The 57,671-nt window shown below is 68.1% G+C and carries 44 protein-coding genes (2 of these 44 cut by a window edge); 27 read left to right on the top strand and 17 right to left on the bottom strand.

From position 1 onward, the window contains the following. A protein-coding gene (gene sepH, locus IG64_RS18355) for a septation protein SepH (RefSeq protein WP_037857475.1) crosses the window boundary here: on the bottom strand, nucleotides 1-245 show its beginning. 799 nt of this gene lie to the left of the window's left edge; only the first 245 of its 1,044 coding nucleotides appear in the window; its start codon is at nucleotides 243-245; its stop codon lies beyond the left edge, outside the window. 487 nt (nucleotides 246-732) lie between these two features. Here sepH and IG64_RS18350 point away from each other — a divergent pair, with 487 nt between their 5' ends. Beyond that, on the top strand, nucleotides 733-1,641 hold the full coding sequence (locus IG64_RS18350) for a hypothetical protein (protein WP_037857474.1): 909 nt from the start codon (nucleotides 733-735) through the stop codon (nucleotides 1,639-1,641). Here the strand turns inward: IG64_RS18350 and IG64_RS18345 are convergent. Further along, entirely contained in the window at nucleotides 1,565-2,884 is a 1,320-nt protein-coding gene (locus IG64_RS18345; protein ID WP_037857471.1) for a D-arabinono-1,4-lactone oxidase, read from the bottom strand. The genes IG64_RS18350 and IG64_RS18345 overlap by 77 nt on opposite strands. Continuing rightward, nucleotides 2,844-4,082 carry an MFS transporter gene (locus IG64_RS18340; protein WP_037857468.1) on the bottom strand — a complete coding sequence of 413 codons (1,239 nt, stop codon included), beginning with the start codon at nucleotides 4,080-4,082 and terminating at the stop codon, nucleotides 2,844-2,846. Before IG64_RS18340 ends, IG64_RS18345 begins: the two co-directional genes overlap by 41 nt. A 217-nt stretch (nucleotides 4,083-4,299) precedes the next feature. Here IG64_RS18340 and IG64_RS18335 point away from each other — a divergent pair, with 217 nt between their 5' ends. Continuing rightward, nucleotides 4,300-5,427 carry a ferrochelatase gene (locus IG64_RS18335; protein ID WP_037857465.1) on the top strand — a complete coding sequence of 376 codons (1,128 nt, stop codon included), beginning with the start codon at nucleotides 4,300-4,302 and terminating at the stop codon, nucleotides 5,425-5,427. 9 nt (nucleotides 5,428-5,436) lie between these two features. Further along, the gene (locus IG64_RS18330) at nucleotides 5,437-6,258 is read left to right on the top strand and encodes an inositol monophosphatase family protein (protein ID WP_037857463.1); all 822 of its coding nucleotides are present in this window, start codon (nucleotides 5,437-5,439) and stop codon (nucleotides 6,256-6,258) included. 127 nt (nucleotides 6,259-6,385) lie between these two features. On the opposite strand, the gene IG64_RS41610 is transcribed toward IG64_RS18330, so the two are convergent. Beyond that, nucleotides 6,386-6,559: a hypothetical protein gene (locus IG64_RS41610; RefSeq protein ID WP_199811615.1), complete on the bottom strand. Its 174-nt coding sequence runs from the start codon at nucleotides 6,557-6,559 to the stop codon at nucleotides 6,386-6,388. A 439-nt stretch (nucleotides 6,560-6,998) separates the two neighbouring features. Here IG64_RS41610 and IG64_RS18325 point away from each other — a divergent pair, with 439 nt between their 5' ends. The 4 genes from IG64_RS18325 to IG64_RS18310 all read left to right on the top strand — a co-directional run bounded on the left by IG64_RS18325 (nucleotide 6,999) and on the right by IG64_RS18310 (nucleotide 10,580). After that, a complete protein-coding gene (locus IG64_RS18325; protein WP_028424348.1) occupies nucleotides 6,999-7,652 on the top strand; it encodes a response regulator transcription factor in 654 nt (217 codons plus the stop codon). A 6-nt stretch (nucleotides 7,653-7,658) separates the two neighbouring features. Then, nucleotides 7,659-8,891 (top strand): sensor histidine kinase, encoded by a 1,233-nt coding sequence (locus tag IG64_RS18320; RefSeq protein ID WP_037857458.1) that lies wholly within the window; start codon nucleotides 7,659-7,661, stop codon nucleotides 8,889-8,891. A 395-nt stretch (nucleotides 8,892-9,286) separates the two neighbouring features. After that, entirely contained in the window at nucleotides 9,287-9,583 is a 297-nt protein-coding gene (locus IG64_RS18315; RefSeq protein WP_005481602.1) for a DUF4193 domain-containing protein, read from the top strand. A 13-nt stretch (nucleotides 9,584-9,596) separates the two neighbouring features. After that, nucleotides 9,597-10,580, top strand: a complete 984-nt coding sequence (locus tag IG64_RS18310) for a hypothetical protein (RefSeq protein WP_078884074.1) — start codon at nucleotides 9,597-9,599, stop codon at nucleotides 10,578-10,580. Between the two features lie 158 nt (nucleotides 10,581-10,738). Here the strand turns inward: IG64_RS18310 and IG64_RS18305 are convergent, their stop codons facing one another. After that, on the bottom strand, nucleotides 10,739-11,218 hold the full coding sequence (locus tag IG64_RS18305; RefSeq protein ID WP_037857455.1) for a DUF3093 domain-containing protein: 480 nt from the start codon (nucleotides 11,216-11,218) through the stop codon (nucleotides 10,739-10,741). A 57-nt stretch (nucleotides 11,219-11,275) separates the two neighbouring features. Here IG64_RS18305 and IG64_RS18300 point away from each other — a divergent pair, with 57 nt between their 5' ends. The 8 genes from IG64_RS18300 to IG64_RS18265 all read left to right on the top strand — a co-directional run bounded on the left by IG64_RS18300 (nucleotide 11,276) and on the right by IG64_RS18265 (nucleotide 19,007). Further along, entirely contained in the window at nucleotides 11,276-11,860 is a 585-nt protein-coding gene (locus IG64_RS18300; protein ID WP_037857451.1) for a PaaI family thioesterase, read from the top strand. A gap of 29 nt (nucleotides 11,861-11,889) precedes the next feature. Next, nucleotides 11,890-12,417 carry a dUTP diphosphatase gene (gene dut, locus IG64_RS18295; RefSeq protein WP_037857519.1) on the top strand — a complete coding sequence of 176 codons (528 nt, stop codon included), beginning with the start codon at nucleotides 11,890-11,892 and terminating at the stop codon, nucleotides 12,415-12,417. A gap of 1 nt (nucleotide 12,418) precedes the next feature. Next, nucleotides 12,419-13,186, top strand: a complete 768-nt coding sequence (locus IG64_RS18290) for a DUF3710 domain-containing protein (RefSeq protein WP_037857449.1) — start codon at nucleotides 12,419-12,421, stop codon at nucleotides 13,184-13,186. Between the two features lie 293 nt (nucleotides 13,187-13,479). Beyond that, complete coding sequence (locus IG64_RS18285) at nucleotides 13,480-14,172, top strand: ABC transporter ATP-binding protein (protein WP_037857448.1); 693 nt, start codon at nucleotides 13,480-13,482, stop codon at nucleotides 14,170-14,172. Between the two features lie 225 nt (nucleotides 14,173-14,397). Continuing rightward, complete coding sequence (locus IG64_RS18280) at nucleotides 14,398-17,061, top strand: sensor histidine kinase (RefSeq protein WP_037857445.1); 2,664 nt, start codon at nucleotides 14,398-14,400, stop codon at nucleotides 17,059-17,061. Continuing rightward, entirely contained in the window at nucleotides 17,058-17,744 is a 687-nt protein-coding gene (locus IG64_RS18275) for a response regulator (RefSeq protein ID WP_037857444.1), read from the top strand. The genes IG64_RS18280 and IG64_RS18275 overlap by 4 nt, the downstream gene beginning before the upstream one ends. Nucleotides 17,745-17,816: 72 nt before the next feature. Beyond that, entirely contained in the window at nucleotides 17,817-18,215 is a 399-nt protein-coding gene (locus tag IG64_RS18270; protein WP_078884073.1) for an OB-fold nucleic acid binding domain-containing protein, read from the top strand. Nucleotides 18,216-18,218: 3 nt separating this feature from the next. Beyond that, nucleotides 18,219-19,007 carry a DUF3159 domain-containing protein gene (locus IG64_RS18265; RefSeq protein WP_037857442.1) on the top strand — a complete coding sequence of 263 codons (789 nt, stop codon included), beginning with the start codon at nucleotides 18,219-18,221 and terminating at the stop codon, nucleotides 19,005-19,007. Nucleotides 19,008-19,133: 126 nt separating this feature from the next. Here the strand turns inward: IG64_RS18265 and IG64_RS18260 are convergent, their stop codons facing one another. Together IG64_RS18260 and IG64_RS18255 are read right to left on the bottom strand one after the other, a co-directional pair. Beyond that, the gene (locus tag IG64_RS18260; protein ID WP_037857437.1) at nucleotides 19,134-19,811 is read right to left on the bottom strand and encodes a potassium channel family protein; all 678 of its coding nucleotides are present in this window, start codon (nucleotides 19,809-19,811) and stop codon (nucleotides 19,134-19,136) included. After that, nucleotides 19,811-20,482, bottom strand: a complete 672-nt coding sequence (locus tag IG64_RS18255; protein WP_037857436.1) for a potassium channel family protein — start codon at nucleotides 20,480-20,482, stop codon at nucleotides 19,811-19,813. The genes IG64_RS18260 and IG64_RS18255 overlap by 1 nt, the downstream gene beginning before the upstream one ends. 511 nt (nucleotides 20,483-20,993) lie before the next feature. On the opposite strand from IG64_RS18255, the gene IG64_RS18250 reads away from it, so the two are divergent. Together IG64_RS18250 and IG64_RS18245 are read left to right on the top strand one after the other, a co-directional pair. Beyond that, nucleotides 20,994-23,051: an APC family permease gene (locus IG64_RS18250; RefSeq protein ID WP_037857435.1), complete on the top strand. Its 2,058-nt coding sequence runs from the start codon at nucleotides 20,994-20,996 to the stop codon at nucleotides 23,049-23,051. A 103-nt stretch (nucleotides 23,052-23,154) separates the two neighbouring features. Beyond that, on the top strand, nucleotides 23,155-24,519 hold the full coding sequence (locus IG64_RS18245) for a class I SAM-dependent RNA methyltransferase (protein WP_037857434.1): 1,365 nt from the start codon (nucleotides 23,155-23,157) through the stop codon (nucleotides 24,517-24,519). Between the two features lie 279 nt (nucleotides 24,520-24,798). On the opposite strand, the gene IG64_RS42245 is transcribed toward IG64_RS18245, so the two are convergent. The 3 genes from IG64_RS42245 to IG64_RS42240 form a co-directional block, all read right to left on the bottom strand. After that, nucleotides 24,799-26,484, bottom strand: a complete 1,686-nt coding sequence (locus tag IG64_RS42245; protein ID WP_234438545.1) for a recombinase family protein — start codon at nucleotides 26,482-26,484, stop codon at nucleotides 24,799-24,801. A 155-nt stretch (nucleotides 26,485-26,639) separates the two neighbouring features. Next, nucleotides 26,640-26,813: a hypothetical protein gene (locus IG64_RS18235; RefSeq protein WP_158771596.1), complete on the bottom strand. Its 174-nt coding sequence runs from the start codon at nucleotides 26,811-26,813 to the stop codon at nucleotides 26,640-26,642. Between the two features lie 791 nt (nucleotides 26,814-27,604). Further along, the gene (locus IG64_RS42240) at nucleotides 27,605-30,208 is read right to left on the bottom strand and encodes an N-6 DNA methylase (RefSeq protein ID WP_107474288.1); all 2,604 of its coding nucleotides are present in this window, start codon (nucleotides 30,206-30,208) and stop codon (nucleotides 27,605-27,607) included. Between the two features lie 374 nt (nucleotides 30,209-30,582). On the opposite strand from IG64_RS42240, the gene IG64_RS18225 reads away from it, so the two are divergent. Then, a complete protein-coding gene (locus IG64_RS18225) occupies nucleotides 30,583-36,003 on the top strand; it encodes a sacsin N-terminal ATP-binding-like domain-containing protein (RefSeq protein WP_234438544.1) in 5,421 nt (1,806 codons plus the stop codon). A gap of 344 nt (nucleotides 36,004-36,347) precedes the next feature. On the opposite strand, the gene IG64_RS38920 is transcribed toward IG64_RS18225, so the two are convergent. Then, nucleotides 36,348-37,028 (bottom strand): helix-turn-helix domain-containing protein, encoded by a 681-nt coding sequence (locus IG64_RS38920; protein ID WP_037857426.1) that lies wholly within the window; start codon nucleotides 37,026-37,028, stop codon nucleotides 36,348-36,350. Between the two features lie 1,132 nt (nucleotides 37,029-38,160). Between IG64_RS38920 and IG64_RS18215 the strand changes: the two genes are divergently transcribed. From IG64_RS18215 to IG64_RS18205, 3 genes are all read left to right on the top strand, one after another. Continuing rightward, a complete protein-coding gene (locus IG64_RS18215) occupies nucleotides 38,161-38,379 on the top strand; it encodes a hypothetical protein (protein WP_158771594.1) in 219 nt (72 codons plus the stop codon). A gap of 49 nt (nucleotides 38,380-38,428) precedes the next feature. Further along, nucleotides 38,429-39,871, top strand: a complete 1,443-nt coding sequence (locus IG64_RS18210) for a DNA phosphorothioation-associated putative methyltransferase (protein WP_037857423.1) — start codon at nucleotides 38,429-38,431, stop codon at nucleotides 39,869-39,871. A gap of 269 nt (nucleotides 39,872-40,140) precedes the next feature. Beyond that, nucleotides 40,141-40,776, top strand: a complete 636-nt coding sequence (locus tag IG64_RS18205) for a hypothetical protein (protein ID WP_234438543.1) — start codon at nucleotides 40,141-40,143, stop codon at nucleotides 40,774-40,776. Between the two features lie 113 nt (nucleotides 40,777-40,889). Here IG64_RS18205 and IG64_RS18200 read toward each other — a convergent pair whose 3' ends face one another. From IG64_RS18200 to IG64_RS18180, 5 genes are all read right to left on the bottom strand, one after another. Beyond that, nucleotides 40,890-41,690: a phosphoadenosine phosphosulfate reductase gene (locus tag IG64_RS18200; protein WP_037857511.1), complete on the bottom strand. Its 801-nt coding sequence runs from the start codon at nucleotides 41,688-41,690 to the stop codon at nucleotides 40,890-40,892. A 215-nt stretch (nucleotides 41,691-41,905) separates the two neighbouring features. After that, entirely contained in the window at nucleotides 41,906-42,553 is a 648-nt protein-coding gene (locus IG64_RS18195; protein WP_037857422.1) for a hypothetical protein, read from the bottom strand. Between the two features lie 190 nt (nucleotides 42,554-42,743). Further along, a complete protein-coding gene (locus IG64_RS18190; protein ID WP_037857421.1) occupies nucleotides 42,744-43,646 on the bottom strand; it encodes a phospholipase D family protein in 903 nt (300 codons plus the stop codon). Next, nucleotides 43,643-45,529, bottom strand: coding sequence for an ATP-binding protein (locus tag IG64_RS18185; RefSeq protein ID WP_037857419.1), 1,887 nt, complete (start codon nucleotides 45,527-45,529; stop codon nucleotides 43,643-43,645). Before IG64_RS18185 ends, IG64_RS18190 begins: the two co-directional genes overlap by 4 nt. Continuing rightward, nucleotides 45,514-47,142, bottom strand: a complete 1,629-nt coding sequence (locus IG64_RS18180; RefSeq protein WP_234438542.1) for a DEAD/DEAH box helicase — start codon at nucleotides 47,140-47,142, stop codon at nucleotides 45,514-45,516. Before IG64_RS18180 ends, IG64_RS18185 begins: the two co-directional genes overlap by 16 nt. Nucleotides 47,143-47,509: 367 nt before the next feature. Here IG64_RS18180 and IG64_RS18175 point away from each other — a divergent pair, with 367 nt between their 5' ends. The 6 genes from IG64_RS18175 to IG64_RS41190 all read left to right on the top strand — a co-directional run bounded on the left by IG64_RS18175 (nucleotide 47,510) and on the right by IG64_RS41190 (nucleotide 56,802). Continuing rightward, nucleotides 47,510-48,772 carry a cysteine desulfurase family protein gene (locus tag IG64_RS18175; RefSeq protein WP_234438541.1) on the top strand — a complete coding sequence of 421 codons (1,263 nt, stop codon included), beginning with the start codon at nucleotides 47,510-47,512 and terminating at the stop codon, nucleotides 48,770-48,772. Between the two features lie 58 nt (nucleotides 48,773-48,830). Further along, complete coding sequence (locus IG64_RS18170; RefSeq protein WP_037857416.1) at nucleotides 48,831-49,922, top strand: DUF4007 family protein; 1,092 nt, start codon at nucleotides 48,831-48,833, stop codon at nucleotides 49,920-49,922. Next, a complete protein-coding gene (locus tag IG64_RS18165) occupies nucleotides 49,919-53,500 on the top strand; it encodes an ATP-binding protein (RefSeq protein ID WP_037857414.1) in 3,582 nt (1,193 codons plus the stop codon). Before IG64_RS18170 ends, IG64_RS18165 begins: the two co-directional genes overlap by 4 nt. Further along, a complete protein-coding gene (locus tag IG64_RS18160; protein WP_037857411.1) occupies nucleotides 53,497-54,330 on the top strand; it encodes a phosphoadenosine phosphosulfate reductase family protein in 834 nt (277 codons plus the stop codon). The genes IG64_RS18165 and IG64_RS18160 overlap by 4 nt, the downstream gene beginning before the upstream one ends. A gap of 328 nt (nucleotides 54,331-54,658) precedes the next feature. Further along, the gene (locus IG64_RS38915) at nucleotides 54,659-56,302 is read left to right on the top strand and encodes an ATP-binding protein (protein WP_158771592.1); all 1,644 of its coding nucleotides are present in this window, start codon (nucleotides 54,659-54,661) and stop codon (nucleotides 56,300-56,302) included. Between the two features lie 248 nt (nucleotides 56,303-56,550). Next, a complete protein-coding gene (locus IG64_RS41190; RefSeq protein WP_158771590.1) occupies nucleotides 56,551-56,802 on the top strand; it encodes a hypothetical protein in 252 nt (83 codons plus the stop codon). Between the two features lie 129 nt (nucleotides 56,803-56,931). On the opposite strand, the gene IG64_RS18150 is transcribed toward IG64_RS41190, so the two are convergent. Next, nucleotides 56,932-57,671: the 3' portion of an aminoglycoside phosphotransferase gene (locus IG64_RS18150; protein ID WP_037857409.1), read on the bottom strand. The gene runs 97 nt beyond the window's last position; 740 of the gene's 837 nt are visible here — the last part of the coding sequence; the start codon falls outside the window, past its right edge; its stop codon occupies nucleotides 56,932-56,934.

The following is a 57,671-nucleotide window of genomic DNA, read 5'->3' as shown; positions in this document are numbered from 1 at the left end:
ACGGGGATGCCGGCGAGCTGGGCGACCTCTTCCGCGGTCGCGCCTGCTCTTATCCGCGCCTGGATGTCGCGGGGGCGGAGATGGCTCTCCACCTCGATCTCGATCTGGCCGAGGCGGGGACGGTCGCCGCGCACGGCGGCGCGGAGCCGTTCGTCGATGGGAAGCGTGTACTCCGTGCTGTCCGCAGCCTTCAGCACCAGCCGTGTGCCGTCATTGGAGACGGCCACGACACGCAGTTCGGGCATGGGGACCTCCCGGGTGGTGCCTGCCGACGTCACGTGCGTCGCTGCTTCCGCTAGTCGAGTGTGGCCTGCCCGGGTGCAGCCTGCCACAACCTTGCCGAGTTGCCCGGCGTGTCGGGCGCGGGCCCTGGAACGCCGTTATGGCACGGTTACCTGTTCACAACGCTCAGTGACCAACCGCGTCACCCTGTGCAACCAGCCCCCTCCCGGCGGTCCAGCAGGTCTCGGACACCCCGGCGGGAGGCCGGACCCAGGGCTCGCAACAGTACTCCATTCGGGCCACGTGCGTGGATCGGCGCGCCGCCCAACTTCTGGCAAGGGGAGGGACTTGGCCGTCCCTGACCCGTTTTATCGATCATGAACGTGGCGTACTTCACGTAATCACCAGAAACGGAACTAACGGTTTCGTCCGTACGTCCCTTTCTCGTGCAGTCGGCCGATCAGATCCCGAAGGTCGGTCATGTGCGGGAAAGGCAGGCAAGGTCCGGGTATGCGTGAAAGGCCCGAGAGCGGTGACGAGCCGAGTACGGGGCAGGAGGTGAGGAGGCGGCGGATCGACCTGAGCGTGGCCCAGGTCGCGGGCAGCGCGGTGGCCGCCGTGGTCGCCGCGAAACTCGCCTCGTACTTCGGTGTCTACGGCACGATCCTGGGGGCGGGCGTCGTCAGTGTGGTCGCCACCTGCGGCGGTTCGGTCTTCCAGCACTTCTTCCGGCGCACCGGCGAGCAGATCCGCACCGCGACCGTCTCCGTCCGTCCGGTCGCCGGGACGGACGGCATCAGCGCGGCACCGGCCCCCGGAGGCGGGGCACCGGCCCCCGGCGAGTTCTCCGAGGGCACGGTCTACCGGGCCCGCGTCAAGAGCTGGAAGCGGCCGGTGATCGCGGCGGCCCTGGTGTTCGGCGTCACCATGGCCGGGATCACCGCGTACGAACTGGTGTCGGGCAGCAGCTTCAGCGGCCGCGGCGGCACCACGGTCGGCGACGCCGTGACGGGCCACCGGGGGAAGGCGGCGCCGTCCGGCGGCGACACCCCGGAGCCGTCCGGCTCGCCGGCGGGAACCACCGGAACGGATGACGGGGCGTCGCCGGGTGCGGGTGTCTCCGGCGGCCCCGGACAGGGGGCGACCGGGACCCCGACGCCGATCCCGGACAGCGGCGCGCACACCGGCACGAGGAGCACGGACGGCACGGGCACGGGTTCCGGGGGCAGGACGCCCGCCGGATCGGGCACCGACTCGGGGGCGGGCTCAGGTCCGGACCCGGGCTCTGGCCCGGACGGCACGCCGGGCACCGGCGGAACGGCCCCCGCGCCCGGCGCCTCGGCTACTGCCCCAGCACCCTCCGCAAGTAGTCGTTCCGGAAACGGCGTTCCGGATCCAGCCGGTCCCGCAGCGCGGTGAACTCACCGAAACGTGGATACACCCGGGCGAAGTACTCGGCGTCCCTGGTGTGGATCTTCCCCCAGTGCGGCCGGCCCTCGTGCGCGGTGAAGATCCGCTCGGCGGCGGTGAAGTACCGCTGGTAGGGCGTGCCGCGGAACATGTGGACCGCCACGTAGGCGCTGTCCCGCCCCGACGCCGTGGACAGGGCGATGTCGTCGGCGGGCGCGGTGCGCACCTCCACCGGGAAGCTCACGCGCAGACCCGAGCGGTCCACCATCGCCTTCAGCTCGCGCAGGGTGTCCGTCAGCGCCGCCCGCGGGACGGCGTACTCCATCTCCACGAACCGCACCCGCCGCGGCGAGGTGAAGACCTTGTACGGGATGTCGGTGTACGTCCGGGCCGACAGCGCCCGGCTGGAGAGGCGGGCGATCGCGGGGACGGTGGCGGGCACCGCGCGGCCGACCCAGTTGGCCGCCTGGAAGACGCCGTTGGAGAGGAACTCGTCCTCGATCCAGCCGGCCAGCGGCGCCACCGGCGCCTCGGGGCCCGCGCTGCGGTTGTTGCGCTTGGTGTTGGTGCTGCCGGTGTGCGGGAACCAGTAGAACTCGAAGTGCTCGTTCTCCGCCCAGAGCTGGTCGAACTCCGCCAGCACCCGGTCCAGGGGCATCGGTTCCTCGCGTGCGGTGAGCAGGAAGACCGGCTCGACGGCGAAGGTGATCGCCGTGACGATGCCGAGCGCGCCCAGGCCGATCCGGGCGGCCGCGAAGACCTCCGGGTTCTCCTTCTCGGAGCAGGTGAGCACCGAACCGTCGGCCGTGACCAGTTCCAGGCCCTTGATCTGGGCGGAGAGGGAGGCCGACTCGCGGCCGGTGCCGTGGGTGCCGGTGCTGGTCGCCCCGGACACCGTCTGCTCCATGATGTCGCCCATGTTCGTGAGGGACAGCCCCTCGCGCGCGAGGGCCACGTTCAGCCGCTTGAGCGGGGTGCCCGCCTCCACCGTGACGGTCATGGCCTCGCGGTCGATGCCGCGGATGCCGGTCAGCAGCCGGGGGCGGACCAGGACCCCGTCGGTGGCGGCGATGGACGTGAAGGAGTGGCCGGTGCCCACCGCCTTCACCGGCAGACCGTCCTCGGCGGCCCGCCGCACGGCCGCGGCCAGTTCGTCCACCGACGCGGGCGTCACCTCCCGCGCGGGACGGGAGCGGACGTTCCCGCCCCAGTTACGCCATATGCCGTTCTTCGCGCTCGCCGTGCTGCCCAACGGAGCCTCCCCGACCCGGAGCCGGCCTGCTGAGCCGGCGGTACCCGAGGAAACCGACCGCGACCGCGACGGCCCCGGACACCGCCGGGACCCCGTACCCGGAGCGCGCGCCGGCCGCGTCGATCACCCAGCCGGCCACCGACGAACCCAGCGCCACTCCCACCGCCAGCCCGGTACTCACCCAGGTCATGCCCTCGGTCAGGTGCGCGCGCGGTACGTGCTCTTCGACGAGGGCCATCGTCGTGATCATCGTGGGAGCGACCGACAGGCCCGCAACGAACAGCGCCACGGCCAGAAACGGCAGGTTTCCGACCAGTAGGAGGGGGATCATACTCACGGCCATCGTGCAGACGCCCAGGAGCCAGCGGCGGGCGGGCGCTCCCGACGGCCGCAGCAGGCCGAACAGCACGCCCGCCGTGCACGAACCCGCCGCGTACAGCGCGAGCACGACACTGGCGGCGCCCTTGTGCCCCCGCTCGTCGGCGAAGGCCACGGTGACCACGTCCACCGCCCCGAAGATCGACCCGGTCGCCACGAAGGTGGCCACCAGCACCTGGAGCCCGCGGGCGCGCAGCGCCGAGCCGCCGCCGTGCTGCTCGCGCGGGTGCGGCTCGGGTTCGGTGGCCCGCTGGGAGGTGAGCCAGAAGACGCCCACCGCCAGGAAGCAGGCGGCCAGCAGCGGCCCCGCCTCGGGGAACCAGGCCGTCGAGAGCCCGATGGAGACGATCGGTCCGAAGATGAAGCAGACCTCGTCCACCACCGACTCGAACGAGTAGGCGGTGTGCAGTTGCGGGGTGCCCCGGTACAGCGCCGCCCAGCGCGCGCGGACCATCGCCCCCAGCGACGGCACCGAACCGATCCCGGCCGCGCACACGAACAGCACCCAGTCCGGCCAGCGGAAGTACGCGGCCAGCAGCAGCCCGGCCGCCGCCGCCAGCGAGACGAGGGTCGCCGGGCGCAGCACCCGGCTCTGCCCGTGCCGGTCGACCAGGCGGGATATCTGCGGTCCGATCGCCGCTGCGGCCAGTGCGATGGTGGCCGACAGCGCGCCCGCGAGCCCGTAGCGGCCGGTGAGCTGGGAGATCATCGTGACCACGCCGATGCCCATCATCGACAGCGGCATCCGGCCGAGGAAACCCGCGGCGGAGAAGCCCTTGGAGCCGGGAGCGGCGAACAGGGCGCGGTACGGGCTGGGCACAGGGTCTCCGGGGATCCGGTAAGGCGTGAAAGAAGCTGATACAGCTTACGGCCCGGCCGGCCCCCGCCGCATCCGGATATGCGGCCGGCGGCGCACCGGCCCCACGGGCAGGGGTGCGTCGGTCCCGCGGGCCGGGGGCGCAGGGTCGTGCGGGCCGGGGGTCGCGGTCGTGCGGGTCGGGGGTCCGGCCGTCGGTGCAGGGTGGCAGGATCGAGACATGTCAGACGCGCTCGATGCCACTCCGTACGACGCCCTGCTCCTGCTCTCCTTCGGCGGCCCGGAGGGGCCGGACGACGTGGTCCCGTTCCTGGAGAACGTGACGCGCGGGCGCGGCATCCCCACCGAACGCCTGAAGGAAGTCGGGCAGCACTACTTCCTCTTCGGCGGGGTCAGCCCCATCAACGCCCAGAACCGCGCCCTGCTGGACGCCCTGCGCAAGGACTTCGCCGAGCACGGCCTGGACCTGCCGGTCTACTGGGGCAACCGCAACTGGGCGCCCTACCTGACCGACACCCTGCGGGACATGGTCCGCGACGGCCGCCGCCGCATCCTCGTCCTCGCCACCAGCGCGTACGCCTCCTACTCGGGCTGCCGCCAGTACCGGGAGAACCTCGCCGAATCCCTGGCGGCCCTGGAGGCCGAGGGTCTGGAGCTGCCGAGGGTCGACAAGCTGCGGCACTACTTCAACCACCCCGGCTTCGTCGAACCCATGATCGACGGCGTGATCGAGTCCCTGGCCGGCCTTCCCGACGACGTCCGCGACGGCGCCCACATCGCCTTCACCACCCACTCCATCCCCACCTCGGCCGCCGACACCTCCGGCCCGGCCGGGGAGCACGGCGACGGCGGGGCGTACGTCCGCGAGCACCTGGACGTGGCGCGGCTGATCGCCGGCGCGGTCCGCGAACGCACCGGCGTCGACCACCCCTGGCAGCTCGTCTACCAGTCGCGCTCCGGCGCCCCGCGCATCCCGTGGCTGGAGCCCGACATCTGCGACCACCTGGAGGAGCGGCACGCGGCCGGGGTCCCCGCCGTCGTCATGGCACCCATCGGCTTCGTCTCCGACCACATGGAGGTCCTCTACGACCTCGACACGGAGGCCACGGCCAAGGCCGGGGAACTGGGCCTGCCGGTGCGCCGCTCGGCCACCGTCGGTGCCGACCCCCGCTTCGCCGCCGCCGTGCGCGACCTGGTCCTGGAACGTGCCGCCACCGAGAGCGGGCGGCAGGTCACGCCCTGTGCCCTCGGCGCGCTCGGCGCGAGCCACGACCTCTGCCCGGTGGGCTGTTGCCCGGCCCGCGCCCCGCGTCCCGCCGCCGCGGGCGCCGACAGCCCCTACGCGTGAGGAACCACCGTGACCGACGCCCTGCACACGGAACTGCTCCAGCTCGCCTTCCAGGCCGCCGCCCGCGCCTGTGACCTGCTCCGGGACGGCCGCCCGGCCGACCTCGGGGTGGCCGCCACCAAGTCGAGCCCGGTCGACGTCGTCACCGAGATGGACATCGCGGCCGAGAAACTGATCACCGGCCTGATCGCCGACCGGCGCCCCGACGACGGCTTCCTCGGCGAGGAGGGCGCCGCCGTCGAGGGCACCAGCGGCATCCGCTGGGTCGTCGACCCGCTCGACGGCACCGTGAACTACCTCTACGGGCTGCCCAGCTGGGCCGTCTCCATCGCGGCGGAGCAGGACGGCGAGACCGTGGTGGGGGTCGTGGCCGCGCCGATGCGCGGGGAGACCTTCCGCGCGGTGCGCGGCCGGGGCGCCTGGGCCTCCGGTGCCTGGGCCGGTGAGCGCAAACTGGCCTGCCGCGCGGACGCCCCGCTGGACCAGGCACTGGTCTCCACCGGCTTCAACTACGTCGCCGACGTCCGCGCCCACCAGGCTGAGGTCGCCGCGCGGCTGATCCCGCTCGTCCGCGACATCCGGCGCGGCGGCTCGGCCGCGATCGACCTGTGCGACGTGGCCGCGGGCCGCCTCGACGGCTTCTACGAGCGGGGTCTGAACCCCTGGGACTACGCGGCCGGTGACCTGATCGCCCGGGAGGCGGGCGCGCTGACCGGTGGCCGCCCCCAGGAGCGCGTCTCCCGCGAGCTGACGATCGCCGCCACCCCCGGCGTCTTCGAGCCCCTCCAGCGCCTCCTGGAGGACTTCGGCGCCTGGCACGACGGGACGTGACGGCTCGGCCGCCTGCGGGGCGCCCGCCCCGGCAGCGGCTCGAGCGCCTCGAAGGCGAACGAGCACAACGACGCGAACGGGGCCCCGGCGCTGGATTCGCCGGGGCCCCGTCACGCGTGCAGGCTGATCAGACGCCGGACACGGCGACCTCCACACCGTGTTCGGCGGCGAGGCGGCGCAGGTCGTCGAGTTCGGCCAGCTCCACCTCGACGAGGAAGTCGTCGCCCTCGTCACGAGCCCGCGTCAGGTCGGACTCGGTCGCCTTTATGCGCTGCAGAAGTCCTGCGGTGAATGCGTCCATGCTGCGCCCCCTCGTCCTGGGTCGTGGGTCGGTGGCACGGGGGTGTGCCGTCGGGAAGGGGCGATCACGTCTCCATCAGGTGCCCAGCGCTGCCCTGCCGGGCGGCGACGGTGCCGGACACCCACGCCCACTCTGCGGAAGCGGATCGCGACGTACCGCATGGTGGTGCGGTACATGCAGAGCGTGATCGCGGGGTGTAAAGCCGTCCTCCCCCAGCTCCCGGTGCCGGAAACCTCAACCGCCCGAGAAAGTTCCGCATTCCCGTCCGCCGCCTGCCCCGCGCACCCGCTTCCCACACGCCGCTCACGGTCCCCGCTTCCCCGGCTTACAGCCGACTTATGGCCGAAAAGGGCAGGATGGAGGCAACACACCCACGAAGATCCCTGCCCGCGTGCGCCCTGGCGGCGCCGCGCGGGCGGACACAGGAAGGACAAGCGACGTGCGCGTACTCGTCGTCGAGGACGAGCAGCTGCTCGCCGATGCGGTGGCCACCGGACTGCGCCGGGAGGCCATGGCCGTCGACGTCGTGTACGACGGTGCGGCCGCCCTGGAACGCATCGGCGTCAACGACTACGACGTGGTCGTCCTCGACCGCGACCTCCCGCTCGTGCACGGCGACGACGTCTGCCGCAAGATCGTCGAGCTGGGCATGCCCACCCGCGTGCTGATGCTCACCGCCTCCGGTGACGTCAGCGACCGGGTGGAGGGCCTGGAGATCGGCGCCGACGACTATCTGCCCAAGCCCTTCGCGTTCAGCGAGCTGACGGCACGCGTGCGTGCCCTCGGCCGGCGCACCAGCGTGCCCCTGCCGCCGGTCCTGGAGCGCGCCGGGATCAAGCTCGACCCCAACCGCCGCGAGGTCTTCCGCGACGGCCGGGAGGTCCAGCTGGCCCCCAAGGAGTTCGCCGTCCTGGAGGTCCTCATGCGCAGCGAGGGCGCGGTGGTCTCGGCCGAGCAGCTCCTGGAGAAGGCCTGGGACGAGAACACCGACCCGTTCACCAACGTGGTGCGCGTCACCGTGATGACCTTGCGCCGCAAGCTGGGCGAGCCCCCGGTGATCGTCACCGTGCCCGGCTCCGGCTACCGGATCTGATCGGCCGTGGCAGCGTCACCCGCGCCGCCCGAGGCGCCCCCGAAGCCCACCTGGGACCCGCGCAGGCCGGAACCGCCCTTCCCGTGGCTGCGCCCGACCATCCGGATACGGCTCACCCTGCTGTACGGCGGCATGTTCCTGATCGCCGGCATCCTGCTGCTGTCGATCATCTACCTGCTCGCGGCCAACGCGTTGAACGTCGGCAGTGAACTGCCGTTCAAGATCGTCTCGGGTCAGGTCTCCAGTCAGACCTGCAACTTCCCGAACCCGACGACGGCGGACGAGCTGAACCACGCCATGAACGAGTGTGCGAACCAGCAGCGCCAGCACGCTCTGGACGACCTGCTCAGCCGCTCGCTGCTCGCCCTGCTCGGTCTGGCCGTCATCGCCTTCGCCTTCGGCTACGCGATGGCCGGCCGGGTCCTGGCGCCGCTGGGCCGGATCACCCGCACCGCCCGCGCGGTGGCCGGCTCCGACCTGTCCCGGCGGATCGAGCTGGACGGGCCGGACGACGAGCTGAAGGAACTGGCGGACACCTTCGACGACATGCTGGAGCGGCTGCAGCGGGCCTTCACCGCCCAGCAGCGCTTCGTGGGCAACGCCTCGCACGAACTGCGCACCCCGCTGGCGATCAACCGCACGCTGCTGGAGGTGCACCTGTCCGACCCGCAGGCGCCCGTGGAGCTGCAGCAGCTCGGCAAGACCCTGCTGGCCACCAACGAGCGCAGCGAGCAGCTGGTGGAGGGCCTGCTGCTGCTCGCCCGCAGCGACAACCAGATCGTCGAGCGCAAGCCGGTGGACCTGGCCGAGGTCGCCTCCCAGGCGATCGACCAGGTGCACGGGGAAGCGGAGGCCAAGGGCGTGCGGATCCGCGGCGAGCGCAAGCCCGCCGTCGTCCAGGGCAACGGCGTGCTGCTGGAGCGGATCGCCCTGAACCTGGTGCAGAACGCGGTGCGTTACAACATCCCGGAGGACGGGTGGGTGGAGGTCACCACGGACGTCGGGCACGGGCAGGCGGTCCTGGTCGTCACGAACACGGGCCCCGTCGTCCCGGCGTACGAGGTGGACAACCTCTTCGAGCCCTTCCGGCGGCTGCGTACCGAGCGCACCGGCAGCGACAAGGGTGTCGGCCTCGGGCTGTCCATCGTGCGTTCCGTGGCGCGGGCGCACGGCGGGCACATCGCGGCCCAGCCCCGCGAGGGGGGAGGGCTCGTGATGCGGGTCACCCTGCCCGTCTGAGACCATGGCGGCAACACCATGAGGGTGTTCGCTCTACGCGGAATTTTCGGGGCCCCTTACCAACCTCTTCCTGTGTGATCGATCACATGGACTGATTTCCGGCCGTCTACGGTCTGTGATCATGGAGGGCGGCGAAAAGTCGGAAAAATCCGGGTTTTCAGGGGTCCTGATCACGGGAAGTACACGGTGAGACCGCTTTGAAGTGCACCATTCGAACCGTGTACGGTCCCCATCGCCATCCAAGCCGATCACTCTTGAGGAGTGCGGTTGGGTGTCGATTGAGTAACAGACCTTGATGTGAGGCAAAATCTCCGCCTCGGGTCGGGCACAAGTCCGGCCTCTCACGCGTTACGTGCGCTGGAGACACCCGCAGACACCCAGAGGGGGAGAGCGACATGGCAACCGATTACGACACTCCACGCAAGACCGACGACGACGTCGACTCGGACAGCCTTGAAGAGCTGAAGGCCAGGCGGAACGACAAGTCGACCTCCGCTGTGGACGTCGACGAGTTCGAGGCCGCCGAAGGCCTGGAGCTTCCCGGAGCGGACCTCTCCAATGAGGAGCTGGCCGTCCGGGTGCTGCCCAAGCAGCAGGACGAGTTCACCTGCATGAGCTGCTTCCTGGTGCACCACCGCAGTCAGCTGGCCCGCGAGAAGAACGGTCAGCCGATCTGCCGCGACTGCGACTGAGGCAGGGTCGGCCGTGACCGGCTCGACCCCTCCCTGGAAGCGCCGCTTCTCCCGCGGGGAAGCGGACCCGGAGCCGTCCGACGGCTCTCACGGCGCGCGTGACCACGAGCGAGGCCCATCCCGTCCGTCCGACCGGACAGATGCGACAGCATCCACGGGATCGGCCTCGCTCGCGCAGGTGTCAGGGCGTGGTGACCCTGCCGCCTCGGCGGCACGGCCCGCGCCCCTCGCCAGGCGCCGCGTCGCGGTGATCCGCGACCGGGCGGGCGAGGCCGCCAGGAACGGCGTCCGCAGAAGCGGCAGCCGGGCCAGGGCGGCACTGTCCCACCTGGCCGACCGGATCATCGACATCGCCCCCCGGATCCCGGTGCGCGACCTCGCCACGCTCCGCCGGCAGTTCCCGGGCCTGGGCCCCGAGGAGCTGGCGGACAAACTCGTCGCGGGCGCCGCCCACGGGACGTCCACCATCGGCGCCGGGATCGGCGCGGCGGCCATGCTGCCCGTACCGCCCGCCATGCCCACCGAACTGGCCGCGGAGATCACCGGCGTCGCGGCGGTCGAACTCAAACTGATCGCCGAACTCCACGAGGTCTACGGAGTGCGGCCCCCGGGCCACCTCAGAACGCGCAGCACCGTGTACCTGTCCTCCTGGTCGGGGGAGCGCGGGATCGACGTGACCAGGCCGTCGACCGTCGACTCCGCCCTCGGCGGCCAGATGAAGCGCCGGCTGCGCCAGCAGATCATGAAACGCATGGTCCGCGACCTGCCGAACCTCATGCCCTTCCTGGTGGGCGCGGCCGTCGGCGCCGTCGTCAACCGGCGCGACACCAGGAGACTCGCGGCCCGCGTCCGCTCCGACCTGCGCAAGATCCAGGTCCCCTGGGACGAACTGCCCGCCCTGCCGCCCCTGGAGACCCCCAAGGCGCCGCTCCCGATGGACGAAGCCCCCGGGAAACCCGGTTCCGGCGACGGCGATCCCGGACGGCCCCCGCACTGACGACGGTCCCGCTCGGGGCCCGCGGAACACCCCGTCGCCCACCCGCAGGGTCCGGGGCGGCCGTTCCCCGCGCGGGCACGCACGGAGGTCACGCGGCCCTGCCCGGCGATGCCGGCACCGGGGTCACGCGGCCGGGCCCCGGCCGGGTCCGCGGAGGCCTACGCGGCCGTGCCCGGGGAAGTCGCCGCCCGGGCCGCCCGCAGCGCCTCGGCCAGCCGCTCGGGCTCGCGCGTGGACAGGTACAGGTAGGGCGTCGGGTCCTCCGGGTCGGTGACCAGCACGCGCAGCGCGGTGGGGATGTAGGCGCGCAGCAGCAGGAACGCCCGGGTGTCGGCCTTGTGGGTGCGCCAGGCGCGCGCCTCCTCCGCGTCCAGGACCTCCGCGTCGCCCAGGGCGGTGACCGGCACCTTCGCCTCGCCCGCGATCAGCGAGCCGCCCACGACCCGGATGCGGACCGAACCGTAGGAGCTGGCCACGACGGCCGCGACCGCCGTGCCGCCGACCAGGCCGCCGAGCATCGGCAGGGTGCCGAAGGGGAACAGGATCAGGGCGCACGAGACACCGATCAGGAAGCTGATCAGCCACCAGGAGCGGGGCGCGGTGAGACGTTCTTCGTACGGCTGGGCGGGAAGCTGCATGAATCCAGCTTGGCACGGTGTCCGGACGACGCCGACGCGCGGGTAAGGTCTGCGCCTGTGAGTGGTAGTTCCGCAGCCCTTCAGCCTCCCGCCGACGCCCGGCGGCCCGTACGGCACCCCGACGCCCCCGCGCCCGGGGAACTCCTCGGCGCGCACTACGGCGGGTGTTTCGGGTGCGGCGGCGACCAGCCGCACGGACTGCACCTGCAGGCGCGGGCCGGGGAGGGCGTCCGCATCACCGCCGAGTTCACCGTGCAGCCCGCCCACCAGGGCGCGCCGGGCCTCGCGCACGGCGGCGTCCTCGCGACCGCCCTGGACGAGACCCTCGGCTCGCTGAACTGGCTGCTGCGGACGATCGCGGTCACCGGGCGCCTGGAGACCGACTTCGTGCGGCCCGTCCCGGTCGGTACGACGCTCCACCTGGAGGCCGAGGTCACGGCCGTGGCCGGACGGAAGATCTACTCCACGGCCACCGGCCGCGTCGGCGGCCCCGACGGCCCGGTCGCCGTGCGCGCCGACGCACTGTTCGTCGAGGTCAAGGTCGACCACTTCGTGCAGCACGGCCGCGACGAGGAGATCCGGGCCGCCATGAGCGACCCGGACCGGATCCGGCGGACCCGCGCCTTCGAGGTGAACCCGTGAGTTCCGCAGGCCGTCCGCCCCTGGACGTGATGATCCGCCGCGTCGATCCCGACGTACCGCTCCCGGGGTACGCGCTCCCCGGTGACGCCGGCGCGGACTTGCGCACCACCGTCGCCCGTACGCTCGCCCCCGGTGAACGCGCCGTTCTGCCCACGGGCGTGTCCATCGCCCTCCCCGAGGGGTACGCGGCCTTCGTGCACCCCCGGTCCGGCCTGGCCGCCCGGTGCGGTGTCGCCCTCGTGAATGCCCCGGGGACGGTTGATGCCGGGTACCGTGGGGAGATCAAGGTGATCGTGGTGAATCTCGACCCGCGCGAGTCCGTGCGGTTCGAGCGCTTCGACCGGATTGCCCAACTGGTCGTCCAGCAGGTCGAGAGGGTCCGCTTCCAGGAGGTCGCGGAACTTCCCGGCTCGGCGCGGGCCGAGGGGGGCTTCGGGTCCACCGGTGGCCATGCCGCGGTGGACGGTGAGAGCGGCACAAGCGGCCGGACCGCCATGAGCGGACCGGCGGGTGGGAATCGATACGCTTCGGTCGTATCCGACCGGGAAGGACAGTGACGTGTTCGGACGTCGCAAGAAGAAGGGTGCCGCCGAGGACGCGGCCGGCGAGGCCGAGCAGGTCGTCGACAACGTCGACACCGAGGCGGACGAAGAGGAAGAGGGCGAGCGCGCGCGAGTGCGCCTCGAGCCCGAACCCCGGCCCGACGGGCCCTGGGACAGCACCGAGGTCGGCGACCCGAACGAGGGCCGCGTCGACCTGGGCGGCCTGTTCGTGCCGGGCGTGGACGGCATGGAGCTGCGGGTGGAGGTCGCGGGCGACGCGATCGTCGCGGCGACCGTCGTCCTGGGGGACAGCGCGGTCCAGCTGCAGGCCTTCGCCGCGCCCAAGCGCGAGGGCATCTGGGGCGAGGTCCGCGAGGAGATCGCGACCGGCATCACCCAGCAGGGCGGCATCGTCGACGAGGTCGAAGGACCGCTCGGCTGGGAACTGCGCGCCCAGGTGCCGGTGCAGCTGCCGGACGGCACGGGCGGCTTCCAGGTGGTCCGGTTCGTCGGTGTGGACGGCCCCCGCTGGTTCCTGCGCGGGGTCATCTCCGGTCAGGGAGCGGTGCAGCCGCAGGCGGCCGGACTGCTGGAGCAGATCTTCCGCGACACGGTCGTGGTCCGCGGCGAGGGTCCGATGGCGCCCCGCGACCCGATCGTGCTGAAGCTGCCCAACGACGCGCAGATGGTGCCCGAGGGCGTCCAGCAGGACGAGGGCCAGTCCCGCTTCTCCGGCGGCATGGGCCAGCTCCAGCGCGGCCCGGAGATCACCGAGGTCCGCTAGACCCGCTCCTGCTGGACCGGGCCGCCGCAGGACGCCGAGGACCGGACCGCGACCGCAGGACACCGAGGGCCGCACCCGCCAGGGGGCGGCCCTTTCCGTGCGCCCTCTCCGTGCCTCCTGCGCCTCCCGGGGCCGCGTGTCACCTGGCCCGCCCGCCCCGCCCGCCCCGTCTTCCTCCCGTGCAACGAACGGAAACCAATCCCGGACGCCGTCCGTTGAGGGATTGATGGAACGGGCCGCCGCTCGTGATACTGGCGCAGGTCCATGGGGGAGCACGACGGGGAGGGCAGCACATGAGCCAGGTCGCCACCGACACGATGGTGCGTGTCGAGAACGTCCACAAGTCCTACGGGCAGGGCGCCGGCGCGGTGCACGCCCTGCGCGGGGTCTCCTTCGAGGTGCCGCGCGGTGAACTCGTCGCGCTCAAGGGCCGTTCCGGCTCGGGCAAGACCACCCTGCTCAACATCGTGGGCGGCCTCGACGAGCCCGACGAGGGCGCAGTCGAGGTCGACGGCCGCGCCCTGTCGGAGCTGGGCGAGGAGGGCCTGCTCGCCCTGCGCCGCGACCGCGTCGGCTTCGTCTTCCAGTCCTTCGGCCTGATCCCCATCCTCACGGCCGCGGAGAACGTCGGGGTGCCGCTGCGCATGCGCCGCGCCGACCCCCGCGAGCGGGAGGAGCGCGTGGAACTCCTGCTCTCCCTGGTCGGCCTCGCCGACCACGCCAGGCAGCGGCCCGGCGAACTCTCCGGCGGCCAGCAGCAGCGCGTCGCCATCGCCCGCGCCCTCGCCAACGACCCCGCGCTCCTCATCGCCGACGAACCGACCGGCCAGCTCGACGCGGAGACCGGCCTCGCGGTGATGGAACTGCTGCGCGCCGTCGTCCACAGCCAGCGGGTCACCGCCCTCGTCGCCACCCACGACCTCACCCTCCTCGACCTCGCCGACCGCGTCCTGGAACTGCGCGACGGCGAAATAGTCGAGCACTGACGGACGGCGGCCCGCCCCCGGACGCTCCCCGCTGCCGTACGCTCTCCGCCCCGGCGGGCCGCACCCCCGGCCTCTTTCCCCTCCGCCTGTCTGACCTGCCCCCTCCTTTCCGCGTCAGAGTTGCGTCAAAGACCGGTCCGGGGTCCCACCCGGCCCCTTTTGCCCGGATCCCTGGCCGTAAGGTCGACGCTGCGTGCACAGGTGTGACGGGAAGACAATGAGGCCATGGGACGCGGCAAGCTCCGGATCTACCTCGGTGCGGCACCGGGAGTCGGCAAGACCTACGCGATGCTGTCCGAGGCGCACCGCCGGGTGGAGCGGGGCACCGACTGCGTCGTCGCGTTCGTCGAGCACCACGACCGTCCGCGCACCGAGGTGATGCTGCACGGTCTGGAGCAGGTGCCGCGCCGGGAGCTGGCACACCGGGGGGCCCTCTTCACCGAGATGGACGTCGACGCGGTGCTGCGCCGTGCCCCCGCGGTCGCCCTCGTCGACGAACTCGCCCACACCAACGTCCCCGGCTCCCGCAACGCCAAGCGCTGGCAGGACGTGGAGGAACTGCTCGCCGCCGGCATCGACGTCGTCTCCACCGTCAACATCCAGCACCTGGAATCACTCGGTGACGTCGTCGAGTCGATCACCGGCGTGCGGCAGCGGGAGACGGTGCCCGACGAGGTCGTGCGCCGGGCCGGCCAGATCGAACTGGTCGACATGTCGCCGGAGGCGCTGCGCCGTCGCATGGCGCACGGCAACATCTACCAGCCGGACAAGGTCGACGCCGCCCTGTCCAACTACTTCCGGCCCGGCAACCTCACCGCGCTGCGCGAGCTGGCCCTGCTGTGGGTGGCCGACCGGGTCGACGAGTACCTGCAGCAGTACCGCAGCGAACACCGGGTGTCGAAGATCTGGGGGTCGCGTGAGCGCATCGTGGTGGGCCTGACCGGCGGACCGGAGGGACGCACCCTCATCCGCCGCGCGGCCCGGCTGGCCGAGAAGGGCGCGGGCGGCGAGGTCATGGCCGTCTACATCGCCCGCAGCGACGGACTCACCGGTGCCTCACCCAAGGAGCTGACCGTCCAGCGCACCCTCGTGGAGGACCTGGGCGGCACCTTCCACCATGTCGTCGGCGACGACATACCGGCCGCCCTGCTCGACTTCGCGCGCGGCGTCAACGCCACCCAGATCGTGCTGGGCTCCTCGCGCCGCAAGACCTGGCAGTACGTCTTCGGGCCCGGCGTCGGCGCCACGGTGGCCCGCGAGTCCGGCCCCGACCTCGACGTGCACATCGTCACCCACGGCCAGATCGCCAAGGGGCGCGGACTGCCCGTGGCCCGGGGCGCGCGGCTCGGCCGGGCCCGGATCGCCTGGGGCTGGGTGATGGCGCTCGCCGGTCCGGTGGTCCTCGCGGTGCTGCTCAACGGCGTCGACCTCGGCCTGGCCAACGACATGCTGCTGTTCCTCACCCTGACCGTGGCGGCGGCCCTGCTGGGCGGACTCCTGCCGGCGCTCGCCTCGGCGGCCGTCGGATCGTTCCTGCTGAACTACTACTACACACCGCCCCTGCACCGGCTGACCATCGCCGACCCCAAGAACATCGTCGCCATCGCGATCTTCGTCGGAGTCGCCGTCTCCGTGGCCTCCGTGGTCGACCTGGCGGCCCGCCGCACCCACCAGGCCGCCCGGCTGCGCGCCGAGGCGGAGATACTGTCCTTCCTCGCGGGCAGCGTCCTGCGCGGCGAGACCAGCCTGGAGGCCCTGCTGGAGCGCGTCCGCGAGACCTTCGGCATGGAATCGGTGGCACTCCTCGAACGGCAGAGCGACGTGGATCCGTGGACCTGCGCCGGCCGGGCCGGCACCGGGCGTCCGTCGCAGCGCCCGGAGGACGCGGACGTGGACATGCCCGTCGGCGACCACATGGCACTGGCGCTGACCGGACGCGTCCTGCCCGCCTCCGACCGCCGGGTGCTGGCGGCCTTCGCCGCCCAGGCCGCCGTCGTCCTGGACCGCCGCCGCCTCCAGGAGGAGGCCGACCGGGCGCGGGCCCTGGCCGAGGGCAACCGCATCCGCACCGCGCTGCTCGCCGCCGTCAGCCACGACCTGCGCACCCCCCTCGCCGGCATCAAGGCCGCCGTCTCCTCGCTGCGCTCCGAGGACGTCGAGTGGTCCGAGGAGGACCGCGCCGAACTGCTGGAGGGCATCGAGGAGGGCTCCGACCGGCTGGACCACCTCGTCGGCAACCTGCTGGACATGTCCCGCCTGCAGACCGGCACCGTCACGCCGCTGATCCGCGGGATCGACCTCGACGAGGTCGTGCCGATGGCGCTGGGCGGGGTGCCCGAGGACAGCGTGCACCTCGACGTGCCCGAGAGCCTGCCGATGGTCGCCGTGGACGCCGGCCTGCTGGAACGCGCGATGGCCAACATCGTCGAGAACGCCGTGAAGTACAGCCCGGCCCGCGAAGCCGTCCTGGTGTCGGCCAGCGCCATCGCCGACCGCGTCGAGGTCCGCGTCGTCGACCGCGGCCCCGGGGTGCCGGACGAGGCCAAGGACCGCATCTTCGAACCCTTCCAGCGCTACGGCGACGCGCCGCGCGGCGCGGGCGTCGGTCTCGGCCTCGCGGTGGCGCGCGGCTTCGCCGAGGCGATGGGAGGCACCCTCGACGCCGAGGACACGCCCGGCGGCGGCCTCACGATGGTGCTCAGCCTCCGCGCGGCCGCACCGGCCGGGGAACCGCCCGCACCGGCCGCGGAGACGGGCGGAGCGGTCGAAGAGACGGCCGCACCGGCCGAGGAGCGGTCCGCACCGGCCGGGAGGACGGGCGCAGCGGCCGAGGAGCAAGCCGGGCCCCGCAGACCGAGCCCCGTACCCCCAGAAAGGCAGGTTTCATGACCAGGGTGCTGGTGGTCGACGACGAGCCGCAGATCGTGCGTGCCCTCGTGATCAACCTCAAGGCACGCAAGTACGAGGTCGACGCCGCATCCGACGGCCGGAGCGCCCTCGACCTCGCCGCCTCCCGCCACCCCGACGTCGTCGTCCTCGACCTCGGTCTGCCCGACATGGACGGTGTCGAGGTCATCCGGGGCCTGCGCGGCTGGACCCGGGTGCCGATCCTGGTGCTGTCCGCCCGGCACTCCTCCGACGAGAAGGTCGAGGCCCTGGACGCGGGCGCCGACGACTACGTCACCAAGCCCTTCGGCATGGACGAGCTGCTGGCCCGGCTGCGCGCCGCCGTCCGCCGCGCCGAGCCCGTCGGCGGCGGCGAGGACGACCTGACGACGGTGGAGACCGCGCAGTTCACCGTCGACCTCGCCGCGAAGAAGGTCAACCGGGGCGGCAAGGACGTACGGCTGACCCCGACCGAGTGGCACCTGCTGGAGGTGCTGGTGCGCAACACCGGCCGCCTGGTCAGCCAGAAGCAGCTGCTCCAGGAGGTGTGGGGGCCCTCGTACGGCACGGAGACGAACTACCTGCGCGTCTACATGGCACAGCTGCGCCGCAAGCTGGAGGCCGACCCGTCGCACCCCGAGCACTTCGTCACCGAGCCGGGGATGGGCTACCGCTTCGAGAAGTGAGAACGGCGGGGAGGGGAAGGCCGGGGTGAGCGCGGTTACGGTCCTGCCGCCCTGCCCCGGTACCCTTCAGTCATGAGTGCTGTTCCTCGCCCCGAGAAGCCGACGGGCCGGTTCCGGCGCATGCTCGACCGGCTCTCCTCGTCGCAGGAGGACCTGGAGTCGGAGGAGCTGCGCGAGGACACCGAGACCGCGGGGTGCACCCGGATCGGTGACTGCCACGACCGACAGATCGTCACCGTTACTGGTACCTTGCGCACGGTCACCCTGCGTCCGCGCGCCGGAGTCCCGGCCCTGGAGGCGGAGCTGTTCGACGGCTCCGCGGCCCTGGACGTGGTGTGGCTCGGCAGGCGCTCCATCGTGGGTATAGAACCGGGGCGCAAGCTGATCGCATCGGGCCGGATCTCCATGAGCCGGGGCCGCCGGGTGCTGTTCAACCCCAAGTACGAACTGCGACCCCTCGGACGGGAGTAGCCCGTGACGTCACTCGACAAGCCGACCGAAGAGACGACCGCCGACGACGGGGCCAGGGCGGTGACGGAGGCCGCGCTTTTCGAGGCGTTCGGCGGAGTCCGGGGCATGGTCGAGACGGTGCTCCCCGGCCTGCTCTTCGTCAGCATCTTCACGGTCGACAAGGACCTGCACTGGTCGGCGATCGCCGCTCTGGCGGTCTCCGTGGTGCTGGTCGCGGTCCGGCTGGTGATGCGGGACACCGTCAAGCACGCCTTCAGCGGCGTCTTCGGCGTCGCCTTCGGCGTGGTCTTCGCGATGATGACCGGCAACGCCAAGGACTTCTACCTGCCGGGCATGCTCTACACGCTGGGCCTGAGCCTGGCCTACATCGTCACGGCGCTCGCCGGGGTCCCGCTGATCGGTCTCATCCTCGGCCCGGTCTTCAAGGAGAACCTCTCCTGGCGCACCCGCAACCCGGGCCGCAAGAAGGCGTACACCAAGGCGAGCTGGGCCTGGGGCCTGATCCTGCTCGCCAAGTGCGCGATCCTCTTCCCCCTGTACTGGTGGGCGAACACCGCGCAGCTCGGCTGGGTCCTGGTCGCCCTGAAGATCCCGCCCTTCCTGCTGGCCGTCTACCTCACCTGGGTGTTCCTGGCCAAGGCGCCCGCGCCCATCGACGTGTTCGCGGAGATGGAAGCGGAGGAGAAGGCCGAGGAGGAGCGGAAGGCCGCCCTGGCGGCCGAGCGCGGCGACGCCCCCGACGGCCCCCCCTCGGCGGGCCCGGCGGCCGGCCGCCACCGCCGCGAGGCGTAGCCGGCCCGCGCACACTGCGGCGAGGGGCGCCCGGAGATCTCCGGGCGCCCCTCGCCGCCGTATGCGCCTACGCGTCGTCTCCGCGCTCGTCGTCGTGTCCGCGTACGCGTCGTGTCCGCGGCGGGCTCAGCCCTCCGCGTCCTCCCGCCGCACCGACAGCAGGTCCTCCAACTGCTCCTCACGGGCCTGCGCGGCCACGAACAGAAGTTCGTCGCCGGCCTCCAGCGAGTCCTCCTGCGACGGGGTGAGCACCCGGGCGCCGCGGATGATCGTGACCAGCGACGTGTCCTCGGGCCACTGCACGTCACCGACCTGGGTGCCGGCCAGCGCCGACTCCTCCGGCAGGGTCAGCTCGACCAGGTTGGCGTCGCCGTGGCTGAAGCGCAGCAGGCGCACCAGGTCGCCGACGCTCACCGCCTCCTCGACCAGCGCCGACATCAGCCGCGGCGTGGACACGGCGACGTCCACGCCCCACGCCTCGTTGAACAGCCACTCGTTCTTCGGGTTGTTCACCCGGGCGACGACGCGCGGCACGCCGTACTCCGTCTTCGCCAGCAGCGAGACGACCAGGTTCACCTTGTCGTCGCCCGTCGCGGCGATCACCACGTTGCAGCGTTGCAGCGCCGCCTCGTCCAGGGACGTGATCTCGCAGGCGTCGGCGAGCAGCCACTCGGCCTGCGGGACGCGCTCGACCGAGATGGCGGTCGGCGCCTTGTCGACGAGAAGGACCTCGTGGCCGTTCTCCAGCAGCTCGCCCGCGATCGAGCGACCGACCGCGCCGGCACCGGCAATGGCGACCCTCATCAGTGACCGCTCTCCTCTTCGGGGCCCTCGGCGAACGCCGCCTCGACCTTGTCCACGTCGTCCGTCCGCATCATCACGTGCACGAGGTCGCCCTCCTGGAGCACGGTCTGCGAGGTGGGCAGCATCGCCTCGCCGAGGCGGGTCAGGAACGCCACCCGGACGCCGGTCTCCTCCTGGAGCCTGCTGATCTTGTGGCCGACCCACTTCGGCGACGCGTGCACCTCGGCCAGCTGGACCCCGCCCGTGGGGTCGCGCCACAGCGGTTCCGCTCCGGAGGGCAGCAGCCGGCGCAGCATCTGGTCGGCCGTCCAGCGGACCGTGGCCACCGTCGGGATGCCCAGCCGCTGGTAGACCTCGGCGCGGCGCGGGTCGTAGATACGGGCCGCGACGTTCTGCACACCGAACATCTCACGGGCCACCCGCGCAGCGATGATGTTCGAGTTGTCGCCGCTGGAGACGGCCGCGAAGGCCCCGGCCTCCTCGATGCCCGCCTCGCGCAGGGTGTCCTGGTCGAAGCCGATCCCGGTGACCCGGCGGCCGCCGAACCCGGGCCCCAGCCGACGGAAGGCGGTGGGGTCCTGGTCGATCACGGCGACCGTGTGCCCCTGTTGCTCCAGGGTCTGGGCGAGAGCGGAGCCCACTCTCCCGCAGCCCATGATGACGATGTGCACGACCGTCCTTCCGGTGTCAACAGCTACTGCTCAGCCCCATCAGGGTCTCAGACAGAGGGACAAGCTACACATGCGCGGCCGGAGGCGGGCACCCCCCTGCCGCATACCGGACGGACGGCCGGACCGAACGCCTCGGAGCCGCGCACGAAAGCGGGCCCCGGCGGGCAGCGTCCACTTTCGTCCGCAGCTCCTATTCCACTTCGGAGGGCCCGCGCCGAGTGATGCTGCGCACGCTGCACACGGTCAGGAATCCGAGGCCGAGCAGCGTCACAGCGGCGCCGATCAGCTCCGCGGGCGGGGGCATGGGACCTCCGGGGGTCGGCGGCGGGCGGGGAACGGGCGCGGAACGGACGGGGAGCGGGCGGGGGAAGCGGCCGAGTCCAGACATCTAGGCACAGCCACGCGCCCACCTGCGGAATCCGTGGCGCCGGCCGCACCCGATTTCACTCGTGAGGCAGATCTCGGGTGGCAGGTGGGCGAGCCCCAGTTCGAAGGCCTACGATCCTCTGTTGTGTCCAAACTGACCGACGTGCCCAAACGCATTCTGATCGGGCGCGCACTGCGCAGCGACCGGCTGGGGGAGACCCTTCTGCCGAAGCGCATCGCACTCCCCGTCTTCGCCTCCGACCCGCTGTCCTCCGTGGCGTACGCACCCGGCGAGGTGCTGCTGGTCCTGTCCATCGCGGGCGTGTCGGCCTACCACTTCAGCCCCTGGATCGCGGTCGCGGTCGTCGTGCTGATGTTCACGGTCGTCGCCTCGTACCGGCAGAACGTGCACGCCTACCCGAGCGGCGGCGGCGACTACGAGGTGGCCACGACCAACCTCGGTGCCAAGGCGGGGCTGACGGTGGCCAGCGCACTGCTCGTCGACTACGTCATGACTGTCGCCGTCTCGATCTCCTCCGGAATCGAGAACCTCGGCTCCGCGATCCCGTTCGTCGTCGAGCACAAGGTGCTCTGCGCGGTCGTGGTGATCGTGCTCCTGACCCTGATGAACCTGCGCGGCGTGAAGGAGTCGGGCACGCTGTTCGCGATCCCGACGTACGTCTTCGTCGCCGGCGTCTTCGTCATGATCCTCTGGGGGGCGTTCCGCGGGCTGGCCCTCGGGGACACCATGCGGGCACCCACGGCCGACTACCACATCAAGGCCGAGCACCAGGGCCTCGCGGGCTTCGCGCTCGTCTTCCTGCTGCTGCGCGCCTTCTCCTCCGGCTGTGCCGCCCTCACCGGCGTCGAGGCGATCTCCAACGGCGTCCCGGCCTTCCGCAAGCCCAAGTCGAAGAACGCGGCCACCACCCTGGCGGCGATGGGCCTGCTGGCCGTGACCATGTTCTGCGGCATCATCGGCCTCGCCATGACGACCAAGGTCCACATGGCCGAGAACCCGGCCACCGACCTCCTGCACAACGGCAGCCCGCTCGGCTCCGGATACGTGCAGAACCCGGTGATCTCCCAGGTCGCCGAGGCCGTCTTCGGCAAGGGCAGCTTCCTGTTCGTGGTCCTGGCCGCGGCCACCGCCCTGGTCCTCTTCCTCGCCGCCAACACGGCGTACAACGGCTTCCCGCTCCTCGGCTCGATCCTCGCCCAGGACCGCTACCTGCCCCGCCAGCTGCACACCCGCGGCGACCGGCTCGCCTTCTCCAACGGCATCGTCCTGCTCGCGGGCGCGGCGACCCTGCTGGTCGTCGTCTACGGCGCCGACTCCACCCGGCTGATCCAGCTATACATCGTCGGCGTGTTCGTCTCCTTCACGCTCAGCCAGATCGGCATGGTGCGGCACTGGAACCGCCACCTGGCCACCGAACGGGACGCGGCCAAGCGGCGTCACATGATCCGCTCGCGCGCCATCAACGCCTTCGGCGCGTTCCTCACCGGCCTGGTGCTGGTCGTCGTCCTGCTCACCAAGTTCACGCACGGCGCCTGGGTCGCCCTGCTCGGCATGTGCATCTTCTTCGCGACGATGACGGCGATCCGCAAGCACTACGACCGGGTCGCCGAGGAGATCGCCGCGCCCGAGGAACCGGCCGACGACCTCGTCCGCCCCTCCCGGATCCACTCCGTGGTCCTCATCTCCAAGATCCACCGGCCCACCCTGCGCGCCCTGGCCTACGCCAAGCTGATGCGCTCGGACAGCCTGGAGGCGCTCACCGTCAACGTCGACCCGGCGGAGACGAAGGTGCTGCGGGAGGAGTGGGAGCGGCGCGGCATCGACGTACCGCTGAAGGTGCTGGACTCGCCGTACCGCGAGGTGACCCGGCCGGTCATCGAGTACGTCAAGAGCCTGCGCAAGGAGTCCCCGCGCGACGCGGTCTCGGTGATCATCCCCGAGTACGTCGTCGGCCACTGGTACGAGCACCTGCTGCACAACCAGAGCGCGCTGCGCCTGAAGGGTCGGCTGCTGTTCACGCCGGGCGTCATGGTCACCTCGGTGCCCTACCAGCTCGCCTCCTCCGAGGCGGCGAAGCTGCGGGCCCGCAGGCGCCAGGAGTGGAGCGCGCCCGGCGCGGTGCGGCGCGGACCGGCGCAGGTGCGCAAGGAGCCGAAGGAGCCGTCGGCCCCCCAGGCCTGAGCCCCGGCTCCGTGGCCTGGTGGTGAACGGCCGGACGACACCCACGTAGACTGGTGGGCTGTTGTCCGGCCGTTCCCGCTTCCCCGATCTGGAGTCACCCACCATGCAGGCAGAACCGAAGAACGCCCAGGTGGGACCGGAACCGGCGGACCGGCCGAAGTCGCTGGTGGGCGAGGAGTACGAGGTCGAGATCGGCCCGGTCGCCCACGGCGGACACTGCATCGCCCGCACGGCCGAGGGCCAGGTCCTCTTCGTACGTCACGCGCTGCCCGGCGAACGGGTCGTCGCCCGGGTGACGGAGGGCGAGGAGGGCGCCCGCTTCCTGCGCGCGGACGCGGTACGGATCCTGGAGGCGTCCAAGGACCGCATCGAGGCACCCTGCCCCTACGCCGGCCCCGGCCGCTGCGGCGGCTGCGACTGGCAGCACGCCAAGCCGGGCGCGCAGCGCCGCCTCAAGGGCGAGGTCGTCGCCGAGCAGCTGGAGCGGCTCGCGGGCCTCACGCCCGAGGAGGCCGGCTGGGACGGCACGGTGATGCCCGCCGAGGGCGACAAGCTGCCCGCGGGCGAGGTGCCGCAGTGGCGCACCCGCGTCCAGTACGCCGTCGATGCCGAGGGCCACGCGGGTCTGCGCCGGCACCGCTCGCACGAGGTCGAGCGCATCGACCACTGCATGATCGCGGCACAGGGCGTCAGCGAACTGGGCATCGAGCGGCGCGACTGGACGGGCATGGAGTCGGTCGAGGCGATCGCGGCGACGGGCTCCCAGGACCGCCAGGTCGTCCTGACCCCGCGCCCGGGCGCCCGCCTCCCGCTGGTCGAACTGGACAAGCCGGTCTCCGTCCTGCGGGTCGACGAGAAGACCGGCGGCGTCCACCGCGTCCACGGCCGCCCCTTCGTCCGCGAACGCGCCGACGGCCGCACCCACCGGGTCGGCGGCTCCGGCTTCTGGCAGGTCCACCCCAAGGCGGCCGACACCCTGGTCACCGCCGTCATGCAGGGCCTGCTCCCGCGCAAGGGCGAGATGGCCCTCGACCTGTACTGCGGCGTCGGCCTCTTCGCCGGCGCCCTCGCCGACCGCCTCGGCGACCAGGGCGCCGTGCTCGGCATCGAGTCCGGCAAGCGCGCCGTCGAGGACGCCCGCCACAACCTCGCGGACTTCCCCCGCGTCCGCATCGAACAGGGCAAGGTCGACGCCGTCCTCCCGCGCACCGGCATCACCGAGGTCGACCTCATCGTCCTCGACCCGCCCCGCGCGGGCGCCGGCCGCAAGACGGTCGCCCACCTCTCCTCCCTCGGCGCCCGCCGCATCGCCTACGTCGCCTGCGACCCGGCCGCACTCGCCCGGGACCTCGGATACTTCCGGGATGGCGGCTACCGGATGCGTACGCTTCGGGCGTTCGATCTGTTTCCGATGACCCACCACGTTGAGTGTGTCGCGATCCTTGAACCGGCCGCGAAGGGCTCCTGACCTGCGGTTTCTTGGGTGCGCATTATGTGCGGTGTGGGCGTTACGGGCGATATCTTGACGCTGAAATGACGCTCGTGACGCTCATTTGACGCTCGTTCTGATGGGATGTCAGGCGCCTTGTCGGGCGGGTCAGACCCTGTCGAGGTGGCGAGCATCGATGAGGCGCCGAGGGCAGGTGACGCTGAGCGCAGACCTACTGAGTCGTGCTGATCAGACGTTCCGGAAGAGACCAGGCAGCCCCGTGAGCTGCCGTGATGGGGGGTTACGCGCTTTTTTGTTTCATGGCTGCAGCTCGTGGGCGGCGAACATCAGTCCGTCAAGCAGGTAGTCCGGAATCGTCACCCTCAGGGTCAGCTCTTCGTGGGGTCGGCTGTAGCGAACCTCCAGCCCGAAGGCGCTGTAGAGCCGTCGTTGGATCTCCTCCGGGACCAGGGCGAGATCCACATCGAGGGGCGGGACCGCATCCAGCGGAGCCGCATTGGCTGCGGCGCGCACAGCCTGTTTCGGCGCGCGCAGGTGAGCCAGCTGCTCGGCGAGCTGTTCACGCTGGGCGCCCAGCGCGGCGTGCTCGCGTTGGATCGAGTCACGCAACTGCTTCTCCTGATCCGGGTGGAGATCTCTGGCCTCGTAGCCGCCAAGGCAGTTGGCGAGGGTATGGATGAGATGCGCCTGGCGCTGGCCGATGGCACTGATAGTGCGTCCCAGCGCGGCCCGCTCCTTGCCGATGCGGTCGCCGGCACCGTCCGCGGACCGAGCGGCTTCGAGGGCGGCTCCGAGGTGGCTACGCCGATCGAATCCGAAGATCCTGGTGGCGAAGAAGCGGGAGATGGAGGCGATCAGGATCTGCTCGCGGATCCACAAGCTCTTGGGGTGATCAGGAAACCACGGCTGATCACGATGTTCGTTCGGGTCGGGTTGGCAGGCGTAGTAGGAGATCTGGTGGCGCGACTTGCCGAACATGCGGCGATCACAAGTGTCGCAGTAGACGTACGACCGCAGGACGTAGGAGCGCTTGGTGGCCGGGTGCGCGTTGGCTCCGTGGGTGGCGCGGGATCCCTGGCGTTTGCGGCCCACGGTGGAGACGGCGTCAAACAGTTCCTTGGTGACAAGAGGCTCATGGACGGGCCGGGGCGACCACACCCAGTCCTTCGGGTCGTTGTAGCGACCGCCCTTCTTCATCGCCCGGCGGTTCCAGACCTGGTAGCCCGTGTACTTCGGATTGCGCAGGATCTCTCGCACGGCGGAACCGCTCCAGCACCCCAGGGCCACATCGGGGCGGGTCGGCTCCGGAGGCGGGTAAGCCGCCAGGTCCAGGTTCAGACGGTCGGCGATGGCGTCGTAACCGAGCTTATCCAGCCCGCGAAGCTGGAAGATAAAGGTGACCGCTGAGGCCCGCGGCGGGTCGGGGATGAGCCGGTGCTTGGTACGGCCCTCAGCTCGGCGAGCCGGTACGGGGTGAGGCACCTTCTCCGCCAGGTAGCCGTAGGGAGGCTTCCCCACGTTCCAGCCCTGGGAGATGTGCTCGATGAAGCCGTCCCAGGACAGCTCGAGCATCTGGAGCACATACCACTCGGAGACGGCCTGCTTGATGCGGCGGGTGAGGGTTGGTGTGGCGAGCTTGGCCCTGGGATCGGTGACGATCGGCTCGTCGGCGGCGCACAGGGCGACTCCAGCTTGCTCCAGCTCGTACTCGATCTTCGTGCCGAAGTAAGTGCGGCGGGCGATGCGTTCGATCGACTCGCAAATGACGGCAGCGAAGCGACGGTTGGGGCGTTGGGCCTCTTTGAGGAGGTCGGTGACGCTGCCGTCGCGTGGGATGGGGATCTCGAAGTTCTGGTGGGCTAGGGAGTTGCCTCGCTCGTGCAGTTCCTTGCGGCCGGACTCCACGTCGTAGAAGTGGGCGACGATCACCCAGCCGGCTGGCAGAGCGGCTCTGGCGTTGCGCAGCTGTCGGGGCAGCGACAACGTGGGGTCCTGGGCGTCCTCTGTGGAGGTTCGGCCGAGCCAGGCAACCGGGACAGTCACTGGAGGCGCCGCTGCGTCCGGGATGCCGTCGGTGGCCCAGGGGCGGCCGGGTACTGGAGGTGCCCAGGGCGACCGGGGGGCAGGTGGGGTGACGGTCACGTGGCGTCCCCCTCCGTGCGGGAAGGCGTAGAGCTGGCCGTTTCGGCCTGTCCGCCTTCCGCTGGGACGCTGTGGCGGGCGTAGAGCCACTTCAGCACCTCGCGGATCGCGGCGCATTGGCGCTGGGCCAGCGGGTGAGCGTCCTCGCCGTCGACAATGACGTACTCCACGAACACCCGCGGCCTCCCGGCCGGGCAGGGCCTTTTCGGGGCGGCGATGCCGGTTGCCGTGGATGGCGGCTCAGCCTCGGCCGTGTCGTCAAGGATGTCGTCCGACGTGTCCGCTAGATGACGAGAGAGGTGATTCACGGTCGCTCCGGTGACTATGGGGCACCAGCCCTAATCTGATGGTGAGCAGATATTACAAATGCGACGCGGCGCATCGTCGCTGTCTCAACGGCCCGCAAGAACTCCCCTGAAAACAATTCCGCGCCCCAGTCGCAGATAATCCCGGAACCTCAAATGTTTCGTCTCGGCTCTTGCCAGATAGGGCAGGGGGACGGTGTCGGGCCTGAGGCTGTTCGGCGCCGTGACGGCGCGACCGACGTTACGGCGGCCTGGTGTTCGTGCATCGAGGGTATGGCCGCGGTCGGCGGGGGCGCACGGGAGGCCAGCGGGGCTTGCGGGGTTGAGCGCGATACGGAAAGTTGGCATTGCCCGTGCCACGAAGGCGGTTGACCTGGTCCCCCAGGGGAACGCACTCCGGATGTGGCGCCGTCCTCATGATGGCTGTCTATCGCCCAAGCGGGGCCTCGGTTGATCACGCTGAGGGGGTTGCGTTACCGCCCGTCCAACATTTCATCATGAGGTGGGCCTCAGCGCCGCGTTCTGTTGACGGACGTGTACCTCGCGTCCGGGCTCCCGGGCCTTGGACATCGAAGACCTTGGTGGTTTTCGGAGAGTCGGCACGCCCAGCCGTCCTCGCCCTTCGGACCGGCCCAGCTCGCTGACGCCGCGGGCATTCAGTTTCCGTACTCTCGTAGCACGTTGATCATGTGTCGTATCTTATGAGTGGAGTTGTGGGGCAATGGTTCGGGATTGAAATGCATGAGGTCGTTCCTGATTTGCCGTATCTCATCGAGACGCTCGATGAAGATCTTTCGATCCAGCGACCAGCCGACTTTCTCCCATGCTTCCTTATTTTCTAGGACGCGCTGATAGTCCCCGATCGACAGGTCGTTAAATCCCTTGATGCTCCGGTTGCCCTCCGGATCGCACAGGACCTGGACTTCAGGAAACTCAATAGAAGAGGCGAGCACCTGACGCAGTCGCTTATCCAATTCACCGATAAGAAAGAACGGGGTGGCCATGGCTCCGTAGGCGGCTGCCACGTCGCTCGCAGTTATGATCCCTGCAATCTCATTGCTCTGGTTTCGGACAAGAACGAATTCGAATTCCGCAAGAATTGGGAGGATGTCAATGAGGTCTTGGTTGTATGAGACTTCGCGAGCTTGGACTATAGCTCGGGGGAACGGTGGATTGTTATTGGCGTGGCGCGCCCGTGCGATCGACTGCCACGTCACGGCCCCTCGAAGATTGCGCCCCGATAGAACAGGAAGCTGAGAATAGTCGTTGATCACCATCCGAGTGATGGCTTCATCGAATGTCGCGGACGGGGACACAAAGACGACACCGCCAAGAGCGGAGGGCAAGTCTCCAACGGTCAGGCCGACCACGGGCGCATCCTCGTCTTCGTCTCGGGCCGGTTCGTTGATCGATTGAATCTGCTGGGCGTCTTCTGTGCTTTCGGGATGCCGCGTTGCGCAATTTTTTTGCACCGTGACGGACGGGAGGGCTGCAGCCAAATTGGGCGATGCGGCCAGTCTGTGGTTGGCCAATTCGGCGACGTCGGGGCTGGGGATACCCACGGCTGGCGTGTTTAGGAATTGTTGGCGCAGCTGGTCTAGCGTTGTACCGTCTTCCAGAGCCCATGCCTGCCAGCCATCAATAGTCCCTTCGCCGACCGCTGCGGCCGCAGCCCGGTTGGGGGATGGAAACTGCTGGCCGCCAGCTAGTTCGAGCCAACCCTCAGCTGTCACTCTGGCGGAGTAGTTCGCCCCTGCACGCTCGAAGGCAAGCTGCATGCCTTCTGCAAGAAGACCAGTGCCCATAAGGTCAGCCATGGTTACCCGCCTGCCAGCCGTGAGGTACCGAGGCCGTTCGGCATAGCGGTTCAGGCTCAGGTCGTACCCCTGGGCGACGATGTCCGACTTCGGGACGCAGAAGCTCTGTTCCGAACGCGCGCGGCTGCACTCAGAGCCGCCGCGGTTGAACCAGCGAGAGAGGGCATCCGGGAGGTTGTTCTTGGTGTGCTCCTTCTCTGACAGGGAGCCAGCCGCAGGCCGAACGCCCTGGCGGTCCTCCGGGAGGAGCGGGTTGCGCTTGTCATCGAGGCTAAAGCCGTCCGCCTGCACGTCGTAGAACCAGACGTTGTCCGTACCTCCGGTATCCGTGCGGGTGAACAGCAGGATCGCAGTCGAGACCCCCGCGTACGGCTTGAAAACCCCACTCGGGAGCTTCACCACGCCGTCCAGTTTGTGGTCCTCAACCAGCATCCGACGCAGCTCCTTGTGCGCCTTCGTCGAACCGAAGAGGACGCCATCCGGGACGATGATCGCCGCACGGCCGCCGGGCTTGAGGATCCTCAAGGACAAGGCCAGGAAGAGAAGTTCGGTCTTCTTGGTCTTCACCAAGCGCAGTAGGTCCGCCGCCGTGGACTCATAGTCCAGGCTGCCGGCGAACGGCGGGTTCGCCAAGATCAGGGAGTAGCGTTCCGACTCGCCTGCCGCCGGCTCCGCAAGCGAATCGCGGTAGCGGATGTCCGGGTTCCCGATGCCGTGCAGCAGCATGTTCATCGAGCCGATGCGCAGCATCGTGGAGTCGAAGTCGAAGCCGTGGAACATGCTCGTGTGGAAGTGCGCTTGCTGCTCCGCGTCCAGGAGTGCCTTCGCGTGCTCGCGCTTCACGTACGACGCCGTCTGGACCAGGAAGCCGGCCGTGCCGCATGCCGGGTCGCAGACGTCGTCGTCCGGCTTCGGCCGGGTCATCTCGACCATCAGGTCGATGATGTGGCGCGGTGTGCGGAACTGGCCGTTCTGGCCAACCGTTGCGAACTTCGCCAGCATGTATTCGTAGATGTCTCCCCCGTTGCCACCCGGCTCGATCGAGATGGTGTCCACCAGGTCGACGACCTTGGCCAGCAGGTTGGGGGTCGGGATGGTGAAACGGGCGTCGCGCATGTGGTGGGAGTACGTGGAGTCGTCGCCGCCCATCGTGCGGAGATAGGGGAAGACACCCTGCTCGACGATGCCGTACATGACCTCGGAGTCGCGGGCCTTGAGGTTGTGCCAGCGCAGTTCCTGCTGGTCCTCAGTGAAAAAAGGGTTCGGATCAGGCTTGCCAGAACGGTTCGCCTGTTCGTCCTTGCGGGTCTGGATCTCGTCCAGCCGCTTGATGAATAGCAAGTACGTGATCTGCTCTGTTACCTCCAGTGGGTTGGAGATCCCACCGGACCAGAACGCATCCCAGACGCGGTCCACCTTGCTCTTGAGCTCGCCCGTGATCACGGCGATACGCTATCGGATGGCGCATGCAGCCGTGGCCGATCGGCTACATCGGCGGCCGTCAGGCGCCTGGAGGCCCTGACTGACGCTGCGTTCCGTAGCATCCCGCTCGGGGGCGCTGGGGGCACCGCCATTGCGGAGGCCATCGTCATGTGGTCCGAAAGTGATCTCTTCGCGCCCCAGCAGCAGGCGCGCCCTGGCATTGACGCCTGGCGTCAAACAGCGGCCGAAAGCAACAGTGATGCGCTCAGGAAGCAGCGGTCGTTCGGGATGGCAGAGCAGTGAATCGCGGGTACATCCCATGCTTCTCGTAAGGCCGTCCGCCTTGCCTGGGGTCCCGCTAGAGTCCCTGTATAGACGGGGCAAAGGGGGCATGTGTGGCTGCTGTTGACTTGGGTCAGCTTGGGGAAACGTGGGCGCTGCGGGGGACTGATGGCTCAGTTGGCTACGGCAGCGAGTTCACTGCACAACTGATGACGTACACCCGGGAGGTGCTGGACGAGTGGCAGCACACGCGTAGGTGGCAGCCGGGCAAGCAGCTGCGCGGCCTCTCCCGGAGCACCGCTCGCGACTACAGAGGGCGCTTCCTCCTGGAACTGCTGCAGAACGCTCATGACGCGCACCCCGATGACCGGAGCGACGGGCGGGTGCACGTCCTGCTCGACGAGGACGAAGGCGAGCATGGCACCCTCTATGTCGCCAACGCCGGCAACCCCTTCACTTGGGACCGTGTGGATTCGGTGTCGAAGCTCTCATGCAGCGACAAGGTGGTGGGCGAGGGAATCGGCAACAAGGGCGTCGGGTTCCGCAGTGTGTTGCAGATCAGTGTCGCACCCGAGATCTACAGCGGCAGGCCCGACGGCGGCACCCCGGCCGTGCTAGACGGATACTGCTTCCGCTTCGCCACGCCCGACGACCTGAGCCTGCTGCTGGCCGACGCCGAGCTGGTGCGCCGGGCGACCGAGGAGTTTCCGCCATTCCAGCTCCCCTTCCCGGTGTCCGCGGTCCCGGAGACCTGCGCGAAGCTGGCCCTGGCCGGCCACGTCACCGTGATCCGGCTGCCCTTGCGTAGCGAAACGGCATGCGGCGAGGTACGCCGGCGGATCGAGGAGCTGGCCGGCTCAGGCGCTCCGCCCATGCTGTTCCTGGAGCGCCTTGAGCGTCTGGTGCTGGAACGGCGTGCGGGTGACATGCACGAGCGGACTGAACTGACGCGCTGCGAGGAGCGGCTGCCCGCGGTGCCGGACGTTCCAGCCGCAGGCGCTGCACCGGCCGTGTCGCTGATGCAGGTCGATCTCGGACCGGCTGGCCGATTCGTGCTCGTACGCGGCACGGTGCCCGCTGCCAGACTGGAGGCCACGGTCGCGGCGGCCGTCGACGACGAGGGGCTGGACGACTCCTGGACCCAGTGGTCCAAGCCTGCCGTCATTGAGATCGCCCTGCCGGTCGTGCCAGCCTCATCTGGGCGTGTGTACACGTTTCTGCCGCTCGGCGACGACGTGACCGCTCCGCTGGCCGGCCATCTCAACGCGCCGCTCTACACCAAGACCGACCGCACGGGTTACGACGGGGAACACCCGCTCAACACCATGCTTCTCGATGCCGCGGCGGAGACCTGTCTCACCGCCGCCACGGCGCTCCGAGACAGCGCAGCACCTGACGCGGCCCGGTTGGCCGTGGATCTGGTGAGTTGGCAGCAGAAGTGGGCCGGGCGACTGGCCACTGCCTCCCGGCGTATTCAGGGGCGAGAGCTCGCCGACACACCGATCGTGCCGATGCTCGGCCCTGCCGGATCCTCGCCGGCGTGGGCAGCGCCTCGAGCTGTCGTTCTGTGGCCTGAGGTGGATCTGTCGGTGCTAACCGCCCGGGCGGCATGTGAAGCTGGTGTGGCGGTGGTCGACACAGTTCTGCCGCGCGGGCCGCGCGCACGCCTGGCCAAACTCTGCGAAGCCCTGCGATGCCCGCTGGAACCGTCAGCGGACGCACTCGCTGGCCACGTCGAGCGGATCGCGGCCTCGCTGCCGCTTCCCGGGCCCGACGACCCCGTCGACGTGTGGGACGGTGTGTACGCGGATCTGCCCCACCTCTTCGAAGGCTGTGGCCGGGTGCTGCAAGGCCGCAGACTGCTGCTGACGGCCGGCGGGACGTTGGAGCGTACGAACGGCACGGCAGCGGTCGACTCCGCCCCTGCCAAGGAACGCCGCCAATCCCGGCGCCAGGCGTTCTTCCCGCCGGCCAGGGGGCTCTCCGGGCCCTCCGGCGCCACGGCCGCCGCTCCCGACGGCAACCTGGCGGTACCCCCAGCCCTGAGCAAGCGGCTGTTCTATCTGCATCCGGGACTGACCTGGATCGAAAGCGAAGGGCAGGTCCGCCGGCAACAGGCCCGCCTCTTCCTGGAGCAGCACCGTCTCGTACGCCGGTTCGACGCGGCGGGCCTGCTGGAGCACATACGGCATGCACTCTCGCAGAGCAAGGACCGTAGGCTGCGCAATCAGGCCCTGCGCTTCGTCTTCCATCTGCACTGTTCTCGTCAGTCCTCCGGTGCGCTGCGCCTGCGCGACCTCGGTCTGTACGTGCCGTCGGCGGACGGACCACTCATCCCGGCCGCCAGCGGCAAGTTCGGGCCGGGCTGGTCCGGCACCATGGGGGAGGATCTGGCGCGCGTGGCCCAAGAGGGGCGCGAGGAGAGCGCGTCTCTACGCTCGCTCGCCCGGCAGTTCATCGCGACGCCGGACGCGTTCCTCCGCCGTACGGAGACAGAGGCCGACTGGCGGGCGTTTCTCGCCGAGCTCGGCGTCACCGACGGCTTCCGTCCGGTCTTTACGACTACCGCCGACACCACGGCGGAGGGTTCGCAACTGACACCGGCTCACCTGGTGCGCATGGCGAAGGTGCCCGTCGCCGTCGCGGAGCAATGGCAGCCGCACATCCACCGCGACGGCGACACCGCCAAACACCCCTACACGCCGTACGAGGGGGGCCCTGCCTGGCGGCTCCCGGGCCAGGAGATCGTCGGACAACTGAGCGAGCCCGCCCGGCTTGCCTTCGCCCGACTCGTTCTGCACGGTCTGCCACGCTGGCAGGCCAGTAGCTTCACCAGCACCTGGCTCAGGGACCGGCCTGGCAACAAGGACCCCCAGGAAGTACCCACCCCGCTGGACGCCTTCGTACGGGAGCAACCCTGGCTTCCGGTGCGCGGCCGCGGCCGCGCGCTGCGCTTCGTACGCCCCCGGGAAGCGTGGCACTGCCCGCCCAGCATGGAGGAGGAGCCCCTTTTCGCGCCGACGATCGCTCGCCAGGTGAGCTCCCTGCTGGAAACTCCGGAGGTGGTGGCGAAGCTGCGGTCGTACGGCCTTCCGACGTGGAACGACCCCCGGGACAGCTACAGGCTTGTCGCGGCCCTAGCCGACTTCGTCGCCGAACGCGCGGTCGGCCCCGAAGACCGCCCCGCGGTGCAACGCGCGAACGAGTACGCGTGGCGGTCCCTGGTCACCCGAGCTCGTACGTCCGCCGCGCCCGGCAGTCCGCCCTTCACCCAAGGTGCCCTGCTCGCGGAGTCGGGAGAGCTGCTGATCGCCGTGCCCTTCGCCGCCCTGCGGGACGGGAACAGCAAGCTCTACGTCACAGACGAACGGGCAAGCGTCAAGACCCGCATCACTCAGGAGATGGAACGCCCGCTGCTCGTGGTGCCGGGTCTGGCCAGGGAGATCGTCGATCTGCTCGAGCGCTGCGGAGCACGGTCGGTACGTCATGTGGACGAGGCCCGGTTGGAAGTCGTTGTGGACGAGGAACCATTGGCCCGGTCGGAGACTGGGACACCCCTCGTCTCCGTCCTGCCCTGGCTGCCTTTGGTGCTGGCGGCCCTGGCCGATCACAGTCCAACAGGGATCCGGCCGACCGAAACGTCCCTTGCGGAGCTGGTCGCGATCGTCCGGCGGATAGACTCGCGTATCTACCGGACGCTGGAAATCCGGCTGGACGAAGAAGAGGTGGCGTTGCCGAACCGGCTCGGTGGAGTCCTGCCGCTGCCCGACGACGACCGCCCTCTGCTCCTGCAGCGGGCCCAGCCCGAAGACTGGAACGCGGTGGCCCGGCTCGCCGAATCCGTCGCCCACCTGACCGGCCGCCCCGACCTCGGTGTCCGGCTGAGACTCGTGGCCCGCGAGCTGGAACACCTGCACGCCGATCTCCGCGAGCCGGGGGAGGAGGAGCTCGGCCAGGCACTCGGTCTGTCCCCGCACCAGTTCGCCGAAACCGTGCAGCGTTACGAAGGCACAACCGCTGCCGTCGTCCACCGCTGTTATCCGTTCCTGGTCCACTTCCTGGGACGTCGGCGGAGCGACGCCCTAGTCGAACCACCTCCCCGCGACACCAGGGAGTTCCAAGCGACGCTTGAGGCACACGCGGAGGAGCTGCCGGTAGAGGCCGGCGTGCTCCTGACCGAGGCCCGGCGGGCACGCGACATCGACGAACTGCGCGAAGCGCTCGGCGTCGAGTTCGCGGAGTTCAATGTCACCCTGGCCGGGCTGGCTCCTTCGCACACCGTTATCAGCCACGCGGACGCCCACCGGGAGGCGATCGAGAAGCATCTGCAGCGGCATCGGGGAGCGCTTCTCGACCGTCTCCGACTGGCTCGACTCCAGCGATTCGACGCCCGTGAGGCCCAGCCGGACTGGCGGCAGTTGCGCACGCTGGAAGGAATCGAACCCCCCACGGAGTGGAACACCACGCTGGAGACGGTGACACCTCAGCAGGTACGCGTTCGGGTGGAGGAGGTCCTCGCCGAGCGGCTGGGCTCGCGACTCCCAGCGGTGGGCACGGACCTCCCTGCCTATACGGCCCTGCTTCCTCGGAACCGAGCGGCCATCAGAATGGTTGTGCCCGATCTGGTCGCCCTGATCCGCGCCTGCCGTCATCCGCTGCCCGCCGCACTCGACCAGGGAGATCCGGCGGAGGCGGTGACTGAACTCCTCGACGAGGCCGGCGCGCTGGACTTCCGTCTGCTGGGATCCGATGACATCGCGGCCTGGCTTGCGGCGCTTGGGCACTGGCCGGCTGGCATGCCTGACAGCGCGGACCCTGCCGTCCAGGGCGTGACAGCCGCCGAGCTCGAAAACGGTCGCATCGCTGCCGACTCGGCACGGGCACAGCGCGAGCACCGCCAGCGGGTCGTAACCATTGGGGGGAAGGAGCTCGATGTGCACACCGGTGACTTCGGCGAACTTACCGCCGAGCTCCAGCGAGCGCTCGATGCGGATCCGCAGCTCCTGGGCAACCGCAAAGTCTTCGCCTCGCTGACTCCCGTGGGGCCCGGGCGACGGGGAGCGTCGCCTTCCGGCCATGGTGGCGCTGGCAGGGGAGAATCCCGAAGGCTGTCGGCCGCGCAACGAGAGGCGATCGGCTACGCCGGAGAGTGGTTCGCCTACCAGTGGCTTTGTCGCAACTACTCGGCCGCTAACGAAACCAGCTGGGTCTCGAAGAACCGAAGGAAGTTCTTCCCCGGCCTCCCTGGGGACGACGGGCTTGGGTACGACTTCCGTGTCGGCAGCGGCCGTCAGCCCTTGCTGTTCGAAGTCAAAGCCAGTCAGGGCGAGGGAGGCCAGATTGAACTCGGCGAAAGCGAGGTCCGGGCGGCCCAGCGGAACTCCGGCAGCGACCGCTGGCGGATCCTCATGGTCACGTCGGTCCTGGAGCCCTCCCGGCTCCGGGTGGCGATGCTCCCCAATCCCTTCAGCGCGCGAGGTCGCGATCTTTACCGGGAGGAGGGCGGCGCGCTGCGCTTCTCGTACCGCCTGTGAGAACAGCTCGGCTAGCCCCTCCACCCGACTTTGCCCACAGTGACCCCAGCGCTGGTCATACCGCGCGAAACGGCGCTGTGGCCGCGACGGCGGCTAGCGGGATCGGCTGGCTCTCAGGGACATTGCCGGATCGGGGGAGCCAGCTCCGCGGCGCGGAGCTGGGCGGTGCCCAGTGGCTGTATGGCGGTCGTATAGCAGAGGATCGGTTCGGTCCGCGAGTTCATGACCACAGCCTTCTGTGACACGCTTAATTCAACCGAGAACGGACCAATAACGTCGCTGCGTACGAGTCAGACCCGCTTTTCTGGTAAGCGGGTCTGACTCGTTGACACCGCATCAGTGCCTCAGTCGTTCCAGGGAATCCCGTAGGGCTTCAGAAGCCGTTCGGGTTCACGCCCCAAGTACTCGCGCGCGGCCGGTGATCCATCCCTGGCTGCCTGCCGAACGATTTCCATCCGCGCGATACGCCAGGCCGACTCCCACTGCGGCCACTGCTCCTGGGGAACATCGCTGACCGCGAGAACTGCAAACATGATCGTCCGCGTAGGAGCAGCATGTCGAGTGACGAAGTTGTGAAAGGTGGAACGACTGATCGGCCGCTCAATCACACCTTGAGCAGCCAGGCGCTTGGCCTTCTCTTCTGCCTTTCGGTAAGTGAGCCCAGAGAGTGCGTACTGTGATACGAGCGCGTTCCATAGGTCAGCAGGTGTCACCACCATGTCCCGTGGAGTCCTCTTCTCACCCTGTAGCATCTGCCTGATTTTGAGCTCCCACAGTCCTTTGCGATGTAGTCGTCTGCCGGCGTTTACATCGGCGCCGCATGCCCGGGCGATCTCCTCGACCATCTTGAGCGACGGCAACGTGGTGCCACTGACCGCCCTGCTCAGAGTGGACTTGTTGACCTCCAAACGTTCTGCCAGCTGCGCATAGGTCAAGCCTGTTCGCTGGCGCTGTTCGCGCAGCCAGCGCGCTAGTTCTACAATAGGAGAGGGCTGCTCGGGCAGCTCTTGCAGCTTTCGCCCCATCGGCCATCACGGCCGGCGGGCGGAAACGACCAGATCAGGTGTGCCTGCCCTGAACAAGGTCGAGATCGCCGCCATTCCGCCAAACATCTGCAGTACGTCCGCCACCGGGTGCCCCAGGACAACCTGAACCGTGGCTAGCGTCATGGCAATCACCACGATGACGACTACCTGTGTGCTCGGGGACTCGGGTGTCGCACGAGCCCCATGGACAACACACTCGAGACGAGATGTCCTGCCAGCTGTCATTGCACCTCTTCCTTTCCGCCCTGCCTGTTGGCCTGAGGGCCGTCTTGCGCCACGTCCCTACGAGGCGCCGTGCGACCCATGTTCAGCGCGCTGACGACCTCGACGCCACCCGCGTTGTTGCGCAGATGTCCAACACCTGGACTGCAACAATCCGTCTTGGCCACCCGGAGGGTTCGTCAGCTTGGAAAGAGAAACAGCAGGTGAGCGACTTGTCGAAATGGCCCAGGCGTTGGGATCCTGCCAGGCTGTCCAGGAAGCCAATGTGGTCTACATCACTGGCTCCACGCGTGCGCTCACCTCTGCGACATGCCAAGTCTATTGTTGAGAGCAAGACTTGTCGCGCACTCAGGAAGCCCCGATCAAGGACAAAGCCACGACGAGTCCTCCGGGGCTGGTGGACCATTCCTGGACACGGCCCAGCCAACGAGTCGGCTTCAACCGGGGGTCGAGCAAGGCTCAGCTGGTCTCCTGCGCCAGTAGCCGATAGTCAGTTGTGCTGTGACTGCTGCTGGTGCGTCGCGGTCGGCGCCCAAACTGCCTCCGTACGGCTCCTCTCCACTGCACTCATCTCATCCCTCCGCCGCAGCCACCGCGACGCGACGTGTGATCCTTTTCAACCACACCGGTGCCCCTAGGTGGGTGAACCGTACGAAGGGCTCACCGCCTCCCGTAGGACGAGGCAGAGAGCCTTTTCCATCCTCAGTCTGAGCTGGTCAGGTACTCGTCGAGCCGCCGTGGGGTAGCTCTCGAAGGACTCTCGGACCCGCCGCACGGCCTTCTGAGATGTGGAGACACGCGTTCGGTCAAGCCCCTTCAGCGGGATCGGCTGGGCTGTGCCGTGGTGGCTCTCGGGGGTGGCGCCGTGGGGGTGGTGGTGAGGTGCACGGTGGGCTTCACCTCCGCGGTTTTCACCAACCTGTGCGAGCGGGCGCTGGACCTGATCGGTGCCTCACAGAACTCTGGTCGCCCGCCACAGGTCTTCACCTCGGCCGAAGCCAAGACGTGGATGCTCGGCGCGAAGGACATGGACAGAACAGTGTCACTCGAGGTCATCTGGGAGGTGCGACTCTGCGTAGGCCGGGGCACCGGATCGGGTGTCAGCTAAGGTTCGGTGCCGTCGCATGTTGGCCTGTCCGTGGAATCAGGGGACGCCGATGACAGAGCAGCTGTGGAGCAGCCAGAGGCACCAGACCGCGATCGGGCGAGTCGGTCTCTCACTGCCGGCCCGCCGCGCGGTCGGTGACCTCCAGCTGGAACCCGAAACGGGAGTACTGGACTACGGCTGCGGGCGTGGCGGCGATGTACGGGCATTGCAGCACCTCGGTCTCGATGCCGCGGGGTGGGACCCGGTGTACTTTCCGGACGGACGGCGCGAGCCGGCCGAGGTGGTCCTTCTCACCTATGTCCTGAACGTCATCGAGAATCCCGACGAACGACGAGAGACGCTCCTGCGTGCCTGGGAACTCACCAAGTCCGTGCTCGTGGTGTCCGCACGGTTGAGGTGGGAGCGCAACCAGATCAAAGGCACGGAGTACGGCGACGGCATCCTCACTCAGCGCCGCACATTCCAGCACCTCTACGCCGCCGGCGAGCTGCGCGACTACGTCGAGGAAGCAACCGGCGTCCGCTGCGTGTCGGCGGCGCCAGGCATCGTCTACGCCTTCAAGGACGATGCGGCCCGATTGAGCTATCTCGCCCGCCAGGTCGCCCCTGACGGGGGATGGCTGGCTTCTGAGGACACCGCCTCGGCGATCACCTCGGTTGTCGCTCATCTCGAGCAGCGGGGCCGGATGCCGCAGCTTGAGGAAATGCCGCAGTCCATCATCAGCCTGCTCGGCCACCTGCGCCCCGCTGAATTGAAGCGCCTTGCCGAGCAGGAAGCCGACCCGGTGAAGGTGGAGCGGAGCGCCGAACGAGGAGCCCTCGACACGCTGCTATTCCTCGCGTTGGAGTTGTTCCATGGCCGAGGCCCCGTGAGCAGTCTGCCCCTGCCGGTTCAACTGGACATCCGTGCTTTCTTTCCCTCATACACCGAGGCGTGCCAGCGAGCCGATCGGCTGCTGTCCAAGCTGCGCGACGACGCCTACGTCCGTCGCGCGATGAACGGATCGATCGCAGGTAAATTCACCGCGACCGCCCTGTACGTGCACCGCCGGGCACTCCACCGGATCCCGGCCGTGCTGCGCCTGTATGAGCAGTGCGCGAGCATCGCTGCCGGCCGCCCTGGCGAGTGGTCCGTCGTCAAGCTCCGTCACCAGGGCCGCGGTGTCAGCTGGCTCGACTACCCCGAGTTCGACACGGATCCCCACCCGCGTATCGCGGCCTCGTACGCCGTCGACCTGAAGACCCTCAAGTCCTCCTTCACCTCGTACGCGGACTCCACCAACCGTCCCCTTCTCCACCGTAAGCACGAATTCCTTGCCGAGGACGATCCCGACGCACCCAAGTACCGGAGGCTCACGGAGGCCGAGGTTCGCGCCGGCCTTTACGAGAGCCCGCACCTGATCGGCACCGAAGAGGGCTGGGAGCGGGAACTCGTGCGCTGCGGGCGGGAGTTGCGAGGCCACCGGCTCGTACGCCGCACCACTAGCACCTGAGCGTCGCACCGCCGCCCGGCGCCAGAGCGATTGCCAGTGCTGTGTGCCACGCTCCACCCTATGACCACTACCCGGATGGAGGGCTCCTGCCTGCCCTCGTACCGCACCTTGTCAATGCTCGCGTTGTCCGAGCCCGAGGATCACGTCCGTGAACTCACCGACTGGGTGGAGCATGCCTCCGCCGTCACCGGAGTCCCCGGGGCGCAGGACGTCTGGTATACGGCAAGTGGCTGCGGCTCGCCCAGGGCCTGCGCACGGTGACGTTCGACATGTCGTACGACGACGGTGGCATGTGCTCGGCGGGCCTCGACTTCGATGCCGTCTGGACCGAGATGATGGAGGAGTGGCAGCAGCACCAGGTTCGTCTCAGCTACCTGCGCGCGGCACTTGAAGGATTTGTTCGGCTGCTGCACCCGGAGGCCACGGAGCCGTGGATGGCCGTTGAGGCCGCCGAACGGCGGCTGCATCACCACGCCGACGAATGGCCCGTCCATGCTCGCGCGGTCGCCGACCATCTGGGGACGCATGCCCCGGACGTCGTGCCGGGTGCCAGCACGCCGGTGGCGGCAGCGGTGGCCCAGGTGATTGCCTTGCACGAGATGGTCGTCCGGGGTCGTGCTGTCATCCCTGGGCCGGACAGCGACGCGGACGGGAACGTCTTTCGCACCGGGCACGCCGAGGTTTGCGCGCTGAGGGAAGCCTCCATGGTGCTGCTGCTGGAAATCCAACTGCTGATGGCGACAGCGGTGCAGGGGGACCGCGTCGCCGTCTTCGATGACAAGTACCTTCTCGACGGCATGTGGATTCCCGACCCCTCGGGCAGCCGCTGGGTGGACGAAGAGATGCCCTACGGCGAGTACCTCGCCGTCCTCCACCTTCAGCCCGGTGAGCCGCCCGAGCTCTGATCTGCCACCGGCAGCGCCCTGCGGCGGCCACGTCGGGCGACCGGGACAAATGATGGGTGGGGTCCGAAGCCATGACTTTCGGGCTCCACCCATCGTGGCCTGCTCGGCACGTATCAGGTCATGCACCAGCCGGAGTCGCAAGCCCCCTCATCCTCATCGACGGCATCTACCCCCGGGCTCTGGTTGGGGATGGCCTGGGTGAGCGGGACGCCGTACCTCGTGAGATACACGGCATCCCGCCCCAGTGCGGCCCGTCGACGGTTGATCGTCTCCTCCAGCCGGACCGACCGAGCGAACAACTCGGGCTCGTGCCGGCGCTGGTGGCGCCAGGCGTCGACGGTGCGGAAGGGGCAGAAGAAGCAGGAGCTCTTGGGCGGTACCGGAAGGCTGGCCTCGGCGATGATGCGCTCGCAGTCGTCCCGGCGCAGCCCGAGGTCGAGCAGTGGGTACTCGATGACCTCGTGGGCTTCCCTCCGCCGGCGGTTGGCGCGATGGATTTCGTCGAGCGATATGCCGATGCCGACCGCCGCCGGTGTCTCCGCGGTGGCGCCATGCTCCCGGAGCCACCGTCCGACCACCTTGATCTTGAAGTCGGCTGTGCAGTTGCGGCGGCCAGGAGCACCGTTGGCCATGCGGACCGGGATGGGGATCGACCGGGTGTCCGGCCGGTTTAGCCGCTGCATGAGCGTTTCCGTGGCCCCGTCGCGCCGGCGCCGCCTGAGCTCGTGGACAGCCAGTCCCGCACGTGCGGCGTACGGGATGGCGATCTCGCGAACGTAGGTGAGCGTTGCCGGGTGCTCGCTGTCGTCGCCGACGTTGGCGAAGAGGAAGGTGTGGAAGTCGATCTCTCCACGGGCCGCAAGCACCAGCAGCGCCGTTGATTGCACGCCGCCTCCGTAGGAGACGACCTTCATCGGGTTGTCGTTCGGCTCGCAGAAGGCGGCCTGTGGGTCGGTATCGGTTGAGTCGGCGGTATGGGCGCCGCTGGTGCGCTGCAAGATCGACATGTGAGAGAGAGTATGGATAACCTTGTCTCTCATCAAGTGTTTCTCTCATAGCTGTCGGCGAACGTGGGCGCAGTCAAGTGGCGTTGGACGTTCGGGTTGTTAGTTGGAGAGGGTCAGTTGAGTCAGGTCTGGGGCTTGATCACGACGGAGTAGCCCTGGGTTAGTACCGATTCCAGAAACTCCACGGCGGTGGCCTGCTCGACGCTCGTGAAGGTTCGTGCTGCTGGCGCCACCGCCTTTGGCGGGCGCACGGTGGGGTTGCCTGACCTGCGACCGCGAGGCTTCTGTGGGGCACGCTGTCCTGCGCGGAGCAGGGCGATTTCGGCGAGGACGACGGATCGCTGCCGCTGATACGCATCCGCGATGATCGTTTCCAAGAGCCAGAGCGGAGAGCCTGAAAGAACGAGGTCTGGCTCGGCGATACGTCGACGGTTACGCCACCGGGAGACGGCCTGGGCGTCTCGACCTAGGACGCGAGCCACCTCCTGGATGCCGATGATCACAGGTAGTTGTTCATCTACCCGCGGGACGTAGGCGTGGGAGATGGCGGCTTTGTAGGCGTCGAGCTGCCGCTCATCAACCTGCCGGTCTCCGACACCGCCCAAGCTCAACACCGTCGTCAGCAACCAGTACGGATTACCAGAAGCGACTAGGTCGGGCTCGGGAAGCGTGCCCTCCGTACGCCACTTCTGAGATGTCTGGCGTTCGATTTGGAAGAGAAAAGCGATCTCAGCATGCCCGAGCAGGTAGGGGACCCGCGCTTGAGCCATGAGAACCTTCCCGCACCTGAGTTCCTGCCTTGAGACCGCCAGGTGGGGCGCTGCCGCCACAGCTGGCCATCCGAACAGATCCTAGGCGAGTCCGCGGTTCAGGCTGGCGGTCCGACAGCGGCTCGCCGCCGACCAGATGCGGGTGTGGGCCGGCCTCGGTACCGAGGCCGGCGTCACGTCGGGCGGGCGGTTACGACAGTTCTTGTCCGTGCCTGATTTCCCATGTTCCGACGTCGGTGTAGAAGCGGCCGAAGTGTCGAAGCCACGCGGCGATGGTCTCGGTCGCTCTCTTGGCCTGCTCATCGGTCAAGCCGGCCTGCTCCTGCAGCGCGTGCTGTAGTTCGACGTTGGTAAGGCGATCACCCTGCACCAGCGTCTGGAGTGCAGGAATCAGCCGCAGGCGGCTTTCGACCCAGTCCGTAAACTCGGCCTCGGTCAAGCCCGCCGGTACCCCCAGGAACGCAAGGTCTCGGAGGATGGCTGCTTCCACGGATCGCCCGAATTGGGCCCTTCCGCAGTAGTACGGGTACACAGTCTCCGGCCGTCGCGTGACCGGGTACCAGCCCTGCTGTGCTTCCTCTCGTGGCTGGTCGGAGGCAGCAGGGCGGTGTGCCTTCAGCAGCTCCGCTTGTTGTCTCACCAGGGCGGCCATGTGGGGCGTCGCTTCAATCGCACGAGCCTCGATTTCGCTCAGTACACGGACGACTTCCGGATGGGCTGCCGAAGCCTCGACCAGGATCTCGATGTTGGGGTTCGGGACCCGCCCGGTGGCCTTGCCTGTCAGGTTGGCCGACCCGATCAGGCAGCGTTCGCCCGTGAGGTAGAGCTTGGCGTGCAGGCTCGGACACAGGGCAACGCGCAGCCGCTTGTCGTCCTCCGCGAGGGCAATGATCTCGGGGTCTGAGACCCCCGCCGCCACCTCCTCGGGGACCCACCGCGTGACGCAGTCGATGGTCTCCACTGAGTCGGGGACGGCGGAGAGGGCGGCTGCCAGCACCTCGCGCTTGATGAAGGGCGCCACAAGGGTTACGCGTCCGTGGGCGCCCGCCATCAGTTCTGCAATCTGCCGCCAGATGTGGGCGGGCTCGGTCACGCGTCGCCGGCCTTTCCATCCACGAAGTCACGGGCGTACCGGCCCCACTCCCGACGCGCGTCCGCGATGCGTTCGCGCTCGCGGTCGGGGTAGGTCTCGTCCTCCATGCGCGCCCAGGAGAAGAGCAGCAGCTTGAAGGTCTCGGCGGCCTGGTTGAGCCGGTCACGCAGTTCGTCCGCGTCCGCGTCTTCCGGGACGTCTTCGAGGACGGTGATCAACTGAGAGTGCAGGGGGTGCTTCTCGTTGAAGATCACCTGCAGCATGCCGGCCATGAGGTCGATGCTGAAGAAGGCGGAGGTGTCCTGGAAGCTGGAGATCCACCGTGCGCGGAGGTCCTTCTCCAGGGCCTCCTCGACCATGGACTGCGCGGTGTCCTCGTCCAGGTGGTGCCTCTGGGTGAGGGCATCGACCTGTTCCTGTCGCTTGGTCTCGGTAGTCGCTCCTTCTTCCAGCTCATCGGTCTTGCCGGTATATCCCTCCTCGCTGCGGCGCTTGACGGCGTCCGTGGCCCTGGATGCGACGTCTTCGTCGTGCCGCTTCTTTGTCTTCCGGGTACCGACCGTCTGCTGCTTCAGCTGCCGCCGCATGGCCGGCAGAAGCTTCTCCTCCAGGTAGAGCACGAGGTCGATGAGAGGAAGACGCGGATCGCCGAGTTCGGCGAGGCGCTCCTTGAAGCCCTTGAAGGACTCGCCAGCCTCGGCGTGGGCCTTCCATTTAAAGTGGGCCAGGGACGAGAAAATGGTGGCGCTCTGCTTATTGTTCGTCACGCCGAAGATGGGGTCGAGCTCCGGGGGGAACTCCACCTCGATGCCCCACCACCGTTCCGTCGGGTTGTAGCCGATCGCCCAGGACGAGTCGAGGTCCAGCTCCCTGCCCTGGCGCACGAGCGAGATGCCGATGTTGCGGTCGGCGTGCTTGCCCCACGGGAGCCCGCCGGGATCGGCCGTGCGGCTGACGCCGTCAGGCCACGGGTGGTCTTCGACGTCGGCACGGCGGGCTTCAGGGCGGGCGATGGAGGCTCGGACCGTGATGTTGTGCTTCTTGCCCTCGTGGATCACGGGGAAGCGCGTCACGCCGGGTTCGGACTCGCTGCCCATGGAGAAGGGCATGAACATCGGCTTGTCCGAGAACGGCTCCGGAGTTGAGGTGTGAGCCATCATGTAGAGCGGGTCGTTGGGTACGGCGTAGTACTCGCCGTCCGTGACCTTGCCATCTCGGACGGGAGCCATCCGGATGTCGACGCGTCCAGCGTGGAGGTAGTGCCGGTAGACGCGGCCGATCAGGTCAGCGGTGTTCTTCAGGGTGGCGGCGGCTCCGTACCAGTTCACCTTGTCGAGGTTGGTCCAGACGACGAGCGTGCCGGTGTCGCTGAGTCCCTCGCTCAGATCCCGCCACTCGTCCGGCAGCGGGTCGTGTGTGGGCTCGGGAACGTCATCGATCGACCCTTCCTCGATTTCCATGAGGTCGAGATGGGTGTGCATGGCGTTCCCGGGGCCGTTGGTCCACGACCAGACGTCCAGCCGGGTGCACTGGGACATGCTGGAGTTGGGCAGCCCCATGCCGAACCGGCCGATGCGGCCAGGGTCGGCTCCCTGGCCGTCGCCGTACTTCAGGGCTCGCCGCAGCTGCGGGGGTTCCATGCCGTGGCCGTTGTCGAGGACAGCGATGGTCTCTACGCGGTGGCTGGTCCGAGCGCTGACCTTTACCGGCTTCTCGCAGGCGAAGACCTCCACGAGCGTGGCCTTGGCGTCGATGCTGTTGTCGATCAGTTCGGCAAGGGCATAGGCGGTGTTCTTGTAGCCGCTGTCCCGCATGGCCTTGACGGTCAGCGAAGGGCTGACGATCCGGTAGTTGCTGCCGTCGCTGGTCACGCTGTCTCCCATACGTCTTCCCAGTTGGTGAATGCTTGTGCCACGTCGCCGAACCCGGGGAGTTCCGGGTTGACGACGGTGACGATCTCGCAGGTGGGGGTGCCGCCGGCCTTGGGGCCGCGGATGACGCGGCCGACCATCTGGCTGTAGAGCACCAGAGACTTGGTCGGGCGTGCGATTACTGCCGCACTGGCGGCTGGGGCGTCGAAGCCGGTCGTCAGGACGCCGAAGTTACACAGAACCATGGGGCGTCGACCGGCCCCCTTGAATCGAGCGATGACCTGGCTGCGGTGCCGGGGGGAAGACTCGCCGGTCACGAATTCGGCATCGATGCCTGCCGCGGACAGCACGGCCGCGATCAGCCGGCAGTGGTCGACGGACGCGGCGAACACCAATATCCGGCGGTGTTGCTGCTCGAGCAGCTCCATGATCGTCTGGACAATCTTCAGGTTCCATTGCTCGTCCCCCGCGAGCTCGGCCATCATCGCGGCCGGGATGTCGAACGACCGTGCAAGGAGCTGCTGATCGCGGGCCGACAGGTGTACGCCCGGCTCGGAGGCCACGGTCCGCATGAGCGGCTTTGCCAGGTACCCCTGTTCGATCAAGGCCGTCACAGGGTTGGTGTAGCCCTCGATCTCAAGCATGACCTTCTGTCGGGAGAAGTAGTCGGAGAGTTCCTCGTCCTTGGAGATGTCGGCCCACGTGCGGCCAGGAGTGGCCGTAAGCCCAAGCAAGCTGGCGTCATGACGGATCGTCAGTTCGTCGACTACCCTCTGGAAGGTTGGAGCGATGATCTGATGCGCCTCGTCGAACACGGTCAGGGTGCTGCGCGCCGCGAGGGTGGCCAGAAACTGTGGGTCCGACTTCGCTGTCGAGACGGCCTTCTCCAGACCGAGAACGACTAGTCCGTCCGTCATGCCTGCGAGTTCCACCGGGGCGTTGCCCCATGCTCTGAGAACGGGGAGCGGGCGATCACCGACTTTGGCCCAGGCGCGCTCGAACTCGACGGCGGCCTGCTCCAGCAGTTCCTGCCCGTGCGCCAGCCACACCACCACGGTGGGTTCATGTTGCCGCAGGTGATCGCAGATCAGGCTCATGCCCGTTCGGGTCTTGCCGACGCCGGTGGGTAGATGGAGCACTGTCCGCCGCGTGCCGTCGTACAGCAGTTCCTTGACTCGGGCTGCCGCGTGTCGCTGATGCGGGAACAAGCCGTACTCGGGTGTGGCCTCCTGCTTCAAGGCCGGGGGGAGGGCCGGCACCCGATCGATGGTGAAGCCCAAGAACTCCAGCAGCTCTCGTCGCTCGTCCGCCGTCCACTTCAGGCTCCGCAGGTAGTTCAGCGGGACCTGATCACCACCTACGGAGCCAAGTCGCTGTGCCAGCTCGGCCTGCTTGGGGCCCGGAATCATGGCTATGAGAGCGGAGCGTTCGGCCTCGTCCGTGACCAGGCGCTCGGCGTCGATGGCGATCGGCGCTACGGCCCGCAGCCGGTCATCTGCCGCCGTGCCGCCCTCGATGAGATCGAGCAGGGCGCACAGCTGCTCGCCCAGATGTGCACGGATGTACGACATAGGAGCATCGGCCAGAAGCGCCTTGAAGGACATCCCCGGTGACCACGTCGTCACGGCATCACCTGCCCGATGCGTTGCGGGCAAGAGCCCGCACGCGCCTCGGTCAGCACTGTCGTCATGAACCCACCCCCAGTTCGAGCACGCCAAGCACCGCTCCAACGGGCAGGTACTGCCACGTTGCAGCGTGCGAACCACCCTAATCGGGGGCACTGACAGTCAGTGCATCATCAGACGAAAAGCCCAGCCAGGCCCAGGATTTGTGTCCCCATAGCCCGTTCTTCCGAGTCCTTGGGTGGATCTTGCCGCGAGCGAGTTGCACACCTCTCGCATGAGGTAGAACATTCGTTCGGTAAGCGGCCTGCGACACCACGCTTCTGAGCGATTCAGCTAGTGGATCTCGTCGCGTGACTAGGATCGCTTCGTGCTCCTGGTGGAACCCCGGATGCGGGAGGAGCTTTCCACCAGCAGTACATTGGTGTGCGACACGAGTGAGACGGGGTGGCAGATGATGAACGGGTCCGATGCGTCGGTTATGTCCTATCTTGACTACAATGCCACCGCCCCGATCCGGCCGGAGGCTGCCGCAGCCGTCAACGAAGCCATGCAGTCCGTCGGAAACGCCTCAAGCATGCATCAACCGGGACGACAGGCGGCGCACCGGGTCGACGTTGCTCGTCGGCAGCTAGCCGACCTACTCAACTGCGCACCGGGCGAGATCATCTTCACGTCTGGGGCGACCGAGGCGAACAATCTGGCCCTCCGTGCTGCCTACGCGGCTGGAAGCCCGCTCATTACGAGCCCCGTGGAGCATCCTGCTGTGCTGGAGACCGCCCGGACGGTGACCGCCGAGAGGCCCGAGGATCTTGTGCTGCTGCCGGTTGGCGCTGACGGCCTGGTGGATCTGCACGCCTTGGAGCAGGTCTTCGCAGCGCGCAGTGGGGGCGTAGTCTCCTTGATGGCGGCTAACAATGAGACCGGCGTCCTGACCGACCTTCGCGTTGCGACCAAGGCGGCACGTGAGGCCGGCGCCCTCATCCACACGGACGCCACGCAAATCGTCGGTCGGCTGCCTGTAGACGTTTCTGAACTCGATGTCGACCTACTGTCGTTGTCGGCTCACAAGTTCGGCGGCCCGCAGGGCGTCGGTGCCCTATACGTGCGGCGCGGGACACCGTTGCCGCACAGGCCGCTCCTGGTGGGCGGCGGACAGGAGCGTGGCTGGCGCGCCGGCACTTTGAATGTGGCGGGGATCATTGGTCTGGGAGCTGCGGCCGATGCCGCGCGGCGCCGCCTCGGTGAGGAAGCCCAGCGTGTTGCAACGCTGCGTGACCGCCTCGAACGCCTGCTAACCGACGCTCTGCCTGACTGCCGCATCAACGGCAGAAGGGATCAGCGACTCCCTGGTGTGACCAGCATCACTTTTCCGGGAGTGCCTGCCGATGCTGTCCTGGCCGTCATGCCCGACGTCGCCGCTTCGGAGGGAAGCGCGTGCGCGTCCGGTGCCCCGACGCCGAGTCACGTGCTCCTGGCCATGGGGCTGACTCGGGACGACGCCGACAGCACGATCCGCTTCTCGCTGGGCTACGCGACCACGGACGCCGAAATTGAGTACGCGGCACAAGCTGTCGTACGGGCCGTGAGACAGGTTGGTTCCGCGTTGGCCGCAGCCGATGGTCCTCGGTGACCGTTACCCCGTTTAACACCTCGTTAGAGCAATCGCATAGGACACGGAGAGGTCCCTGATGTCAGACAGCCGGCTTGGGGAAGCCGCCCATTTTTCTTTCGCGCGACACGAGACCTTCGCGCCCCGCTTCGGCTGGCTGCACAAGGCGTACATGCAGGTCAAAGACGATCCGAGTGCCTTCCTCGCGGATGACGCCCCGGTGCTGTTCGGCGTGGGCAAGAACATGGTCAACGCCATGCGTTACTGGTCGCGGGCCTTCAAACTGACCCGCGAGCACTACCCGGCGACCGGCGCGCGCTCCAAGTACTCCTACCCGACGTGGGAGGCCCGCTGGCTGCTCGACGAGGACGGAGCAGACCCCTATCTGGAGGAGAACGGCAGCCTGTGGCTGCTGCATTGGTGGCTGGTCTCTTCCCGTCCCGGGGCTAAGTGCTGGGCGCCGACCTGGTACACCGCCTTCCACCTCGCGCCGTTCTCCCGGTTCACGGCAGCCGACATGACCCAGGTCGTCACCCGGCACGTGAACTTCTCCTACAAGGAGAGCCCGGTCGAAGCGTCGATCGTCCGCGACATCGACTGCTTGACCAAGATGTACGCGCGCAGCGCTCCGGAGAAGGCTGGCTCCCCGGGCAGCTATGAGGATCTGCTCGCCTGCCCCTTCCGCGAGCTCGACCTGCTGACCTTCGTCGGCACCCGTGGCAAGCCGGAGTGGCAGTTCACCAGCGGACACCGCACCACGCTGCCCGCGCGAGTCCTGGCCTACGCCTGCCTCGATTACGCCGCCAAGTTCTCCCGTCAGGCCAACTCCATCTCTGTCGCCCGCCTCGCCAACGAGCCAGGCTCCCCGGGGCGCGCGTTCCGTGTTCGGGAAAACGAGATCGTCACGGCACTGCAGAAGGTCGCCGCGGACCACCCGCAGCTCAGCCTGACCGAGGCCGTGGGACAGCGCAGCCTTGCCTTCACGGCCGACCCCTTCGACCTGGCCTGGGAGGTACTTGACGAGCAGTACGACTTCGTCACCCGCCGCCCCGGCTTCCCGACCCGCGAGGAGTGGGCCGCCAAGTTCCCCAAGCTCGCCGAGGCCGAGCAGAAGGAACTCACCACCAACACGGCCGAAACCACCGAGCCACTCTTTGAGGAGACCGCGTGACCACCGCAACCCCCACGCGGACCTCCAGCAGCGCCGCGAACTCTGCCCCGCAGTTCCCCGCCGGCATCGAACTCGTCGGCTCCCAGATGCGCTCGACGAACCTCGAACGCGACGTCACGGACGCCCTGCACGACCCCTACGTCGGCGCCCGGGCAGTCGACGTTCTGGAACGCATCGCCAGCGCACTTGCCGACCAACGCCGCACTCGCGCTTGGTCCTTCACCGGCCCATACGGATCCGGCAAGTCAACTCTGTCCAACTTCATCGATGCCCTGCTTGGGCGGGACGCCAAGCGGCGCAGCGAAGCCGAGCGCATCCTCGAGGAGGCCAGCCCTGCCCTCGCCCAGCGCCTGGCCGCAGCGCGCGACGCCATCGCCCCTGAAGGGTTCCTCGGCGGGGTAGCCACCGCACGCCGTGAACCCCTCGTCGCCACGCTCGCCCGGGCCCTGCACACGGCGGCGGAGCGACGCTGGGGCAAGCGCGTCCCGAAGGCCATCGCCGAGCCTCTCGCTGCATGCGCCGACCCGGAGAGCGCCGGCGCCAAGGACATCCTCGACGCTGTAACGGCACTGACGGCGGACGGGCAGCAGCCCCTGCTCCTCGTCATCGACGAGTTCGGCAAGACCCTTGAACACCTGGCCAGCCACAACGAATTCGCCGACGCGCAGAATGACCTGTTCCTTCTGCAGGAACTCGCCGAGAAGTCGGCTGGCCCTAATGGGCTGCCCGTCTACGTGATGACCCTGCAGCACCTTTCGTTCATGGACTACGCCTCACGGTCCAGCGAACTGAAGACCCGCGAATGGGCCAAGATCCAGGGCCGCTTCGAAGACATCACCTTCGTGCCCCACCACGGTGACTCCCTGCACCTGCTGCGTCGCCGCCTCGACCACTCAGCCGTCAGCCCCGCAGGCAAAGCCCTGATTGCCACGTCGGCTCACGCCTCCGCGGAGATCTGGACGGAGCATGGTCTCGGGGTCCTGGCTGAGCTTGGTCCCGAACACTTCGCCGACCTGTATCCGCTGCACCCGATCACGGCCCTCGCCGCTCCGATTCTCGCTGCCCAGATCGGCCAACACGACCGCAGCCTTTCAGGCTTCCTCAACAGCGGCGAACCCAACACCGTCCGCCACTCGGTGGCGCGGCACAGCACCGAGGAAGCCGACCATGCCAGCACGGTGCGGCTGCCGCAGCTGTACGACTACTTCCTCAATTCCGGACGCACTACCCTGCTTGCTTCCGCCAACGCGAGCCGATGGATCGAGGTCGATGCGCGTATCCGGGACGCCAACGGCCTCCCGGACGCTGATCAGGACATTCTGAAGACCATCGGTGTCCTTAACCTGATCGACTCCGACGGGGCCCTCAGCGCCACCGCCCCGATGATCCACTTTGCTCTCCACGACCCCACCGAGGTCGCCGACCCCGACGCCTTCACGGCGCTCGAAGAACGGCTCGCCGACCTCGTCCGCCGGGGCTTCGTGGTTCACCGCGAGTTCAGTGGCGAGTACCGGGTATGGCAGGGCACGGACGTCGACATCGACGGCCGACTCAAGGAAATCATCAGCCACTTCGATGACGCCTCGGTCATCGATCGACTCGGTGGGCTCGTCCCGCAGGCATTCGTGGCCGGCCGTCACAGCCAGGTCACCGGCATGATGCGCGTGTTCTACACCGCGGTCAGCGGTCCGGAGACCAAGGCAGTCGCTGCCCCAGACGAGTTGAGGGAGCCTGCCGACGGTCTCGTCGTCTTCCACCTCGGCACCAACGCCAACCGGCCGAACGTCGATTCGCCCCTGCCCGTGCTCGTCGGTACCACGCCGGACCCTGACGTGGTGCTCACGACGGCCACCTACCTGGTCGCGCTCAAGGAACTGAGCAATGATCAGGGCCTCGACCACGTCGCCCGGCGGGAAGTAACCGAGCGAATCGTGCAGGCCGAAGCGGAGCTGCTGGAGCTGATGCAGGATGCCTTCTACCCGCCGTCATCCGACGGATCGTGGAGCCTGTGGCACAGCGGCATCGCCCCGGGCGAAGAACCCGCAGACTCCAACCTGACGGCCCGGAGCCTCAGCGGACTGGTCTCCCTGGCCTGCGAGTCGGTGTACCCGCACACGCCCCACATTCGTAACGAGATGCTCGGCCGCCACGTCCTGACCAGCCAGGCCGCCCAGGCCCGCGGCATACTGCTGACGGCCATGCTCTCGGCGTCCGGGCAGAAGAATCTTGGCTTCAAGGACGGTTACAAGCCCGAGCGCGCCATGTACAGCGGCGCGCTGGCCTACCTCGGACTGCACCGCGAAAACGGAGTGGCCCAGGCCGAGAACCAGCAGGAGAGCCTGCTTCCGTACGGATTTTCTTCTCCTGGCGAGGGGCATGAGCACGCGCAGCCTGCTTGGAACGCGCTGAACGAGGTACTCACCGGCGCCACCGAGCGACTGAGTATCGAGGAAGTCATTCGGGCCCTTATGAGCCCGCCTTTCGGGCTTAAGGCCGGAGTCATTCCGGTGTTCCTAGTGCCAGCACTCGTCATCCGTCAGCACGACGTCGCCTTGTTCGAGGAAGGTACCTACCTGCCCCGGCTGACCATTGACGTGGTCGAGCGCCTCGTCAAGGGCCCGGGACGCTTCTCCGTGAAGTACACGCCGGCCGGAGACGGCCAGCGCGGCAGCGTCATCAAGAAGCTGATGGTCTCCCTCGGAGTGGAAGCGCCGCGCTCCAAGGCTCTGCGTAACCCCGACCTGCTCGCGGTCGCCAGCGCCTTGATCACTCGGGTGGCCGACCTCAACAAGTACGCGCGCACCACCAAGAACATTTCCGCTGATGCGCGCGCCGTGCGCGCCACTATCGCCAAGGCGGTGGACCCCGACGAGCTGGTCTTCCACGCCTTGCCGAAGGCTCTCGGTCTACCTGAGGTCCCTGCACGCACGCGCACCAACGCAGAAGCGGCGAACAGCTATGTCGAACGCCTCACTGCGGCAGCGGACGAGCTCGTCGCGATCGAGAGTCAGCTACGGGCGGACGTCATCCGCGTCCTGGCCAATGAGTTCCGCCTGCCGGCCGAACTTCCCGAACTGCGCACTCAGCTGGCGGCCCGGCTACGAGGCTTCGCAGACGCCGTACTGACACCAGAACTGCGGGGCTTCGTCGACTTCGTCCTCAGCGACAGCCTCGAAGACGACGACTGGCTGGAGCCCATCGTCGTACGCCTCACCAACTCCGCTCTCGGCGACTGGGACGACCACGAAGCCAAGGTCTTCCCCCAGAAAGCACGGGCGATGGCTGCAGCCCTCGACCGCGTAGGGCACCTGCACCACGCCGGACGTGAAGTCCGGAATCGGGAAGAGAAGCTCGACGCCCAGTTGTTGACCTTGACTGACAGCGCCGGCGTGGAGCAGCGCACGCTGATCTACGTACCTGAGCAAGCACGCGGCGAGGCCGACACGCTAGCTGCAGACGTCCTGAAGCGGGCGGAGAAGGCACTCGGGCCGGACGGGGCACGGATCCTGCTCGCTGCCCTCGCCCAGCGCGTGACCGAGGCCGCGACAGCGGCGAGTGAAAGGAAGGCACAGGGATGACCGACGAAGCCGACACCACGAAGGTCCGGCATGTGCTCGGCATCTCCGGCGGCAAGGACTCGTCCGCGCTTGCCGTCTACATGCGCGACCGAGTCCCGGAGATGGAGTACTTCTTCTGTGACACCGGCGCCGAGCTGCCTGAGACCTACGAGTACCTCAACCGGCTGGAGGCTGCCCTAGGCAAGTCGATCGTGCGGCTCAACGCCGACCGCGACTTCGACCACTGGATGGAGGTCTACCAGGGCACCCTTCCCAGCCCGCAGATGCGCTGGTGCACCAAGAACCTCAAGATCAAGCCTCTGGAGGACTGGGTCGGCGACGACAAGGTCATCTCCTACGTCGCCATCCGCGCCGACGAGAACCGTCTCGGCTACGTCAGCACAAAGCCGAACATCGAAGCCGTCTTCCCTTTCCGCGAGGACGGCATCGACAAGGACGGCGTCATGCGGATCCTCGACGAGGCTGGCATCGGCCTGCCCGACTACTACGAGTGGCGCACCCGCTCTGGCTGCTACTTCTGCTTCTTCCAGCGCAAGCACGAGTGGGTCGGCCTCAAGGAGCGCCACCCGGACCTGTTCGAACGAGCCATAGAGTACGAGGAGAAGGTCCGCTACCGGCACACCGCCATGAAGGGCCGCAACTACACCTGGTCGCAAGGTGAATCCCTTCAAGAGCTGATCGAGCGCAAGGAAGAGATCGAGGCCAAGCACCAGGCGGCCTTGGAGCGCGCTGCCAAGCGCACTAAGCCGAACCGACCCCTCCTGGAAGTCCTCACCGACGCCCTCGACTCCGACGACGACGAGGCAGGCTGCTCCGTCTGCCACCTCTGAGCGGGGCGATATCGGTCCTACGGCCCGCCTCGACCTGATCTTCGAGAGGCGGGCCCTAGGCACTCAGTTGACGTCAGAGGGCAAGTGACTGCTGCCCTGAGCTCCGACGTTTAGCGGTAGCGGTATTTTCGCGGGACCGGCCGCCCCCGGCATTCGGACATACATCGCAATACGGGCCTGTTGTCTTGATCGCCGACGATCCGTCAGACGCACCTGAGACACTGACCGCGCGCGCGAGGACGAAGCTTGTGGCCTCGCATGAAGCTTGGTGGACGTCAGGGAGAGGTGTCGGGGAGTCATGGCTGCGAGTCAAGCGGGGGCCTCTAGGGTGGGATTCACCGAGGTGCCCATCAATCCTGGGCGAATTCTTCGTGCGATTGCACGCATCGGTTACACGCCTGAGAGCGCCATCTGCGACATCGTTGATAATTCCGTGGCAGCGAACGCTCGCCGTATCGCTATCAAGCTTGAGCGTGAACCTGATATGTCCGAAGCCCGCAGGAATAGCGCGGCTCGTTACATTATCGCCGATGATGGCGACGGCATGGATCACGAACGACTAATTGAGTCGCTAGCATTGGGAACGGACGGGCATTATGCATCCGGGAGCCTCGGGAAGTATGGCCTCGGACTGAAGAGCGCGGGACTTTCCCAAGGCGATCGCATCGAGGTCATGAGTGCACCCGAGGGCGCATCATGGAGCAAGGTGATCCTTGATCTTCCGCATGTAGAAGAAACGGGCAGGCTGGAGTGCCTGACGGTGGATCCCGATCCTGCCGATCTCCAACGCCTGAGTGAGCTACTTCCTGGCACTACGCACGGCACAGTGGTCACGATCGAGAAGATTCATAAGCGCAATCACCCGAGCATCCGCAAGACTCGTGAGGCCCTTGAGCTGAACTTGGGTGTGACGTACTTCTACTTCCTGCAGCCGAATGGTGGAGATCTCCAGATTCTTCTTGATGGCGTTCCGGTGGAGCCTTTCGATCCTCTATTTGTCAACGAGGCCAATGCGGCTGGGAATCTTGATGATTCGACCTGGGATGGTCGTGACGTTCGCTGGCTTGAACGTCCGACGCCTGTCGTTCTTGACGCAGAGAATCAGGTAGAGGCGACAATCGAAGCGACGCAGCTGGTGCACCCACCGGCTTTCGAAAATGCCGCTGAGATCCGAAGGAGGTACATGATCGGTGCAAGTCACTACGGCTTCTATGTTTACAGGAACAAGCGTCTCATTCGTCGAGCTGAGCGGTTCAATGGTCTGATTCCAGCCGATCAGGATTATTTCGCCTTTCGGGGTCGAATCATGATCGACGATTCGGCTGACGATGCCTTCAATATCGACGTGAAGAAGTCGGAGATACTTCTTAGCGAGGAGGCTGAGGGGGCCCTCAGTGAAGCCATTTATGAAGCGAGGCGGCTGAGCAAGAGTGGCTGGAGGAACGCTGCGAAGATCCTTCGGGCGAAGGCGAATCAGGACCCTAATAGGAAGGCTGCAGAAGCGCTCATTGAGGTCGACTTCCCAGAGTTCCTCCCCACGGATCCCGATGATGCGGCCTCTGAGGATGAGCGGACCAAGCGAGCCGAGAAGGAGTCTGTTCGCCACCCCCTGACCGACGAAGAGCGGGAGAAGGCTCGTAAGGAAGGGGCGAGGGTCACGTTCGTTGATCAGTTGGACGACAATGCGTTGTGGGAACGCTCGCGTGATGCCACTCTGGGGACGATTGTGAAAATCAATCGTTCTCATCGGTTTATGAGAATGTTTGACGAGAGGTTCGGTGAAGACGCCGACGTTGTGCTGCTTATTCAGGCTCTTTTCCTGAGTCTTGCTTCGGCTGAGAGCGGCACTGTGCGCAACAAGCAGGACCTCGATATGGATATTATTGAGGACGTCTTCGTGACCTATCGGCACCAAGCTTCGGCTGCCGTGTACAAGGTAACGGCTGATGCCCTTGAGAAGCGTTTCGCGTAGGCGCTTGAATGATGGTTTCGGGGGAGGAAGAGGCTTGGGGTGCCGCTATAGTCGGAAGTCCCCAGCTTTGTCGGGCGCGTGCGTACATATATTGCGGGTATTCGAAGAAGGTTGGGGTCGCCTATATTGGGATGACGGTGGGGCGTAATGGGATATTTGGCCGATGGGGTGACCACCTGGGTCGTGCCCTTGAAAAGTCTTCCTTCCGACGGCGGCTTCATGATTTCGATGATTCAGCCTGGAGCCGCATGGATGATCTGATCATTTTTTGGGCTGACATGGGGCAGGCGGATGAGTTTCTGACGTTGGAAACCAGTCATCGTGAGGGTGTTGAATACCTTGTCCAGCGCCAGCTGCGTACTGTCTTGGCCAGGGGTAAGCCCCCACTGACTGTTATCAGTAAGGTTCGATCAAACCGTACCGTCCAGTTACCGCTCGTCCAATCCAGCGCGAATGAGGTCGTCGGTCGTTTCCAGGTTCATTTTGGATCACGACAATGAGCGAGTCCTGTGTTGGGAGCCGATAAAGCCGGCGGCGCCGGTCACCACGGCCCGGCGGGGGACCGTGGTGGTCAGGTGGGATGCGTGCTGTGACACGGAGTTCTCCAGGAATCCGAGGAGGGGTGTGGTTCAGGCGAGCCGGGCCAGAACGGTGCGGCCGTGGGTGCTGAGGGCGAGATCGTCCTGCTCATGTCCGCGGACCAGGGCGGTGACGGCCTCGATCGCGCCGAAGGACTCCAGCAGTCGCTGTTCGGTGTCGTTCAGCGGCGTTCCGTATCCGGCGAAGAAGGCCGTGCGGAGGTAGGGGGCGGCCTGCCAACGGCGGAATTCGAGCCGGGCGAAGTCGCGGATGCGGGCGTCCCGGCGCATGTGCTCGAAGTCGCACATACCGAAGGCGTCCCCAAGGAGCCAGTTTCGAGGCTGGTAGTCGAGGTGGCATACCGCGCTGTCCATGAGCGTGTTCGCCAGAACGTCCGCGCTGTGGCCCATGCGGTCGCGTTCGGCCGTGGAGATGAGGCCGGCCCGGTCTGCACGGGCGATCCAGTCGCGCAGCCGCTGGGCGAGTTCCGTGCCGATGGCGCCGGTACGCGGTACCGAGGTGGCGTGATGCAGCTTGCCCAGCACGCGCCCGGCATCGTAGTGAGCCTGTTCCTCCTCCGGCGACCCGGGCGCGACCGCATCCGCCCGTACGCCGCGCACCGCGGTGAGCAGCAGGGTGCATGTTCTGTCCTGCCGGCCCACCACTCGGGGGACGTGCCCGATCAGGTGAGCTCCCCAGGCGAGATAGGCATGGAGTTCTCGGATGTATCGGTCGCGTTCGCTGTGCTGCTTGGCGAAGAACTCATTGCCGTCGACGTCGACCAGACGCA

This window comes from Streptomyces sp. NRRL S-340 (assembly GCF_000720185.1).
Taxonomy (GTDB): domain Bacteria; phylum Actinomycetota; class Actinomycetes; order Streptomycetales; family Streptomycetaceae; genus Streptomyces.
This window is presented reverse-complemented; position numbering and strand designations above follow the sequence as displayed.

Excerpts from the sequence above, each read along its gene's own strand:
- IG64_RS18350 (WP_037857474.1), top strand. The coding sequence starts at position 733 with ATGCGTGAAAGGCCCGAGAGCGGTGACGAGCCGAGTACGGGGCAGGAG.
- IG64_RS18335 (WP_037857465.1), top strand. The coding sequence starts at position 4,300 with ATGTCAGACGCGCTCGATGCCACTCCGTACGACGCCCTGCTCCTGCTC.
- IG64_RS41610 (WP_199811615.1), bottom strand. The coding sequence starts at position 6,559 with ATGGACGCATTCACCGCAGGACTTCTGCAGCGCATAAAGGCGACCGAG.
- IG64_RS18315 (WP_005481602.1), top strand. The coding sequence starts at position 9,287 with ATGGCAACCGATTACGACACTCCACGCAAGACCGACGACGACGTCGAC.
- IG64_RS18305 (WP_037857455.1), bottom strand. The coding sequence starts at position 11,218 with ATGCAGCTTCCCGCCCAGCCGTACGAAGAACGTCTCACCGCGCCCCGC.
- dut (WP_037857519.1), top strand. The coding sequence starts at position 11,890 with ATGATCCGCCGCGTCGATCCCGACGTACCGCTCCCGGGGTACGCGCTC.
- IG64_RS18285 (WP_037857448.1), top strand. The coding sequence starts at position 13,480 with ATGAGCCAGGTCGCCACCGACACGATGGTGCGTGTCGAGAACGTCCAC.
- IG64_RS18280 (WP_037857445.1), top strand. The coding sequence starts at position 14,398 with ATGGGACGCGGCAAGCTCCGGATCTACCTCGGTGCGGCACCGGGAGTC.
- IG64_RS18275 (WP_037857444.1), top strand. The coding sequence starts at position 17,058 with ATGACCAGGGTGCTGGTGGTCGACGACGAGCCGCAGATCGTGCGTGCC.
- IG64_RS18270 (WP_078884073.1), top strand. The coding sequence starts at position 17,817 with ATGAGTGCTGTTCCTCGCCCCGAGAAGCCGACGGGCCGGTTCCGGCGC.
- IG64_RS18260 (WP_037857437.1), bottom strand. The coding sequence starts at position 19,811 with ATGAGGGTCGCCATTGCCGGTGCCGGCGCGGTCGGTCGCTCGATCGCG.
- IG64_RS18245 (WP_037857434.1), top strand. The coding sequence starts at position 23,155 with ATGCAGGCAGAACCGAAGAACGCCCAGGTGGGACCGGAACCGGCGGAC.
- IG64_RS38920 (WP_037857426.1), bottom strand. The coding sequence starts at position 37,028 with ATGGGGCGAAAGCTGCAAGAGCTGCCCGAGCAGCCCTCTCCTATTGTA.
- IG64_RS18210 (WP_037857423.1), top strand. The coding sequence starts at position 38,429 with ATGACAGAGCAGCTGTGGAGCAGCCAGAGGCACCAGACCGCGATCGGG.
- IG64_RS18205 (WP_234438543.1), top strand. The coding sequence starts at position 40,141 with ATGTCGTACGACGACGGTGGCATGTGCTCGGCGGGCCTCGACTTCGAT.
- IG64_RS18200 (WP_037857511.1), bottom strand. The coding sequence starts at position 41,690 with ATGAAGGTCGTCTCCTACGGAGGCGGCGTGCAATCAACGGCGCTGCTG.
- IG64_RS18195 (WP_037857422.1), bottom strand. The coding sequence starts at position 42,553 with ATGGCTCAAGCGCGGGTCCCCTACCTGCTCGGGCATGCTGAGATCGCT.
- IG64_RS18185 (WP_037857419.1), bottom strand. The coding sequence starts at position 45,529 with ATGGGAGACAGCGTGACCAGCGACGGCAGCAACTACCGGATCGTCAGC.
- IG64_RS18170 (WP_037857416.1), top strand. The coding sequence starts at position 48,831 with ATGTCAGACAGCCGGCTTGGGGAAGCCGCCCATTTTTCTTTCGCGCGA.
- IG64_RS18160 (WP_037857411.1), top strand. The coding sequence starts at position 53,497 with ATGACCGACGAAGCCGACACCACGAAGGTCCGGCATGTGCTCGGCATC.
- IG64_RS41190 (WP_158771590.1), top strand. The coding sequence starts at position 56,551 with ATGGATGATCTGATCATTTTTTGGGCTGACATGGGGCAGGCGGATGAG.